The sequence below is a fragment of the Nostoc sp. genome (genome assembly GCF_036917435.1).
In the GTDB taxonomy this organism is placed as follows: domain Bacteria; phylum Cyanobacteriota; class Cyanobacteriia; order Cyanobacteriales; family Nostocaceae; genus Nostoc.
Map to the genome: position 1 here is coordinate 57,672 of NZ_JBALDM010000002.1, position 57,671 is coordinate 115,342.

The 57,671-nt window shown below is 40.3% G+C and carries 51 protein-coding genes, 2 pseudogenes and 2 riboswitches (2 of these 55 cut by a window edge); of the genes and pseudogenes, 26 read left to right on the top strand and 27 right to left on the bottom strand.

The window, feature by feature from the left end; all coding sequences use genetic code 11:
- The 3 genes from V7K98_RS01590 to V7K98_RS01600 all read right to left on the bottom strand — a co-directional run.
- Nucleotides 1–480: the 5' portion of a peptidylprolyl isomerase gene (locus V7K98_RS01590; protein WP_335018944.1), read on the bottom strand. 309 nt of this gene lie to the left of the window's left edge; 480 of the gene's 789 nt are visible here — the first part of the coding sequence; it begins with the start codon at nucleotides 478–480; the stop codon falls past the left edge of the window.
- A gap of 44 nt (nucleotides 481–524) precedes the next feature.
- The gene (locus tag V7K98_RS01595; protein ID WP_335018946.1) at nucleotides 525–2,048 is read right to left on the bottom strand and encodes an HlyD family efflux transporter periplasmic adaptor subunit; all 1,524 of its coding nucleotides are present in this window, start codon (nucleotides 2,046–2,048) and stop codon (nucleotides 525–527) included.
- A gap of 65 nt (nucleotides 2,049–2,113) precedes the next feature.
- Nucleotides 2,114–5,185 (bottom strand): peptidase domain-containing ABC transporter, encoded by a 3,072-nt coding sequence (locus V7K98_RS01600; RefSeq protein WP_335018948.1) that lies wholly within the window; start codon nucleotides 5,183–5,185, stop codon nucleotides 2,114–2,116.
- A gap of 1,585 nt (nucleotides 5,186–6,770) precedes the next feature.
- Between V7K98_RS01600 and V7K98_RS01605 the strand changes: the two genes are divergently transcribed.
- From V7K98_RS01605 to V7K98_RS01620, 4 genes are all read left to right on the top strand, one after another.
- Entirely contained in the window at nucleotides 6,771–7,580 is an 810-nt protein-coding gene (locus tag V7K98_RS01605) for a hypothetical protein (protein WP_335018950.1), read from the top strand.
- Nucleotides 7,581–8,516: 936 nt separating this feature from the next.
- Nucleotides 8,517–8,654 (top strand): hypothetical protein, encoded by a 138-nt coding sequence (locus tag V7K98_RS01610; RefSeq protein ID WP_335018952.1) that lies wholly within the window; start codon nucleotides 8,517–8,519, stop codon nucleotides 8,652–8,654.
- A gap of 215 nt (nucleotides 8,655–8,869) precedes the next feature.
- A complete protein-coding gene (locus V7K98_RS01615) occupies nucleotides 8,870–9,115 on the top strand; it encodes a hypothetical protein (RefSeq protein ID WP_335018954.1) in 246 nt (81 codons plus the stop codon).
- Complete coding sequence (locus tag V7K98_RS01620; RefSeq protein WP_335018956.1) at nucleotides 9,096–9,377, top strand: hypothetical protein; 282 nt, start codon at nucleotides 9,096–9,098, stop codon at nucleotides 9,375–9,377. The genes V7K98_RS01615 and V7K98_RS01620 overlap by 20 nt, the downstream gene beginning before the upstream one ends.
- A gap of 241 nt (nucleotides 9,378–9,618) precedes the next feature.
- On the opposite strand, the gene V7K98_RS01625 is transcribed toward V7K98_RS01620, so the two are convergent.
- Nucleotides 9,619–10,836: a glycosyltransferase family 4 protein gene (locus V7K98_RS01625; RefSeq protein ID WP_335018957.1), complete on the bottom strand. Its 1,218-nt coding sequence runs from the start codon at nucleotides 10,834–10,836 to the stop codon at nucleotides 9,619–9,621.
- Between the two features lie 314 nt (nucleotides 10,837–11,150).
- On the opposite strand from V7K98_RS01625, the pseudogene V7K98_RS01630 reads away from it, so the two are divergent.
- Both V7K98_RS01630 and V7K98_RS01635 read left to right on the top strand, forming a co-directional pair.
- Nucleotides 11,151–11,288: pseudogene (locus tag V7K98_RS01630) on the top strand (uroporphyrinogen-III synthase); the annotation flags it as partial.
- Between the two features lie 103 nt (nucleotides 11,289–11,391).
- Nucleotides 11,392–11,691 carry a 2Fe-2S iron-sulfur cluster-binding protein gene (locus tag V7K98_RS01635; RefSeq protein WP_334861900.1) on the top strand — a complete coding sequence of 100 codons (300 nt, stop codon included), beginning with the start codon at nucleotides 11,392–11,394 and terminating at the stop codon, nucleotides 11,689–11,691.
- 223 nt (nucleotides 11,692–11,914) lie between these two features.
- On the opposite strand, the pseudogene V7K98_RS01640 reads toward V7K98_RS01635, so the two are convergent.
- Nucleotides 11,915–12,004: pseudogene (locus V7K98_RS01640) on the bottom strand (Hsp20/alpha crystallin family protein); the annotation flags it as partial.
- 390 nt (nucleotides 12,005–12,394) lie between these two features.
- Between V7K98_RS01640 and V7K98_RS01645 the strand changes: the two are divergent.
- Nucleotides 12,395–12,715 (top strand): DMT family transporter, encoded by a 321-nt coding sequence (locus tag V7K98_RS01645; RefSeq protein ID WP_335018960.1) that lies wholly within the window; start codon nucleotides 12,395–12,397, stop codon nucleotides 12,713–12,715.
- A gap of 409 nt (nucleotides 12,716–13,124) precedes the next feature.
- Here the strand turns inward: V7K98_RS01645 and V7K98_RS01650 are convergent, their stop codons facing one another.
- Complete coding sequence (locus V7K98_RS01650) at nucleotides 13,125–14,162, bottom strand: FecCD family ABC transporter permease (RefSeq protein WP_335018961.1); 1,038 nt, start codon at nucleotides 14,160–14,162, stop codon at nucleotides 13,125–13,127.
- A 245-nt stretch (nucleotides 14,163–14,407) separates the two neighbouring features.
- Here V7K98_RS01650 and V7K98_RS01655 point away from each other — a divergent pair, with 245 nt between their 5' ends.
- Nucleotides 14,408–14,671, top strand: a complete 264-nt coding sequence (locus tag V7K98_RS01655) for a hypothetical protein (protein WP_335018963.1) — start codon at nucleotides 14,408–14,410, stop codon at nucleotides 14,669–14,671.
- 39 nt (nucleotides 14,672–14,710) lie between these two features.
- Here the strand turns inward: V7K98_RS01655 and V7K98_RS01660 are convergent, their stop codons facing one another.
- Nucleotides 14,711–15,334, bottom strand: a complete 624-nt coding sequence (locus V7K98_RS01660) for a 4Fe-4S single cluster domain-containing protein (protein ID WP_335018965.1) — start codon at nucleotides 15,332–15,334, stop codon at nucleotides 14,711–14,713.
- A 193-nt stretch (nucleotides 15,335–15,527) separates the two neighbouring features.
- On the opposite strand from V7K98_RS01660, the gene V7K98_RS01665 reads away from it, so the two are divergent.
- Together V7K98_RS01665 and V7K98_RS01670 are read left to right on the top strand one after the other, a co-directional pair.
- Nucleotides 15,528–16,721, top strand: a complete 1,194-nt coding sequence (locus V7K98_RS01665; protein WP_335018967.1) for an NAD(P)/FAD-dependent oxidoreductase — start codon at nucleotides 15,528–15,530, stop codon at nucleotides 16,719–16,721.
- 197 nt (nucleotides 16,722–16,918) lie between these two features.
- The gene (locus tag V7K98_RS01670; RefSeq protein ID WP_335018969.1) at nucleotides 16,919–17,566 is read left to right on the top strand and encodes an HAD-IA family hydrolase; all 648 of its coding nucleotides are present in this window, start codon (nucleotides 16,919–16,921) and stop codon (nucleotides 17,564–17,566) included.
- Between the two features lie 577 nt (nucleotides 17,567–18,143).
- Here V7K98_RS01670 and V7K98_RS01675 read toward each other — a convergent pair.
- Together V7K98_RS01675 and V7K98_RS01680 are read right to left on the bottom strand one after the other, a co-directional pair.
- Nucleotides 18,144–18,485, bottom strand: coding sequence for an SH3 domain-containing protein (locus V7K98_RS01675; protein WP_335018971.1), 342 nt, complete (start codon nucleotides 18,483–18,485; stop codon nucleotides 18,144–18,146).
- A gap of 57 nt (nucleotides 18,486–18,542) precedes the next feature.
- Nucleotides 18,543–19,301 (bottom strand): L,D-transpeptidase, encoded by a 759-nt coding sequence (locus V7K98_RS01680; protein WP_335018973.1) that lies wholly within the window; start codon nucleotides 19,299–19,301, stop codon nucleotides 18,543–18,545.
- A 930-nt stretch (nucleotides 19,302–20,231) separates the two neighbouring features.
- Between V7K98_RS01680 and V7K98_RS01685 the strand changes: the two genes are divergently transcribed.
- Nucleotides 20,232–21,092, top strand: coding sequence for a Tab2/Atab2 family RNA-binding protein (locus V7K98_RS01685; RefSeq protein WP_335018975.1), 861 nt, complete (start codon nucleotides 20,232–20,234; stop codon nucleotides 21,090–21,092).
- Here V7K98_RS01685 and V7K98_RS01690 read toward each other — a convergent pair.
- Nucleotides 21,082–21,213, bottom strand: coding sequence for a hypothetical protein (locus V7K98_RS01690; protein WP_335018977.1), 132 nt, complete (start codon nucleotides 21,211–21,213; stop codon nucleotides 21,082–21,084). The genes V7K98_RS01685 and V7K98_RS01690 overlap by 11 nt on opposite strands.
- A gap of 31 nt (nucleotides 21,214–21,244) precedes the next feature.
- Entirely contained in the window at nucleotides 21,245–21,412 is a 168-nt protein-coding gene (locus V7K98_RS01695; RefSeq protein WP_335018979.1) for a hypothetical protein, read from the bottom strand.
- Here V7K98_RS01695 and V7K98_RS01700 point away from each other — a divergent pair.
- Both V7K98_RS01700 and V7K98_RS01705 read left to right on the top strand, forming a co-directional pair.
- The gene (locus V7K98_RS01700; protein ID WP_335018981.1) at nucleotides 21,411–22,724 is read left to right on the top strand and encodes a TldD/PmbA family protein; all 1,314 of its coding nucleotides are present in this window, start codon (nucleotides 21,411–21,413) and stop codon (nucleotides 22,722–22,724) included. The genes V7K98_RS01695 and V7K98_RS01700 overlap by 2 nt on opposite strands.
- Nucleotides 22,725–22,837: 113 nt before the next feature.
- Nucleotides 22,838–25,495: a chloride channel protein gene (locus V7K98_RS01705; RefSeq protein WP_335018983.1), complete on the top strand. Its 2,658-nt coding sequence runs from the start codon at nucleotides 22,838–22,840 to the stop codon at nucleotides 25,493–25,495.
- 64 nt (nucleotides 25,496–25,559) lie between these two features.
- Here the strand turns inward: V7K98_RS01705 and V7K98_RS01710 are convergent, their stop codons facing one another.
- From V7K98_RS01710 to V7K98_RS01720, 3 genes are all read right to left on the bottom strand, one after another.
- Complete coding sequence (locus V7K98_RS01710) at nucleotides 25,560–26,720, bottom strand: glycosyltransferase family 4 protein (RefSeq protein ID WP_335018985.1); 1,161 nt, start codon at nucleotides 26,718–26,720, stop codon at nucleotides 25,560–25,562.
- Nucleotides 26,704–27,981, bottom strand: a complete 1,278-nt coding sequence (locus V7K98_RS01715) for an O-antigen ligase family protein (protein WP_335018987.1) — start codon at nucleotides 27,979–27,981, stop codon at nucleotides 26,704–26,706. Before V7K98_RS01715 ends, V7K98_RS01710 begins: the two co-directional genes overlap by 17 nt.
- Before the next feature lie 372 nt (nucleotides 27,982–28,353).
- Nucleotides 28,354–30,426 carry a serine/threonine-protein kinase gene (locus tag V7K98_RS01720; RefSeq protein ID WP_335019055.1) on the bottom strand — a complete coding sequence of 691 codons (2,073 nt, stop codon included), beginning with the start codon at nucleotides 30,424–30,426 and terminating at the stop codon, nucleotides 28,354–28,356.
- 1,079 nt (nucleotides 30,427–31,505) lie between these two features.
- Between V7K98_RS01720 and V7K98_RS01725 the strand changes: the two genes are divergently transcribed.
- Nucleotides 31,506–32,687, top strand: a complete 1,182-nt coding sequence (locus tag V7K98_RS01725) for a peptidase (protein ID WP_335018989.1) — start codon at nucleotides 31,506–31,508, stop codon at nucleotides 32,685–32,687.
- Nucleotides 32,688–32,975: 288 nt separating this feature from the next.
- Here V7K98_RS01725 and V7K98_RS01730 read toward each other — a convergent pair whose 3' ends face one another.
- The 4 genes from V7K98_RS01730 to ntrB all read right to left on the bottom strand — a co-directional run bounded on the left by V7K98_RS01730 (nucleotide 32,976) and on the right by ntrB (nucleotide 37,274).
- Nucleotides 32,976–33,593 (bottom strand): universal stress protein, encoded by a 618-nt coding sequence (locus V7K98_RS01730; RefSeq protein WP_335019057.1) that lies wholly within the window; start codon nucleotides 33,591–33,593, stop codon nucleotides 32,976–32,978.
- A gap of 176 nt (nucleotides 33,594–33,769) precedes the next feature.
- A riboswitch (cyclic di-AMP (ydaO/yuaA leader) is annotated at nucleotides 33,770–33,905 on the bottom strand.
- A gap of 20 nt (nucleotides 33,906–33,925) precedes the next feature.
- Complete coding sequence (locus V7K98_RS01735; protein ID WP_335018991.1) at nucleotides 33,926–34,759, bottom strand: ABC transporter ATP-binding protein; 834 nt, start codon at nucleotides 34,757–34,759, stop codon at nucleotides 33,926–33,928.
- An 85-nt stretch (nucleotides 34,760–34,844) separates the two neighbouring features.
- Nucleotides 34,845–36,287 (bottom strand): ABC transporter substrate-binding protein, encoded by a 1,443-nt coding sequence (locus V7K98_RS01740; RefSeq protein WP_335018993.1) that lies wholly within the window; start codon nucleotides 36,285–36,287, stop codon nucleotides 34,845–34,847.
- A 135-nt stretch (nucleotides 36,288–36,422) separates the two neighbouring features.
- Complete coding sequence (gene ntrB, locus V7K98_RS01745; RefSeq protein WP_335018995.1) at nucleotides 36,423–37,274, bottom strand: nitrate ABC transporter permease; 852 nt, start codon at nucleotides 37,272–37,274, stop codon at nucleotides 36,423–36,425.
- A 96-nt stretch (nucleotides 37,275–37,370) separates the two neighbouring features.
- Nucleotides 37,371–37,607, bottom strand: a riboswitch (cyclic di-AMP (ydaO/yuaA leader).
- Between the two features lie 412 nt (nucleotides 37,608–38,019).
- On the opposite strand from ntrB, the gene V7K98_RS01750 reads away from it, so the two are divergent.
- The gene (locus tag V7K98_RS01750) at nucleotides 38,020–39,210 is read left to right on the top strand and encodes a sensor histidine kinase (protein ID WP_335018997.1); all 1,191 of its coding nucleotides are present in this window, start codon (nucleotides 38,020–38,022) and stop codon (nucleotides 39,208–39,210) included.
- A 103-nt stretch (nucleotides 39,211–39,313) separates the two neighbouring features.
- Here the strand turns inward: V7K98_RS01750 and rnc are convergent, their stop codons facing one another.
- The 3 genes from rnc to V7K98_RS01765 form a co-directional block, all read right to left on the bottom strand.
- On the bottom strand, nucleotides 39,314–40,003 hold the full coding sequence (gene rnc, locus V7K98_RS01755; RefSeq protein ID WP_335018999.1) for a ribonuclease III: 690 nt from the start codon (nucleotides 40,001–40,003) through the stop codon (nucleotides 39,314–39,316).
- Between the two features lie 167 nt (nucleotides 40,004–40,170).
- Entirely contained in the window at nucleotides 40,171–40,779 is a 609-nt protein-coding gene (locus V7K98_RS01760; RefSeq protein ID WP_335019001.1) for a hypothetical protein, read from the bottom strand.
- Between the two features lie 96 nt (nucleotides 40,780–40,875).
- The gene (locus tag V7K98_RS01765; RefSeq protein WP_335019003.1) at nucleotides 40,876–41,463 is read right to left on the bottom strand and encodes a Uma2 family endonuclease; all 588 of its coding nucleotides are present in this window, start codon (nucleotides 41,461–41,463) and stop codon (nucleotides 40,876–40,878) included.
- A 91-nt stretch (nucleotides 41,464–41,554) separates the two neighbouring features.
- Between V7K98_RS01765 and bchD the strand changes: the two genes are divergently transcribed.
- Nucleotides 41,555–43,591: a magnesium chelatase ATPase subunit D gene (bchD, locus tag V7K98_RS01770; RefSeq protein WP_335019005.1), complete on the top strand. Its 2,037-nt coding sequence runs from the start codon at nucleotides 41,555–41,557 to the stop codon at nucleotides 43,589–43,591.
- Between the two features lie 47 nt (nucleotides 43,592–43,638).
- Here the strand turns inward: bchD and V7K98_RS01775 are convergent, their stop codons facing one another.
- Nucleotides 43,639–44,424: an RNA polymerase sigma factor SigF gene (locus V7K98_RS01775; protein ID WP_335019007.1), complete on the bottom strand. Its 786-nt coding sequence runs from the start codon at nucleotides 44,422–44,424 to the stop codon at nucleotides 43,639–43,641.
- 721 nt (nucleotides 44,425–45,145) lie between these two features.
- On the opposite strand from V7K98_RS01775, the gene V7K98_RS01780 reads away from it, so the two are divergent.
- The 9 genes from V7K98_RS01780 (at nucleotide 45,146) to V7K98_RS01820 (ending at nucleotide 52,071) form a co-directional block, all read left to right on the top strand.
- On the top strand, nucleotides 45,146–45,874 hold the full coding sequence (locus V7K98_RS01780; RefSeq protein WP_335019009.1) for a Bax inhibitor-1/YccA family protein: 729 nt from the start codon (nucleotides 45,146–45,148) through the stop codon (nucleotides 45,872–45,874).
- A gap of 142 nt (nucleotides 45,875–46,016) precedes the next feature.
- Nucleotides 46,017–47,169 (top strand): PCRF domain-containing protein gene (locus V7K98_RS01785; RefSeq protein ID WP_335019059.1). Its coding sequence is split into 2 segments (ribosomal slippage): nucleotides 46,017–46,088 and nucleotides 46,090–47,169, totalling 1,152 coding nucleotides; the frame shifts between segments, so codons are not numbered across the junction.
- Between the two features lie 126 nt (nucleotides 47,170–47,295).
- A protein-coding gene (prfB, locus tag V7K98_RS01790; RefSeq protein ID WP_335019011.1) for a peptide chain release factor 2 occupies nucleotides 47,296–48,418 on the top strand; the annotation gives its coding sequence in 2 pieces (ribosomal slippage) (nucleotides 47,296–47,367 and nucleotides 47,369–48,418; 1,122 coding nt in all).
- A gap of 232 nt (nucleotides 48,419–48,650) precedes the next feature.
- Complete coding sequence (locus tag V7K98_RS01795) at nucleotides 48,651–48,806, top strand: DUF3285 domain-containing protein (RefSeq protein ID WP_265272478.1); 156 nt, start codon at nucleotides 48,651–48,653, stop codon at nucleotides 48,804–48,806.
- Nucleotides 48,807–48,842: 36 nt separating this feature from the next.
- Complete coding sequence (gene ybeY, locus V7K98_RS01800; protein ID WP_335019014.1) at nucleotides 48,843–49,376, top strand: rRNA maturation RNase YbeY; 534 nt, start codon at nucleotides 48,843–48,845, stop codon at nucleotides 49,374–49,376.
- Between the two features lie 152 nt (nucleotides 49,377–49,528).
- Entirely contained in the window at nucleotides 49,529–49,984 is a 456-nt protein-coding gene (locus V7K98_RS01805; RefSeq protein ID WP_335019016.1) for a diacylglycerol kinase family protein, read from the top strand.
- A 524-nt stretch (nucleotides 49,985–50,508) separates the two neighbouring features.
- Nucleotides 50,509–51,108 (top strand): anthranilate synthase component II, encoded by a 600-nt coding sequence (locus V7K98_RS01810; RefSeq protein WP_335019018.1) that lies wholly within the window; start codon nucleotides 50,509–50,511, stop codon nucleotides 51,106–51,108.
- A gap of 3 nt (nucleotides 51,109–51,111) precedes the next feature.
- Nucleotides 51,112–51,879, top strand: a complete 768-nt coding sequence (locus tag V7K98_RS01815; RefSeq protein ID WP_335019020.1) for an MBL fold metallo-hydrolase — start codon at nucleotides 51,112–51,114, stop codon at nucleotides 51,877–51,879.
- A 42-nt stretch (nucleotides 51,880–51,921) separates the two neighbouring features.
- On the top strand, nucleotides 51,922–52,071 hold the full coding sequence (locus V7K98_RS01820) for a hypothetical protein (protein WP_335019022.1): 150 nt from the start codon (nucleotides 51,922–51,924) through the stop codon (nucleotides 52,069–52,071).
- 326 nt (nucleotides 52,072–52,397) lie between these two features.
- Here V7K98_RS01820 and V7K98_RS01825 read toward each other — a convergent pair whose 3' ends face one another.
- Nucleotides 52,398–53,639: an FG-GAP repeat domain-containing protein gene (locus tag V7K98_RS01825; RefSeq protein ID WP_335019024.1), complete on the bottom strand. Its 1,242-nt coding sequence runs from the start codon at nucleotides 53,637–53,639 to the stop codon at nucleotides 52,398–52,400.
- A 572-nt stretch (nucleotides 53,640–54,211) separates the two neighbouring features.
- Between V7K98_RS01825 and V7K98_RS01830 the strand changes: the two genes are divergently transcribed.
- Nucleotides 54,212–55,522: an aminopeptidase P N-terminal domain-containing protein gene (locus V7K98_RS01830; protein ID WP_335019026.1), complete on the top strand. Its 1,311-nt coding sequence runs from the start codon at nucleotides 54,212–54,214 to the stop codon at nucleotides 55,520–55,522.
- A gap of 151 nt (nucleotides 55,523–55,673) precedes the next feature.
- Here V7K98_RS01830 and V7K98_RS01835 read toward each other — a convergent pair whose 3' ends face one another.
- The 4 genes from V7K98_RS01835 to V7K98_RS01850 all read right to left on the bottom strand — a co-directional run.
- Complete coding sequence (locus V7K98_RS01835; RefSeq protein WP_335019061.1) at nucleotides 55,674–56,285, bottom strand: hypothetical protein; 612 nt, start codon at nucleotides 56,283–56,285, stop codon at nucleotides 55,674–55,676.
- A gap of 128 nt (nucleotides 56,286–56,413) precedes the next feature.
- Nucleotides 56,414–56,959, bottom strand: a complete 546-nt coding sequence (locus V7K98_RS01840) for a hypothetical protein (RefSeq protein ID WP_335019029.1) — start codon at nucleotides 56,957–56,959, stop codon at nucleotides 56,414–56,416.
- A gap of 64 nt (nucleotides 56,960–57,023) precedes the next feature.
- The gene (locus tag V7K98_RS01845; protein WP_335019031.1) at nucleotides 57,024–57,338 is read right to left on the bottom strand and encodes a hypothetical protein; all 315 of its coding nucleotides are present in this window, start codon (nucleotides 57,336–57,338) and stop codon (nucleotides 57,024–57,026) included.
- A protein-coding gene (locus tag V7K98_RS01850; protein ID WP_335019033.1) for an ADP-ribosylglycohydrolase family protein crosses the window boundary here: on the bottom strand, nucleotides 57,331–57,671 show its 3' portion. Its footprint extends 37 nt past the window's final position; only the last 341 of its 378 coding nucleotides appear in the window; its start codon lies beyond the right edge, outside the window — the gene reads right to left on this strand; the stop codon is at nucleotides 57,331–57,333. Before V7K98_RS01850 ends, V7K98_RS01845 begins: the two co-directional genes overlap by 8 nt.

The following is a 57,671-nucleotide window of genomic DNA, read 5'->3' on the forward strand; positions in this document are numbered from 1 at the left end:
CAATTCGGGATTAAGGATATATTGACGAGCAATTTCAGGAAAGGTGATTTCTCCTTGTTGAATGGCGTAAAACAGTTCTAAAGCTAAGTCGCTATCTTCAAAAATTACCTCATAGGTGACTGCGGCAATATAATCGAGTTGGTTTTGATAAAAAATAGCCTCTACTTGATGGCTAAAAAGATGTTCTGCTAACTTACGAGAAAGGATAGTAGTAGTAATTAAATCTTCAAATTCATTGAGAGATAGATGATGTTTTGTCAGGCAGTCCCAAGTATCTTGGGCACGGACTAGTTTTTTGGCAAAGCGTAGTCTGTCTCCCTCTTGTTGTATTTCTTGTTCGCTGACTGTGATACCTGCTTGATTGGCAGTGTCTGCAATAATTTTTTGAGTGGCGATCGCTTCTAGCACACCAGGGATTTGCCAAGAAGATTTGATGTACTGAATGATATCGTTCGTAGTAATACTTAAAGTTTGCGACATAAATTCTCCATATTTATAAGTCAGGCTATGGGTTATTGAGATAACTAAGGCTCTAAACTATCTTTTTGTAGTTTTTTGAAAGGATCTAAAATCAAATCAATTACGCGTCGTTGACGGAGAATTACTTCGGCGTTAGCTGTTTGACCAGGACGTAGGGCTATTCGCTTGTCACCATTTTGGATGTAGGGTTTAGGTATAGTGATGTCGAGTTGGTAGGTATCAACGTTGGCTTGATCTGTTTGCCGCACTTTGGAGTCTGGGGAAATCCAACTAACTGTACCTGCGACTATGCCGTATTGTTGAAAGGGATAGGCATCAAATTTGATTTTGACTGGCATACCCACTTGTAAGAAGCCACTATATTGACCAGGTATTTGTGCTTTCAAGACAAATGGAGCGTTTTTAGGGCCGATTTCAGCAACCATTTGGCCAAGTTGCAATACAGATCCCGACTTGGTAACGCTTAGTTGGTATATAGTTCCATCAATGGGCGATCGCACTATTCTCTGCTGTATTTGAATTTTGATAGATGTTATTTGGCTTACAGTTTGAGCAATTTCCGATTGAAGTGTAGCAATTTGTGTTTGCAGGTCTTTGAGTTGTTCCTGACTTTTCATCACCGCCAGTTTCCCTGCTTGCACCACGCTTTGATGGCTGCTTTGAGCTTCTTGCAGTCGGAGTTTTGCTTGTTTAATATCAGCCTCTAACTGATTAATGGTTGTCTGATAACGATTTTGCTCTTCAGTTAAGCCGAATTTTGCTTGTTTGAGGTCAGATTGGGCTTTTTTGTAAAGTCGTTGGCTTTCTTGTTCTTCTTTTTGGAGTTGATCTACTTGGGTTTGAGAGGCTATACCATCGCTGACGAGTTTGCTATACCGTTTGACTTGTCTAGCATCTATATTCAAACGACCTTGAGCGGACTGCCGATCGTTCTCAACGTTGGTAATTTGTTGTTGCGCCTGATTAACTAAGGCTTGTTTTTCTAGCTTCTGTAGGTTATAAGTACTCTCTTTGGCATCAATATTTTGCTGTACTTGATTAAGTTGAGCAACTTTTTCTAATTCTTGAGATCGATTTTGTTGCTCTTGCACACCTATTGACAGCATCAATTGGTTTTTGAGTAGATATAGTTGCGATCGCCGATTTTGTAGCCCTTCTAATTTTGTCTGTGCTTGTTGTAAGTCTGTTCGTAAGAGATCAGAATCAAGTTCGAGCAAAATCTGTCCAGCTTTGACTAGCTCCCCTTCCTTAACCTTCACGGCTTTGACACTACCGCCAGATTGAGAGTCTAATCTTTGAGTTGCTCCTTGAGGTTCAATCCTACCTCTAGCAGTTCCTGTTTCATCCATGCGACTAATTATTGCCCAAGGGATGATGACGGCGGCAAATCCAATGAGTAAGTAGAGTAATGAACGCGTCCATACACGGGGTAAAGCATCGAGTAATTCTTCTGTAGCAGAATGTATGTCTGAAGATTCTTCTACTTTTTTTGTTTCTAGAGGAGCATATTTTTTATCCTCATCGATTTCTTTTTGAGTATCTAATGGATTGGAAGATGGTGAACGCATAATTAATTCAAAATTCAAAATTCAAATAATTTAAAGCCGAGCGATCGCGTCGGGAAGCCGAGGCTTTAACCAGTTTGTCTGAATTGTTGTTGATTGAGATAATAATAATGCCCTTTTTTGGCGATTAATTCTTCATGATTACCAGACTCTAGCAATACTCCACGATCCAAAACGAGGATGAGGTCTGCATTCCGAATTGTTGAAAGACGGTGAGCAATGATAATGCTAGTTCTTCCTTGGAGAATGGTTTTGAAATTGTTTTGAATTATTCTTTCTGATTCCGAATCCAGATGACTGGTTGCTTCATCTAATAAAATTAAGCGCGGATTTCCTATTAATGCCCTAGCGATGGCAATTCTTTGGCGTTGTCCCCCTGAAAGTAGTCCACCGCCTTCTCCTATTTGAGTTTCATAACCCATTGGTAGTTTTTGAATAAATTCGTCTGCTCCGGCTAATTTCCCTGCCTGGATGATTTGTTGTTCAGTGGCTTCAGGATGCGCCATAGTCAGATTTTCCTTGATAGTACCACCAAACAAGAAAGTATCTTGGTCAACTACACCAACTTGCGATCGCAAACTTTTCAAAGCAATTGTTGTTATATCCTGACCATCAATTAATATTTGGCCATCACTTGGTGGATACAAGCCTAAAATCAGTTTAGCGAGGGTAGTTTTCCCAGAACCACTACGCCCAACAATTGCTACAGTTTCTTCTGGTTTAATTTCCAGATTAATATTTTCTAAAATATTACTATCACTTTCTGGATGATAGCGGAAAGTAACATTCTCAAAGCGAATATGACCACGTAAATACTTAAGACTTTGGCGTTCTTGAGTTTGTAAATCTTCTTCAGGTTCTGCTCCTAAAACATCATTAATGCGTTCTACGGAAATCATAATTTCCTGTAATTGATTCCAGACAACTGCCAAGCGTTGGAATGGACTAATAACATTACCCAACAACATATTGAAGGCAATTAACTGCCCAATAGTGAGTTCATGATTAATTACCTGCCATGCACCAAACCAGAGTAAACCTGTACTTGTGAATAAATTAATGGCACCACTGACGATTTGTAGGCGATTATTGATGATTTGAGCTCTAAAACTTTTTTTGACTACTTTATTTAAGAGTTCTTCCCAACGCCAACGCACTGATTGTTCGATGGCCATAGAACGCACAGAACGAATCCCTGTCAATGCTTGAATGAGGTAGCTATTCTCTTGAGCGCTAGCAGTAAAAATTTCCCTCGACATCCGACGCAAGATATTTGTGCTAGCCAATACCAGAATAACAAATGGTGGTAGGGTAACGAGCGCCATTAATGCCATGCGCCAACTGTACCAAAACATCACTACCAGATAAACACAAACTGTCATTAAATCCAGCAGGATTGATAGAGACTCTCCTGTGAGGAAACTTTGAATCTTATGGTTTTCTTGGATACGGGAAACTATATCCCCTACATAACGGGATTCAAAGTACGATAGGGGCAAACGAAAGGTATGTTTGATAAATCCAACCAGCATAGCGACGGAGATCCGGTTGGCTGTGTGAGCTAGTAAGTATTGCCGTATCCCGTTAATGAAAAGACTAAATAAACCAAAAATTAGCATCCCGCCGATGACAGCATTGAGGGTGACAATACTGCCTTGGACAAGCACCCGGTCTAGTAGAATTTGGGTAAATATGGGTGATACTAATCCAAAGATTTGCAGCACCACCGAAGCTATAAATACCTCTAACAATACTTTCCAGTGGGGTTTCACCAACTCAAAAAACTGCCAGGGAGTATTGTTAGCTTCTTGTGCGTTTTTGAGGTCTACGGTAGGTTGCAATAATAAGGTATAACCAGTCCAGCCAGCTAGGAATTGGGTGTGACTGAGAGTGCGTTGACCGATGGCAGGATCGCAAATAGTTACTGTTTTAGGACTAATTTCATAAACAACGATAAAATGCTTGCCTTCCCAATGAGCGATCGCTGGTAAAGATTGTTCTGCAAATTTGTCTAGACTGGCTTTTACCGGTCGAGAAGTAAAACCGAGGGTTTCGGCTACCGTTCCTAGTTCACGCAAAGACGCACCATCACGGTTAACGTTAACTTGTTCCCGCAACTTCGAGAGACTAAAATTCTTCCCCCAATAGCGACCAATCATCACTAGACAAGCTGCACCACAATCAGAGGCGCTTTGTTGAGCATAAAAAGGATATTGCTTAGTTAAATGTCCCCACCAATGTCTAGCTTTTACTTTGGGACTAGGAAAGAAATGGCGTTGTTTTTTTGGCTGAGGTTTTTGTTTTTCTCCTGACTGTGTGCGAAAGGGAACAACTTTGTGTTCCCGACTAACTGGTGCTGCAAGCAAGGGTTTGGGCTGGATTTTTTGAGCAGTCGTGACGGGAATTACCTGTGAGTTGGTGAATACTGCCAAGTCTGGCCAATGTTGCAGTGCTGAAGAATAATCGGCCTTTTTCAGGAGGTATACAACTGAGGGTTGTGTAACTTGCCAGCCTTCTTGTTTTGGTACGTGTATTTGTGTAGCCGTCAGCTTACGTCCATCAAAATTTGCCAGTTCTCCTCGATATAGAATTCCCAACTGGCTATCTTCGTAAAATTCTGGTGGCAAGGAACCAATTTCTAGATCGTGCCGTTCAAATAGAGATAACGCTTGCAATATCGCCGGCAAAGTAGCTGGATGCTGTGGTGTAGTGGCACAATATCTCAGCAATAAATCCCAAAGTTCAGCCCGAACAAGTAGGCGATCGCCAATAGTAGGATACTTGTATATCAAAGCTTGCAGCATTTCTCCTTGAACATAGCAAAGCTTTAATCCATGAGAAGCCCTAGCTGCATAAACTTGCCAATCTTCTTTGGTAAACAATGTCCCCTCACCAAAAGTTGTCCCTATGGTCAGGGTAGTAATTAAATTATCAGTACTATCTAATAACCTAACTTTACCTTCCAGAACAATATAAACTCCTGGACTCGCATTTTGTAATTGCCAAAATTGCTTTGCTAAATATGGTTCGACTATTTCTAACGTTGCCAAGCAGTTTTTTAGGTCTGCTTCTGCTATTTCTTCACCCAAAAAAGAGGTAATTTCTTTACCAAAATCTTGCCCATAAAATATAGAAAGCACTTATTCACCTCTAGAAATATGCTATTGGATTGAAATAAATCTTTTTTTGAGGCAATAATACAGAATTTAATTTAAGGCATGATAAGCATACAGCCAACCAGAAACAACAAGCCTTTTTTACCATCAAGCAAAAAGCTGCATACTATGTATCATGGGACTTACCCACTTTACAAAACAATCATGTTGTGAATCAACGTAAATACGCCATTTCAGATTTTTATTAATCATTCATTGATGGTAAATAGATCCGCGTCATAGGGGAAATTGATGAATTGCCTCTACGACTGATCTGGTCTTTCCAATCATCTATACTTGGTCTTTTCTGTGAATGCGTAAGTCCTATATTATTATTTTGGTTTGTCAGTAATTTCCATAACGCGAATAAATATACTGGCAAATTAACTAGAAGTGTTCAATGTCGATACAAAAGTTTACATGCTTAGTTAAAGCAGTTCTAAAAAGCCTAAATTGTAGTCAAGATAACATCATCTTCTCAGTCCAATAAGCATAACTGATTTTTTGACGCATACTTGTAAATAATAGATTTTATCTAATAGTGTGCGTCCTGAACTTATAACCAGAATCAAATTAACATATTTTTATTCTTCGCACAACAGTATCATATTTCGTGCTATTTTTATTAACCATTTGTTAACATTCAACATTTTTGCAAATTAACCTACACACATTAATTCATTTAAGGATAAATATTGAATTATTGGATAAATATAGCAATCCTAAATGAGTTGTGAAAAATATATATATGTAAAGGAACCGCCATCGCGGAATATCTCGTTAGAGAAGAACGCCAAGAAAAGAAAGAAAAAAGAGATATGTCATTTTTACGAATGATTTAGGACTCTTATATACTTACTTCTTTCATAAAAAATAAAAGTATTTTTATTTTTTATGTTTTTTTATATATATGCTTTCCTATCCATACTTAAAGATTACTTAAAGTTACAGTAAAAAGGCTACAGGCATAACCCAGACTGTACTATATTGGATTTGTCGTCAATAGTCGGAAATATAGCCTTATAAGCTAAGTAACAATGTAACCAAAGTCAGTAAGAATCATTAGATAAAGCTATTATGAATACTTTATCTATTTGCAACAAAACTCTAACACATGGGATAGACAATAAAAATGCTGATTATTCTTATAAACAGATTCACTTTGTGCTGTTTTAGCTTAAGAATTTGAGTTTAAAGACAATCTAAATTCAATGATAGGTCAAGCATCTACTGATATAGATTGGTTTGCAATTAAACGTTTTTATGATAATTGCAAGGCAAAAAAACGGCTCTATATGTACCTTGATTTAGTCTAACAGGTACAACTTTTTTATAGCCTACATTCCTTATCTAGACTGATTTATAAGCTTTTAGTAGCTCTATACAAAAACCTGATTTTAATGCTTTGGTATCAATGTAGGGGTAGAACCAATGATTTCCTACATACATAGCAAAAGCATCAGGAAAATTTCTCGTGCTTAATTATGTTGCTTGTCAGTATTTGCTACTAAGAGAATTCAATAAGACTTTCAACCAAACTACTGTAATAAAATCACAAATAAGGAACTAAATGAAGCAATATATAGGAGTGGTAAAGCACTTTTTGCTGCTGGTTACTTCAGCGATCGCAAGTTCTGTATTAGTAACGCTACCCAGCCAGGCTGCTACTTTTGGTTTGGCTCAAGCAGAAGTAGCATTTACAAACTTAAATCAAAATCCTTTGCAGACTACAACTAACGTTGATACCACCGCTATAGTCACTGCCAAAAATGGTATTTTACAAGCTATAGCTAACGGAGAAGGGTTGTTTATAGTTGATCCACCGATGGCATTCAGTTCATCTTTAAGCGAAGCCTTCGGTGAAGGTAGTGATTACTTAGGGCTAGCAAAAAGTGATGGTCAAGTTATTGGTACCTTTGTTGTCAATGCAGGTACATCTTTTAATTTTGATTTCACAGCTAGTCTGAACCTGCTAACAGCAATAGATAACTATCCAGCAGAAAGTGCAAAAGCAACTGGAGCTATATCTTTTGCATTAATCGACACCGCTAGTCAGAGTATTTTAGACATATTTAGTCTGATAGGAAATTTAAGTACCCCAGGTAATGACGATTTTATTGCAATTCAATACGGAGGAAATTTTACTTTCAGTAATCCAGTTACCAATTATAATTTTGGAGGACAGCAAGAATATGCTAAAGCTTCTATTCAAGGTTCTCTGCAACGTTCTTTTGCTAACACAACAATTGTCAGTTTGGTAGAACTTACAAGTACAAGAGTTACAGTGGCAGTACCTGAACCTTCGACTAATGTAGGTTTACTTTTATGTTGTGGTGTAATTGTCTTTATATCCAGGGGGAGAGCATCTAAATTATCTTGACGATCAAAATTTTAGACCATTAATCGTGAGAGGATCAGGACTTACGCAAAAGGCAATGGAAGCCTTGATTTACCGTAGGGGCAATTCATGAATTGCCCCTACGTCTCGTACTTGATACGTAAGTTCTAAGGATGTTTGAAAAGTATTGACTAAACTACGAACATTGAAGGCAGGATGGTTTAGGCTACCTATGGTTAGGAGTACCAACAATAATGGACATATTTTATAACCTTTACATTTTTGCATATCAAAATTTATGCGATCTATGTAATATTCGCATCTTGCAATGATTCAAATGATAAACTTATGATGAAGCATCATAAAGTTCAACGATCGAAACGATAAATTTTTGATGAAATATATATAAAGATAATTAATGCTAGTGCCGTTTTATATATCTGTAACACTTACCCAGTCTACAAATTAACCATAATATTTATTAGGCAAAATAAATGTTTCAAGTGCTAAACATAATCCTTATTTTGGTCGCCTCCCCAAGGGTTAACTTTGGGTATGCCCTACCCTAGTTGCATTGCTGCAAGTTCTGTTTAACATAAAATATGTTTTGAAGATGCACTTAATTATTAAACGAACCGCCAACTATAGCGTTTCTCGACTTAGTAAGGTACACCCGCAGGGGCACAGCATTACTGTGCCCTTATACCAAGCGATATTATTTTGTACCGCATCTGAATGAGAACCGCTATATGCTAAGGAATAAGAATTAAATAACATACAGTTTATGTTTCTGGCTTACCTCACCCTCAATCCCTCTCCTTATAAAAGAGAGGGAAGCTAGAGACAGGATAAAGTACATTTTATTTAATCCACGTTCCTAATGTCTTTTGGTGCGATCGCTAGGCGTAGCTTGGTTCACCGTCCGAGGAGCATCCTGTAGGGAAGGGGTACGACGCGATCCATTGGTGTCAACTTAGCATGAAAACCTTGTCTCGTTCCCAGTCTTCCCAGTCAGTCTCCGGCTGGGAATGCCGTTTTAGAGGCTCCGCCTCCCTTGCTGGCGGTAGAGCCGCAATTGATCTGCATTTCCAGGAAGAGGCTGGAAACGAGATTTGAAAAGACTTTTAGCTTAAGTTGACACCAATAGACGCGATCGCACCCAGCCCGAAATTGCTAACTTTTCAGCCTTCTCTTCTTTACATAATTTCGGAATACTACCGCAAATGCGCTGATACTTTATTTTCCCGTCTTCATAAATTCAGCAAAAACACCGTTACGCTATTTGTACTTGTGATCAAAACTTAGAGCATCCAGTTTATTAGGGCGTGTTTATGACCAACCCTGTAACGACGTTTATCCAAGTCAATCTGGAGATGGCTCTAGAGGTAGCTCAAGAATTGGAGCAATCTCCATACACTCAACTCAGTGCTTATTGTTTGGAGATTTTACGGGAAATAGGATGTTCTGGTACTGAACTCCCAGTTAACTTACAAACTCGCGATCAGCAACTAAACTTTATCACAGGCTTTGCATCTTATGCATTTGGGGAGGTACAAAGTGTACAGAGCATTAATTGAAGATATCTTTTCTGATCCAGAAGAGACTGAAGAAACCACTTTTCCCGCGACAGATAAAGATTTGTTGATTTTAACAGAAAAATTTTTAGGGTTTGAAATTCCTTCAAAGGTTTTCTTACAAGCTATAGCTATTGCAGATTACGACGGTGCAGCCGCTTTTCGCTACGTTGAGAATTATTTGACTACTCTCAAAAATAAGAATAAACGTAAGCATAAGAAATTACTTGTGTTAGGTGCTTCGACTAGGTTTGATCATAATTGATGTGTTTCTTTACAAGCTAATTAACAACCAATCTGATTTAGATAAGATAATTTGCACTACTAATGTAGAGAGGTTGCAATGCAACCTCTCTACATACATTTGTCCCACATCGACAAAAAATAACATTAATTAACTAATTGGCAAAATGAATTAAGGGACATAATTGAGAGATGGATAGACAATAAACTTGAGCTTGATGATCAAGATTGAGGAATTTTAGCTAAGAATTCAGTGATTTAATTTATCTCTGTGCGAGACAAACTTGTTCATAGCTTTTACCAGCCATATCCCAAGTAAATTGTGTTTCTACTAGTTGCCTGCCGTTGTGAGACAATTGTGAACGCAGATGTGGATGATCAAATAATTGACTAATAGCGGTGATGTACTCTGCCGGTTTATTCGCTCTTAATGCTCGTAATGGATGACTAGCAACATCTACAGCTAATCCTTCTAAGCCGCGATCGCTAGCCACTATCGGTACACCCGCGGCCATTGCTTCTAAAGTTTTATTTTTAATACCAAAGCCAGTCCGCATGGAGACAACGCAGATGGTAGATTTATGTAAATATTCAACCATCGAAGGCACACGCCCAATTACATTAACTCCTGGTTTGCGATCAAGTGCTAAAACTTCTTGTACCGGATGAGAACCAACAATATCGAAAGTTGTATCAGGATAAAGTTTTTGGATTTCTGGCAAAACTTCGTTGCTGAAAAAGCAGACAGCATCAATGTTTGCTAAATTATCCATTGCACCGATAAAAATTAACCGATGTCCATTGGGATCGGTGGTACGGTTGGGGAAAGAAACTAAATCTACGCCATTGGGAATAACAGTAATTTCACTATTGGGATTAAACTCTTGTAGTTGAATTTTATCTTCTTCTGTTGTTGCTACAATTGCCGAAAATTTAGCACAGTAGTTTTGCTCATAACGACGCAAAAGAGGCAGATTAATTTTGTCTCTGAGGGAATTTTCTGAAATGCCTGTTGTTAATTGGTTCCGACAGGTAGCGTAAACAGAACTGTGAACATTGACTATAGTTTTTAGCTGTTTCTGAAAATGCGATTGTATATAAATTTCATTGACACTATGTTCGGAGGTGATTACATCGCATTTCCCTGCTTCCACCCAGTTATCAATCCATGTTTGCATCTCAACTGAATAGCGATTAAGTACGCTGGGCGGTGTCCCCTGTTGCAAAAATCTACCAAATCGCTGTACTTTCTGCAATATTCCGGTGTTTCCCGAATCTGGCGGGCGTTCAAAAATAGCTAGATGATCTACACAATCGCGTAATCCTGCTACTTCTGCATCTATCACATCGCCCTCGCGTTGAGTTACGAGGGTAATACTATGGCGTTGACTCAGATATTTAAGTAAATTAAATGTCCTAACTTGGGTTCCCCCGCGTGTTGGTGGGTAAGGAAAGGTGGAAGAGAGCATTAAAATGTTCATATAGCAGCTACCTTTGTTAATTCAGCAGTGATGTTAATATTGTGTTTGCCATGTTATACAATTTTTCCGCATGTCAAAGTAAAATCAGTTGGCTGACAATATAGCGGTTCTCGGTTGAGTGAGGTACACCAGTAGGGGCACGGCAGTGCCGTGCCCTTCGCAATTAATGTTGTACTGCATCTGAATGAGAACCGCTATAGTTTTTAGCCAGATTGGGATAATTGAGAATGCTGCAAAATATCAGTCAACCCAACTTTGGAAAGCAAATTCTGACAGTTCCGAGTTCTGAAGCTCAAATGAATAAAAATTTAGATTGTTTTGGCCCTTATACAACTGCCAATGCGCGGAAGTTGGGTATGAATGTCTGCATCGTGTCCAGGGATTATAGTTCATTTGGGGGATTTGCTGAAGCGATCGCAGAATTTTTTACTCTCACTTCCAATTCCCACTAAGCGCTTCAGGATGTAGAGCAATCAACCACATTTAACTCTAGACTCGCAGCACATAAACCCGTAGGATCAACAATGTAGTTCACATTTAACTAGGGATTGTTACATGGCAACTTATAAAGTCACACTAAAGACTCCAGATGAAGAAAAAACAATTGAAGTTTCTGATGATGATTACATTCTAGAGATTGCTAACGAAGATAATGAGATGGACTTGCCTTACTCCTGTAATGCTGGTTCTTGCTCAACCTGCGCTGGTAAGCTGATTTCAGGTACAGTTGACCAATCAGATCAAAACTTCTTAGACGACGATCAAATAGATGCGGGATGGGTTCTTACCTGCGTTGCCAAGCCCACTTCTGACTGTGTAATCCAAACTCATCAAGAAGATGAGCTTAACGGTTAACTAAGAAAAGAGCAAGTTTTTTAGGGTGCATTAGAACATTCGTTCTAGCGCACCTAAAATCTGGGATTATGTCATACTTTCGGCAATAACACACTCTAGAAGATTTAAAACTTTGCACTTTCCTAAGAAAGCTGTATGAGCTAAGTAATTTATACTAAAAAGCGCTCTCCAAAAAGGAGCGCTTTTTATTTCGTTTAATAAATAGCTAGCAGATATGAGGAAATTAGCCAGATGATGCTAGATTAACTTTGACGACTTTGTTCTTTTTTTCTTCAGCTTTGGGTAGCGTCAGATTCAAGATGCCATCTTTATAAAAGGTTCGGTAAATTCGAGAAAAAAGACTTGTAATCTATAAAGATATTATTATATACAAACAAGAATTATAAGTTATGAAACTAATATAGGAATCATATTTGATTATTGAAAAAATATAAGTATCTGTAGGGTGTGTTAGACGGAACGTCGTAACGCACCATCCCAAGCTTATGGTGCGTTACGCTACGCTAACGCACCCTACGAGGATTTCAAAAATCAAATACTAGTCCTATATTAATTAGAACGAATTAGATTTATCAATGAACTCAGGGAGATTAATTATGTTATTTAGAGTATTCTTTTAATCAATCATATTAAGCAACCCAGTTGTATTTTATTACTTTCATAGAGATAATAAAAGACGACTAACAAAAACCTCAGAAAAGATATGCCAATCAGTTGGATTTACCTCATAGCCGCAATCCTTTTTGAGGTTTCAGGCACAACTTGTATGAAGCTATCACAAGGATTTACTAAATTAGTGCCTTCAGTTTTAATATTTGTTTTCTATGGACTTTGTTTTAGTTGTTTGACCCTTGCTCTCAAGAGAATCGAAGTAAGTGTGGCGTATTCCGTCTGGGCTGGATTAGGAACTGTCCTAATTGCGCTCATTGGTATTATTTGGTTTCGTGAGTCTGCCACAATTATCAAGCTTTTGTCAATTGCCTTAATAGTTGCAGGGGTAATTGGCATAAATGCAAGTGAATGAAAAGTTAGATCCCCGACTTCTTAAAGAAGTCGGGGATCTGGACACGGTGAATTTTCGTTATATAATCTCCGGTTATTGAACCTCGCGTGACTTTTAGTCATGCGATTCCTGCTTCAACGATCTCCACCTGGATTGCTCCAGGACTTACAAGTTCTCCACGGGCATTTTTAAAGTCTCCCTAGCACCGACGGCGACTCTTAAACAAGTACTAGAAAGTATGTTTAACCTCAGTACCTTAAAGATTTTACCTACCAGAGGAGCGATACAAAAGTATCTATTTCTCAGTAGAACCCCATATCTTTAGTTGTCGTGGTTCAGATAAAGCTTGGTTTTCGCTATGCATATATTTTACCAGAACATGGAGCGCTTAACTCGTGACTTCAAGTCATGAGTGTGCGGCTTGCAAAAATCAAAATTTATTAAACCCAGTAGAGCGACGATAAAGTAACCAGATAAATAGCGGTGAACCCAGCAACGCGGTGACAGAACCTACAGGTAATTCTACTGCTCCTAATCTAGAGAGTAAATCTGCAAAAGTCAGTAACCATGCACCTGCAAGGGCGGAAAGTGGCAAAACAAAGCGATGATCTGTACCAACAATGAGGCGGACACCGTGAGGGACAACAAGACCAACAAATCCAATCAAGCCACTAATGCTGACTGCACCTGCGGCTAAGAGAGTGGCGACACCACCAATTAACAAGCGCGATCGCGTCAACGAAACCCCTAAACCCACAGCCAAATCATCACCCAAAGCCAGCACATTTACCGATCGCGCCAGTAAGCATCCCCCGATTAATGCAACGATGATATACGGGCCAGCCGTCGAAATTTCTTGCCAACCCCGTCCATTCAGGCTACCAACCAGCCAACTAAGCGCAATTTGAATTTGGCCGTCTTCAGCTAAAAGCAGCAATGTACTTTGTACAGCACCAAATAAAGAACTCACCGCCACCCCGCCTAAAATCAACCGTTCAACCGAAATTCCTGACCCCGCGCGACCGAGTAAAATAACGATCGCAGAAGTCAAAATTGCTCCCATCCACGCAGCTAGAGGAATTGCGATCGGGAATATTTGCCACACAATCATCACAATCACAATTAATCCAGCACCCGCAGAAATGCCCAAGATAAATGGATCGGCAAGACTATTGCGTAACATCCCTTGCAGTAATGCTCCCGACATTCCCAAAGCCGCGCCAACAATCAGAGCAGCCGTAATGCGCGGGAGACGTAAATCCCAGAGAATTGTCTGTTTAACCGGATCGCCTTTGTGGAGTATGGCTTGCCAAAATTCCGACATACTTAAGGGTACTGCTCCTTGAGAAAGCGATAGCACTAGCGTTACAAACAGTGCTGCACTAAGGAGTAAAACAGCCCAAATTACGCGGTGTTCAGTAAAAATTGTCTTAAATGGTTTAGCCAAATTCCGGTCTGGTATTTTCATTAACTGTAATCTGTCCCAAACAAAGCTGTATTTACATATATAGCGATATAGCGGTTCTCAATTGCATTGAATATAGACCTAACCCCCAGCCCCTTCCCTGCTAGCGTTGGGGAGTGAGATTCAAAGCCTCTCCCCTTGTAGGGGAGAGGTTTGGAGAGAGATCAAAATATATTGCATTCAAAAGAGAAGCGCTATAGTTTCTCTTCGATAATGAAGCCAGAAAGCAAAAATTTGAGCCTCAGAAGGTGAACGTTGAACTTCAAAAGGTGAACATTGAGCTTCAGAAGGTGGAAGTTGAGCCTCAAAAGGTGAACATTGAGCTTCAGAAGGTGAATGTTGAGCTTCAGAAAGTGAACGTTGAGCCTCAAAAGGTGAAAGTTGAGCTTCAAAAGATGAACGTTGAGCCTCAGAAGGTGAACGTTGAGCTTCAAAAGATGAACGTTGAGCCTCAGAAGGTGAATGTTGAACCTCAGAAGGTCAACCTCCACCTTCTGAGGCTGAATCTTTAAGTTTTAACTTTTTATGCCCAATGCCCAATGCCCAATTCCCTAAGTTAGTTCCAACCCCCCTTGATAACCAGTAACGATACGTCCACCATCTTTAAGGATGTGAACTTCTATCTGATCGCTAGCCCAAGTAATCTGGTCTTGAAAAGCCGGATTTAACACCCGAACCCGTTGATTACTAGAAGAAACTGGAGAGTTAGGAGAATTAATTGCCAGAGATTCTACAAAAGGCCCGTCAATCAGAATATCAAGTTGTTCTAACAATTCTTGGGAACCTGGTGGCGCAGATTGAGACTGTAGTTGCTTGAGAGTGAATCCAGAAAAAGACATTACATTTAACCCAGCAGCTTTTACTTTACGCGCTAAAAAAGCCAATGCAGTTGCTTGCAAAAAAGGTTCTCCACCAGAGAATGTTACACCAGTGTTGTGGGGATTGCTGAGAATATTTTCGGCAAGAGTATCAACAGCAATCAATTGGTTAGCCTCAAATGACCAGGAGTTAGTATTAAAGCAGCCGGGACACTCACGGAGACAACCTTGTACCCAGACAACTGCACGACAACCAGGGCCATTAACTTCTGATCGATCGACGTAACCCATAATGTTGAGATAGCCAGAGGGAATATCCATGAGTGCTAGCGATGGGTCAGTTGGCTTAATTTCCATCTCTTTAACTCCTTTTAGCCATTGCCTGTTAACCGTTAACTATAGCGAATCGACCGTTAGATAACTGTGACAAATGACAAAAGACTAATGATTAATCTCTGAAAAACTTGATGGGATTTTGAAAAGTCCGCTTTAACTGACTAGACTAAAGTTAGTTGCCTAGCTAGTATTGATCCTCCTATAGATAAAATCGATGACTCAACAAACTTCTAGAATTTGTATCCTTGGCGGAGGCTTTGGTGGTCTTTATACAGCCTTGCGCTTAAGCCAGTTACCTTGGGAATCTACGCAAAAACCCGAAATTGTTTTAGTAGATCAAAGCGATCGCTTCCTATTCTCCCCTTTACTTTACGAATTACTCACTGGCGAACTGCAAACCTGGGAAATTGCCCCACCCTTTGAAGAACTTTTACAAGGCACTGGGGTACGTTTTTATCAAGGTGTCGTCTCTGGAATTGACATCGACCAGCAACGGGTAAATATACAAGAAGGGCCACAAATCCCTTACGATCGCTTAGTGCTAGCACTAGGAGGTGAGACACCACTAGATTTAGTCCCTGGTGCGACAGCCTACGGCTACACATTCCGCACCATCTCTGATGCCTATCGTTTAGAAGAACGCCTGCGATTTTTAGAAGAATCCGATGCTGAGAAAATTCGGATAGCAATTATTGGGGCTGGCTACAGTGGTGTCGAGTTAGCCTGTAAGTTAGCCGACAGACTCGGTGAAAGAGGACGCTTTCGGATCGTTGAAATCGCCGATCAAATTCTGCGAACTTCCCCAGAATTTAATCGGGAAGCAGCAAAAAAAGCAATAGAAGCCCGTGGCGTATTTGTCGATTTAGAAACCAAAGTCCAATTAATAGAGCAAAATAGCATCTCTCTAGAGTACAAAAACCAGTTAGACAAGATTCCCGTAGATTTGGTAATTTGGACTGTGGGAAATAGGGTTGCGCCCGTAGTGAAATCTCTTCCCCTCAAGCAAAATCAGCGTGGTCAAATCATCACTACATCCAATCTGCAAGTTATCGATCATCCAGAAATCTTTGCTTTAGGAGATTTAGCAGACTGTCATGATATTGAAGGGCAGCAAGTCCCCGCCACAGCACAAGCCGCTTTTCAACAAGCTGATTATACTGCTTGGAATATCTGGGCAAATATCACTAATCGTCCCCTCCTTCCCTTCCACTACCAACAGTTAGGAGAAATGATGGCATTGGGTAAAGACAACGCCACCCTTACTGGTTTGGGAATTAAACTAGATGGGCCATTGGCATCCGTTGCCCGTCGGATGGCTTATTTATATAGATTGCCAACTTTAGACCATCAACTCAAAGTTGGTTTTAATTGGTTAGTGCGTCCCATCATAGAAACACTTTCTCGGTAACTTAATTAAAATTGGGCATTGGTCATGGGGCATGGGGCATAGGGCATAGGGCATAGGGCATAGGGCATAGGACATGGGGAAAGGGGAGATGAGGGAGACATAACCAATGACAAATGACAAATGACCAATGACAAATGACCAATGACCAATGACAAATGACAAATGACAAATGACAAATTCAAAATCTTCAAACTTTAATGGAACAACCGAAAGTTATTTTTTTAGATGCTGTGGGCACACTCTTCGGTGTTAAAGACAGCGTGGGTAAAGTTTATAGTCAGATAGCTGAGGAATTTGGTGTTACGGTTCCAGCCGAAACATTGAATACAGCCTTCATTCAAAGCTTTAAAGCAGCACCGCCGCCGATATTTCCAGATGCAGAACTGCAAGATATTCCCCAGCGCGAGTTTGATTGGTGGCGGATAATTGCGCTGAACACTTTTGAAAGTGCAGGTGTTCTCAAGGAATTTTCTGACTTTTCGGCTTTTTTTAGCGAACTTTATATCCACTTTGGCACTGGCGAACCGTGGTTTGTCTATCCTGATGTCTTACCAGCTTTAATTAACTGGCGGCGGTTGGGAGTTACTTTAGGTGTGCTGTCCAATTTTGATTCGCGGATTTATTCTGTATTGCAAAGTTTGGGATTAAGAGAGTTTTTTACCTCCGTCACCATTTCTACCCAGGTACGTGCAGCTAAACCCGATCCTCAAATTTTTGCCATTGCTTTAGATAAACATAAATGTTCCCCAGAGGCAGCATGGCATATTGGCGATAGCATTGTAGAAGATTACCACGCAGCCAAAGCAGCCGGACTCAGAGGCGTTTGGATCAATCGGGGGAATTAAAGGCTTTTCTAAATTGTCAAAATATTAACTGGATCGCAACTGAAAAAATCTTTCGATTATATGGCGGTTCCCATTCAAATGCGGTATAGAATTATATCGCTTGGTGTAAGGGCACAGCAATGCTGTGCCCCTACCGGTGTACCTCACGCTTGTCGAGAAACGCTATAAGCAATCCAGCATTTTTCTACTTACTGCCAACTTGCCAAGCGTGTAGAACCATCTTCTTGGATCTATCACAACTTGGTAAGTAAGTGGGTCAAATTAAATATAAAACCTCACCCTGCCTCCGGCTTCCCTCTCCGATACTTTGGAGAGGGATTGAGGGTGAGGTTTGATCTTATATTTAATTACGCTTACCTACTTATTACTTGTGATAAAACTCCATCTCACAACATAATTAGAAGAAGCTTTGCTCATTCTAATTGCAGAGAAATAAAACCTCCAAAAAATTATGTCCCAGGTAGTACCTGAGACATGATTTTTGCAGTATTAAAGATGGCGATTATAAAGATTTAATTGTCTAGTAAAGTTATGGCGACTTTAGAGACTATATAACACCTCGTTACTAACAAAAGAATTAGTCTCTAAATGCTAAACTGCCATCACAGATATAATCAGCACGAGCCCAGCCAGTTATTTCACCTCTTCTGACTCTAAACCAAGTGAAACCATCTCGACCATTTTGACGATCTAGCACGCTAATATTCGTCTTGTTGGAAAGTTCTAAAATCTTGCTATTACCCTTTCCAGGCCCTGAACGTACTGAGACACTACCATCGGAGTCATTCGTACAAACATGAGCATTATAACCTTCATTAGATACGTAATTTCTACCACCAAAACCGGGCCCAACTTCTTCTGCTGCTGCTGGTAATATCGCAGTGAGAATTAATCCACCTACAAGGAAAGCCTTAAACATGATTGATACTCCTTTTATAAAAAACGAATTTTGAAATTGAATCAAAAAAATAGAAAATTAGCGAATGGCAACATCAAGAAATTGAGGTCTGTAAATATGTACGTAGTCCAATACCTGACTCAAATCCTCACGGTTTGTTAATGCCACACATCCTGATGTCCCATCTTCACCATTGTTTTGGTTAAATGACGGATCGTAATGAATACCCAAAGAAGAACGCCCAGTACCAAATAAGGGCTGTATAGGAAGAAAGCGATCGCCTGCTTCAGGAATTGAGCCGCGAGAAGTTGCTGTAGCAACTTTGTATCTTCCGTCAGGTAACGGTGCTTCTGTTCCAGAACGGTTACGATCTCTGTCCTGGGTATACGCTCTACCAGATACGCTTATGTATCTACCAACTAACTGGCCATTTGCGAACAAGCTCAATTCATAAAGAGGATTTCCTAGTGAATTTACCTGTCTTGTTGGCGTTAGAGTCATGTAGTTACTATTCCTCTGATACCCCAGTTCGGTTGATACTCTTTGTGACTTTTTGTTATCCTTATTTAACTCCTGAATAGTTGTGATTTGTGACATATCAGACATAGAGATTTCGCGGAACGCAGAATTATTTGTTTCGCCAGTTACAAGGGATTCTATAGTATTAGAACTATTGATTTTCTCTCCAGTAACCGATGCTAATTTATCTGCCCGATTTTTGAGATTCTCAGATGATTCTAAAGAATTGATATTTGTTGGTACTTTAACTTCTGTATTGGCATTACTACTTGCAATAGCTAGACAGGTTAAAGACATCAGGATGGATCGAAACAACATTAATGCTCTTTATTTTTTTGCTTTCTACGACTATAAACTGCCTTTTTATACTAGAACATGAGGAATAACTCTGATTTTTATTGGATGGTAGTTTATCCAAAATATAGACATTTTAAATCATTTTTTAGTATTTTATAGCTAGTAACACGTAAACAAGATTCAACTTAGATACAACAGAAATAAGTATGTTAATCATTCTTAGTTAAAGAAATATTTTGTCTGGCAAGGATTAGAAAAGTATGATGTGTAAACAAATCAAGACTATTTTGTTTTTTACTGGTAGAATTTTTGATAAATTTTAGTTGTGAATATTCATATTTAATACTTATGTAATTGAACTTGCTAGGCATATTTTTTTGTATATTCACCTACTTAGGTATTGATGATTTCTGGAGAAAAAATTACTATTGGGCTACTATTTGATTTTTGAAATAGACCGGCGTTTTGTTAGTGGAGCGTTACAGCACTTACGGCAGCTATGAGGTACATCCTCAAAGCTGAAAGCTATGATAGGAGAGGGGCAAGAGGAAAACTGTATTGCATAATAGCCGCAAGCGCTGTATAGCGGTTCCTATTCAGATGCAGTACCAACATTAATAGCGAAGTGTAAGGGCACAGCACTGCTGTGCCCCTACGGGTGTATCTCACTCAACCGACGCTATATGCACCTTAAAGATAGCGATTTGTTTTAAAAATCAAACCGGATTACTATATCGTTTGGGTAATTCCTGTATATTATGGAGATAAAAAACTACTCTCAGAGCGATCGCCTAATGAAAAACAAGAGAGATAGTGAAGAGGTAAAATTTAAAACATCCACCTCAGATACTCGTTAATCCCAATTCCCAATTCCCAATGCCCAATGCTGCCCCAACACCCGTATGATCTACATATCAGGAAAACATAACAGCCAGATTTTTATAGCAAAACATGGGCAGTATTTGGGAAATCGATTTTTACTCACGTCCGATTTTAGATGATAATCAGAAAAAAATTTGGGAAGTCTTAGTCTGCGAAAGCCCCTTAGATATCAGCACCAAACCAGATTCTTTGTTTCGCTATGCTCAATATTGTCCCAGTAACCAGGTAAATTCGGGCTGGTTGCGGACAGCATTGCAAGAGGCTATTAACCAAGCTGGAAAAGCACCAATTAAAATCCGCTTTTTCCGCCGCCAAATGAACAACATGATTACTAAAGCCTGCCAAGATATAGGCATTCCCGCCCAGCCTAGCCGCCGCACTTTGGTTCTTAATCAATGGTTAGAACAGCGCATGGAAGAAGTGTATCCTCAAGAACCAGGGTATCAAGGGGGAACTAATCCCTCAGTCCGCTTGGAGAAACCTTTGCCGCAACGTTTACCAGATGCTTTGGAAGGGCAACAGTGGGTATTTGTGACTTTAGATGCTGCGGATTTTGCTGATATGCCAGAGTGGGAAATTGGTTTTAGTGAAGCTTTTCCTTTAGAGTTGGCGAAAGTTTCACCCGAAGCCCGGATTCCTGGTATTTTGATTTTCTCACCGAGAGCGTTACCCTTGGCTGGCTGGATGTCTGGTTTGGAGTTGGCTTTTTTGAGATTTGACACCAGCGAAGAGGCAAGATTGCTTTTAGAAACTGGTGTAAATGAAAGCTGGATTGTGGCAAATCTCAAAAAACCTCAACTCTTAACAGAGGCTAAAGGTTTTGAGGAAGCCAAGCAAAAAGCTAACGGAGTGCATTTTATTGGTGTCCAGTCCGATCCCAAAGCACAATCTTTTGCTGGTTTTTGGCTGTTACAAGAGGTTAATCTTTGAAATTGGGCATGGGGAATTGGGAATTGGGCATGGGGCATGGGGCATGGGGCATCGGCCATTGGGAATGACAAATGACAAATGACAAATGACCAATGACAAATGACGAGATCCGTTGAGACATGACAATGATTTGGGATAATTAACTGCGTCCATCAATGTTGATTTGCGGTTTCAAATGGTAACTGTAAGGAAATGCTGATGATTTTTGGATAGTTGTCTGCGTCCATTAGCAGAAAGCCCGATCGCAGGCTTTTAGCGATCGCACTTTCTCCAATGTGCGCTGATATACGATTCAAAATCCACCATTCACTAAGGGTCATGGGTTCTGAAATTTTGTCACAAGATACACTAGCCGAACAGTTGCTGGAACTAGCTATAAAATCTGGAGCAGAAGCTGCTGAGGTGTATCAGTCGCGATCGCTTTCTCGTCCAGTGTTTTTTGAGGCAAACCGACTCAAACAGCTAGAAACCAACCAGTCTGAAGGTACAGCACTCAGGCTTTGGCGAAACGGTTGTCCGGGACTGACGGTAGCTTACGGTTCTGTCTTAGCCGAAGTCATGGTGGAAAAAGCTCTGGCATTAAGTCAACTGAATGAACCGGAAACTGTAGAATTAGGCTCTAACTTTCAGCCCTCTTACCCAGATTTAGGGGAAAGTGTACCGATAGAGATTTTGGTAGACTGGGGCAAAGAAGCGATCGCACTCATTCGTGATGTCTATCCCGATGTTGTGTGTAATGGTGACTGGGAATGTGATATTGAAACTACCAGAATAGTCAATACTAAAGGTTTAGATTGTCACTATACTGATACTACTCTCAACTGCTATGTATCAGCAGAATGGGTACGTGGCGATGACTTCTTAAGTGTTGCTGATGGTCAAACCAAGCGGGGGGAACTCCACCCTGAGAGATTAGCTAACCAAATTTTACAACGGTTAATTTGGGCTAGAGAAAATGTCTCACCCCCTACCGGTCGTGTCCCGATTTTGTTTACTTCTAAAGCCGCCGATATGCTTTGGGGTACTGTGCAAGCCGCTTTGAATGGCAAGCGAGTCTTAGAAGTAGCTTCACCTTGGACAGAACGTTTAGGTAAAGCAGTAGTTGCACCCAGTCTCACCCTCTACCAAGATCCAGAAGCTGGCCCTTACAGTTGCCCTTTTGATGATGAAGGGACTCCGACTCAATCTTTAGTATTTATCCAAAACGGGACTTTACAGCATTTTTATGGCGATCGCACCACCGGTCGTCAACTCGGTACTGACACTACTGGAAATGGTTTTCGCCCTGGTTTGGGTAGCTATCCTACTCCTGGCTTATTTAATTTTCTGATCCAGCCAGGTTCGACATCCCTACCAGATTTAATTCAACAACTTGATGATGGCTTGATTGTCGATCAAATGCTGGGTGATGGCAGCAGTATTTCTGGAGATTTTTCAATCAACGTTGATTTAGGCTACCGCGTCCAAAATGGTCATGTAATTGGGCGCGTTAAGGATACTATGGTTGCAGGTAATGTTTACACAGCCCTTAAGCAATTGGTTACACTGGGCAACGATGGTGATTGGAATGGTTCTTGTTATACTCCATCTCTAATAGTAGAAGGGCTATCCACCACAGGGAGAAGCAATTAAAGAAGGCACGGAGCAGGTACTACATCCTACACAAAGTTTCAACAAGTAATCTTGGTGCTTAAGTCCTAACCATACCCAATAATATAATTCAATAACACAATATCTTGGATATTATGTGGCATCTATCCATCCTCCAACACTTTCGACAACTGCTGCGGCCACAACGTCGTTTAGCCATCTTTGAAGCTTGTCTAATTGGCTTAGTTTCGGCTCTTGGAGCAGTCTTACTGAAATCGGGCGTAGGCTGGCTAGGTGCATGGCGAGTGCAGACATCATTACTACTACCAGCTTGGTTTGTGCTACCTGGTATCGGCCTCACCTGTGGATTACTCGCCGGATGGTTGGTGGAACGTGTAGCACCAGAAACTTCTGGAAGCGGTATTCCTCAAGTCAAGGCAGTGCTGGCCAATGTACCAATTGCTCTAGATTTACGGGTTGCTTTGGTTAAGCTAGTAGGCGGGATTCTGGCATTGGGTTCTGGGCTAGCTTTAGGGCGAGAAGGGCCAACAGTTCAGTTGAGTGCAGCCCTAGCATCTCAACTCAGTCGGTGGTTTCCGACTTCGCCAGATCACCGCCGCCAGTTGATTGCTGCCGGCGCAGGAGCCGGATTAGCGGCTGCTTTCAATACGCCGATCGCAGGTGTACTATTTGTGGTAGAAGAACTTCTACAGGATTTCTCTGGCTTTACCCTTGGTACTGCAATTCTGGCCTCCTTTATTGGTGCAGTCGTCTCGCGTGTATTAGGTGGCCGCAGTCTGGATCTCAATCTGGCATTAACTGCTTCCAAGACCAACTTTTTTGTTCAAGATATTCCTTTCTATTTGGTGTTGGGGATTTTGGCTGGGTTGCTGGGAGCGCTATTTAATCGAGGCATTATCGGTAGCTTAACTGTTTACCGCCGCTCTCTCCGTTTTGGATTACCTGCTCGTGTGGGACTCGCTGGGCTAGTATCTGGGATGATTGTGGCGATGTTACCGCTAGCATTTCGAGATAACACGGGATTGCGGGAAATCTTAATTACGGGTGAGGCTAGCTGGTCAATAGCTGCGATCGCCTTTATCTCCCAGTTTATCCTAACCTTGGTAGCTTATGGCTCTGGTGTACCAGGAGGATTATTCGCTCCCGCTTTAACTCTGGGGGCTGCCCTTGGCTACTTGGTCGGTATCGGAGAACACAGCCTGCTGCTTCCTCTGGGGATACAGAGTGGATTGCCAATTACCTTTGCTTTGGCAGGAATGGGCGCATTTTTTACGGCAGTCGCCAGAGTCCCAATTACGGGGATCATAATTGTGTTTGAAATGACTACAGATTTCAACCTGGTGTTGCCCTTAATGATTGGCTCTGTAACATCCTATCTAGTTGCCGAAAAGCTAGTGCCAGGATCGCTATACGATAAACTTTTGGAGTGGAATGGCATCACGCTCCAAAAAGAATCTCCTACAGAGGGGATAATCACAAAGTTAACAGCCAAAGATGTGATGCAACAACAGGTAGAAACTCTGGATGCAGAGATGCCTTTGGATGAAGCAATGCAAGCTTTTGCCCGTTCCCATCATCGCGGCTTCCCCGTGGTAGAAGATAGCAAGCTGGTGGGGATTGTCACGCAATCAGATTTGTTGAAAATTCGCGATCGCAATTTAGCCAATGATATTTGTTTAAAAGAAATAATGACACCTGTCCCGATGACAGTGACACCAATCCACACTCTGGGCAATGTGCTGTATTTACTAGATCGCTATCAAATCAGTCGCTTACCAGTGGTAGATGGACGGAAACTGATCGGAATTATTACCCGTGGAGATATTATTCGCGCCGAAGCAGATCATCTTAATGGTAACAATGGCACTCCTGGAGTGCGGCCACAACCTTCTTATGTAGTTTACCAAACGCGATCGCCTAGCACTGGTAGCGGTAGATTATTAGTCCCAGTAGCTAATCCCGAAACCGCAGGTATTTTATTACTTATGGCAGCAGCTATTGCCCGCGATCGCCATTATGAAATAGATTGCGTGCAAGTGATGCTCATACCCCGCCACAGTTCCCCGTCGGAAACAGAGGTAAGAACCGCAAAAAGTCGCCGCTTGCTACGACAGGCGGAAGTTTTAGCAAAAAAGTGGAAAATTCCTTTACACACGCAGATTCGAGTTACTCACGATGTCGCCCAGGCAATTTTGGAGACAATCAAGGAACAACATATCGATCTAATCTTAATGGGATGGAAAGGTAACACATCTACCCCTGGTCGGATTTTTGGCAGCGTTGTAGACACCGTAATTCGCCAAGCTACCTGCGAAGTTGTATTAGTAAAATTAGGCAAACCCCCCCAATCCCCAGTCCCCACTCCCCAATCCCCAATCCCTACTCCCCAGTTCAATCGCTGGCTAGTTCCAATGGCTGGTGGCCCCAATTCCCCGTTAGCGATTAAGTTGTTACCTGCTTTAATTACATTGGGAAACAATCCGCAAATTCGTTTAACACAGGTGTTTAATCCGTCTGAACTCAAGCCGGATATGTCAATTTCAGAACAAGCTATTCGCCACTTGATGCGGCGGCGAAAAATATCCAGTACTGTAGTTGCTCTCCCAGTGCAAGCTGATTCAGTCGCTGAAGGTGTGATTAACCTAGTGAAAACCGAAGGTTACGATGTTGTAGTTTTAGGAGCTTCCCGCGAAGGATTATTGCAGCAGGCGATTCAAGGTAATATTCCAGAAGCGATCGCATCTGGTGTAGAAAGTACAGTAATTTTAGTTAGGGGTGCAATTAACAAATAAATATTGAATCTTCCCTTTTTTGAAAACTAACTAAATGTATACAAAAAATGTTTTTTAATTGTAATTAATGTCCACTAATTAACTTTGCCAAAGTTGCATTAAAATGACTAAAATCAAAAGCTTCAATAGTTCTTTTTTGCAAGTATTCTGCTTGGTAAACTACTGGGTTAGAACAATTACCTTGTAGAATTTGAATTAGATTATCAGCAATTTCCTCTACATTATCAGGGTGAACTAAACATCCTAACTCGCCCTCAGCTAACGGATCTATAGAACCATCTCCATTACCCGCTAACACAGGTTTACCACAAGCTAAAGCTTCTAGATAAACAATACCAAAGCCTTCTCCTTTACTAGGCAAAGCAAAAACATCACAGAGATTGTAATAAGCACACAATTCTTCATCTGGTATAAACCCTGCAATAGTTACACAATCTTGTAAATTTAAGCTGGAAACTAAAGCATTAATTCGAGGTAAATCATCCCCTTTACCTGCAAGAATAAAGCGAACATTAGGGATATGCAAGCGGACTTTAATTAATGCCTGAAGAATTTGGTCATAACCTTTGTATTTTGCCATGCGTCCCATGCGTGTTACTGTTAGAATTACAGGCTGTTCACTTGTTAAGTTATATCGTTCCAGTAAGTAGGGAGGTTTCGGATTTATTTTAAATTTATTTGCATCAAACGTATTAGGCAAAATTACTATTTTATCTGAATCAATACTTATGTCTTCAAGCAAACGATGACGAGTGTAATTACTAACACTAACTATTTTATCTGCTTTTTTTAATGCTAATTTTGTAACATTATTTTGAATATCCCAAACTTCTAAGCCATGAGCAACTACCCAGTAAGGAGTTCCAGTCAGGAGTTTTAGAACATAACAAGCAATGGCATAGTTAACATGAGTTGAGATTACTACAGTCGGACGTATAAAAATAGCCGAAAGAATTATTTTGGTGGCAAATAAAATGGGTTGCAGTAATCTTGGCAAATCTCCAAAATAATGAAATATTGTTGAAGTTAAAAACTGCAAGTTTTGTGGCCGTCTTAAATTGTGCTTATCATACTTGAGAAACACATTATACTCACCTTCAGGATATAGATTTTGTAAAGCCTTCAGCAGAAATATTGAGTAAACTTGAATACCTCCTTTAAAATCAAATATATTCGGAAATATTAAGTAAAAATGATGTTTATCAATCTTAGGCTTCTTGAACATCGTAAATAATTTCAGGGTTTGATTGCATGACTAAATTATTTCGAGAATTTATAGCTGCTGCTATAAAATAAAACTCAATCGTTGTAAAAGTATAGTCTTCAGTAAAAACATCTGGGATTTGAGATACTAAAAACATAATCAGTGGCACAGTAATTAGAGGATTAGCATACTTGATTTGAAGTGCTATCTTTGTTAAAAAATTAGTAAATAACAATAATCCAGGAACTCCTTGTTCTACTAACACATTTAAAAATATATTATGTGCGTGATAACCTTTATGTCCCCAAACTTTTATTCCTATCGTTTCTGGAAAAACTCCTATGCCAATACCAGTAAGTGGCCTTTTAATAGTTTCGTTAATAGCTGCCTGCCACATTGCAAATCTTGAAAATCCTGTTCCTACAATATTAGGAGGCATTTTTACACTTGGATTTACTAAATTTGAATTTTTTAAATGTGGATTTTCTAAAAATATATTAATTAGTGGAAATATTTTACTATCTGTCAAACCAATTCTCTCTGTAGAAATTGGTATGGTTAAAATGCATAAAAATAACAAACTAATTATATAAATCATTTTTCTAATACTAATAATTCTATATGCAAATAAAAGAAATATACTTAGTATTAAAATTACCCAACCATTTCCACTAGCAGATAAAGCTAGAGAAATTATAAAAATTAATTCACTTACATGTAATTCAATTTTAGAAATCTTATTCTGTTTTTCTAAAATCAAGCTTAAACATAAACCAATAGCGACTATTACCCCAAACTGATTGGGGTTTTGCATAATTGAACCAATCTCGGGATAAAAACTAGGGAATTTTAATAACTTAAAAATCCAGCACTTTGGAAATAAAGCTTCTATAAAACCCAAAACTGCAATTATTTGTAATAAGTACAATATCCAACGATAGTAGAACGTTAAAAATGGTGTTTTTATATTTCTAAAAGTTAACACCAAAAAAGCGAAAAACAATATAAAGTAAGTTGAGTATTTTATACTACAAGCAATAGCAATAGTTGGGAATTGGCTGATTAATGACGATAACCACATCCATAAATACATCAGGCTTATAGATATCAAAATATTTTTATGCTTCTTAACAACTTCTGGTATAGATTTTAAAGATAAAATAATTATTCCAAAGCTAAATACAGGAAGTAATAAATAATGAATACCAATATTTATTCCCGGAAATTTAACCCGCCCTAGAAGGGAAGAAAATAGTATGAGGAGGAAAAATATATTAATCATAACTTTAGAGTTGGGGTATAGTTGCTTTACAACGAAAAACCTAGATTCAACCCTAAATTTGAGAGTTACTCATAGATTTTGATATTTTTCCAGCTAAAATTATGAGTATGTAAAAAATACTATCATGTTATGGCCTCTGGTAAATAAAAACACAAATAAAGCCTGCAAATATAAATCTGCTTAAAGTTGTATTTACGATCGCGTCAATAAGTATTTTGGTATAAATTGGTATAAATTATAATAATGTGCATGGCAACTTATGACACACTAAAGTTAGCGATCGCATTAAAAAAGATCGATTCGAGAAGCTCTATTGATAATTAACATTTTTACGAAAACTTGTCTGTGTTATCTAAGTAATTGCTACACTTCTCATTGAATCGTCTGCCAAATTTTGAGAATGTTCTCACCACTTCCACCGCCAGCAATAGTTTTTCCATCAGGACTGATGGCGATCGCATAAATATATCCAGAACCCGTCTCTAAAGTGCTAATTTCCTTTCCTGTTGACGGATTCCACAGTTTAATTGTCTTGTCACTACTACCACTGACAAGAGTCAGATTATTTTGACTTCCAGCGTGCAAAAAGGCAACAGAATTAACCTTATCATTATGTCCCTTTAAGGTGCGGATTTCCTTTCCTGTTTTGAGATTCCACAATTTAATTGTTTTGTCTTTACTGCCACTGGCAAGGGTAACACCATCAGGAGCAAAAGCAACTGAAAGAATCGAATCTGGATTTCCCTGTAAAGTGCGGATTTCCTTTCCTGTTTCTAGATTCCACAATTTAATTGTCTTATCCCAGCTACCACTAGCCAGGGTTTTGCCATCAGGACTAAAAGCTACAGATGGAATACCACTAGTATGTCCCTGTAAAGTACGAATTTCCTTTCCTGTCTCTAGATTCCACAGTTTGATTTTCATATCCTTACTAGCAGTACCACTGGCAAGAGTTTTGCCATCAGGACTGAAAGCTACAGAAGTAACTCCGTCAGTATTTCCCTCTAAGGTGCGGATTACCTTTCCTGTCTCCAGATTCCACAATTTGATTGTCTTATCTGCACTACCACTGGCAAGCATCTTGCTATCAGGACTAAAAGCAATAGTCCAAATCCAATTGGAATGTCCTTCTAAAGTGTGGATTTCTTCTCCACTGGCTAGATTCCATAGCTTGATTGTCTTATCATCACTGGCACTACCAAGAGTTTTGCCATCAGGACTGAAAGCTACGGAATTCACATCGCTGGAATGCCCTTTAAGGGGTTTGGGAAAATAATTTTCTAAGGCGTTTTTTGGCTGAGGAATCGGCTGAGAGATTGGCTTAGAGATTGGCTGAGAAATTGGCTGAGAAGATTCCTTCCTTGGAGTCTGGAAATACCAAACTCCCCCCAATCCCAACGCCAAAATGCTAGAAATTAACAGCAGTTGACTTTTTAACGTATTATTTAGTTTTCGTGGAACTGGCCCTTTGTTTGCTGGGGAAGCTGCAAATGTTGACGTAAGTACAGTTACTGGCAGTGATGACAATGGTGGTAGCCCTGGTGTCAAGTCAGCGATGACTTCATCAGGCGATTGGTAACGCTTTTCAATATCTAGTTGCAACAGCTTATCTAAAACTTCACCCAACTCTATAGACACATAAATCTCATTCCTACCTGGACTGATTAAATATTGTCGCCAAGATGCAACCCAACTATAGCCTTGCTGTATCCACAGCTGAGATGGGCGAACTCCAGTCAAAAGATGAAAACAAGTCGCCCCCAAACTGAATAAATCACTGCTTGGGTAAGCTTTGCCATCCTGCATCTGTTCCAATGCGGTGTAACCATGCGAACCAATAACAGTGCCCATTTTAGTCTGCACTGTTACCGTCAGCTGCTTGGAAGCTCCAAAATCAATTAGCACTAATCGCCCGTCATTTTGACGACGAATAATATTTTGTGGTTTGATATCCCGATGAATCACTCCCCGGACATGGATAAACTTCAGTACCGGCAGTAAATCTAGCAAAAGTTCCCGAATCTCTGTTTCGTTATAGTTTCCCCGTGTCTCCCATTCCTTAAGCAAGTTTTTTCCATTGATAAATTGCTGTACCAAAAACAGATAGCCATTTTGCTCAAAATAAGCCAATAAGGTTGGAATTTGCTGATGTTCAGCGAGTTCTTGCAGGCGACTCGCTTCTTGTTTAAATAGTTCAGTGGCCTTTGTTAGTGGCCCAGTTCCTTGAAGTTTTGGTGCAAATTGCTTTACAACACAGCATTCATTCAGCTTATGTACATCTTCTGCTAAATAGGTTCTACCAAATCCGCCCTCATCTGACAACACTTGACTGGGACGATAGCGACCTCCTAGCAGAGGTATTAGTTCTGCTTTACAACTGTGGCAATAGTTGTTTTTATCGGGATTTAGGGGTTTTTGGCAATCGGGATTCACACAACAGAGCATACTGGGAATCCATTTCAAGGAGTACATATTCATCTTAAGTCATGCAGTTTGACACTCTCCGGGCTAAAACCACGGAGATTCTTGGTTCAACGAGTCCACTTAGATGAAACCCCTTGCGGTATCTCACCCAGAGGTGCTTCTCTCCTCAAGCGTTAACTTTCGGTATGCCCTACCGTAGTTGGATGACTCCAAAATTTGTTTGTGTGTAAATACTGGTCGTCTAGTCCCCATGAAAATTTTACCTATTCCTGGACAGGAGCTAGAACTATGGAATAGAACCCTATATTTTCAATTGTCAAGGTGCAGCGTAGAGCCGTTAGGCAACATCGGGTTTTTATACAGGTTGATTACCCTTCCTGTTAAAATCAGTGTAACATCAAAGCACCCGTGCATAGTGCATCTAGCTTTCATCGTCTGCCGAAAGTACGAAAAACGCAACGATGTTGCTGTTTCTCAGGTGTTTTTAGCGTCTTTCTTATAATCTCTGTTGTTCGTTAATATCACTGAGATAGTATATAAATCCCCAGTTTCCTTACCTCATCAGGTATTGAACAATTTAAATAATTGGAAAAAAGTTATGCTTGAGCAATGCCTTTTGAATAATTGATTGGTTTCAGCAGGTAGGAGGCAGGAAAAAACCACGCTTAATTTTTTTTAATTCCGGCAACAAGACTTTATATGTTGTAACACTTTCTCCTGGATATAATTCCTCATTTTAAACTGGGCAATGACCCAGAACGAAAGTTTTGATTAATACTTTTTCCTCTAGCAATCCTCTCGATTTAGTAGTCTGGCAGCATTTAGCTCAGTTTGGCAAAAATATATTGGTAAAAATCCGAAAAGCAATAATTTCAGCTTGTAGCTAGGTATATACTTACAAAATTGATATTCACTCTGGTACAGCTAGGCAAAAATCCAGCTAAAATCTCAAACAAGACTCTGGGCAAAGTCCTCTTGTTGAAATTATGTATATTTTCGCTCCAGTGTATTAGTAATTTGAATTAAACTATCAATTTATTGAATCAAATTTTGTCTATCTATATAAATACCAAATCATTAGCGAAATCAGGAGCAGAATTATGCTGTTAGAAACCAAAAACTATCGTCGCAAATTAAGTCATATTCTAATTTGTTCTTTGAGTAGTACTTTGTTAATTACAAGTAATCTGCTACCCATAAGTGCCTTGGGAAAACCTCAAAACTTTCAAGGCTTCATAATTGCTAAATCACCAGATGAGAGACAACCAGAAGCTGTAAAAAAAGCAATTGAGCAAATGCCTGCTGCTACTCAAACCTCAATAGCTCCAAGACGCAAGACATCTATTGAGTCACCAATACAGAATCGTCGTATCTCTTCTAATACAGGAACTTCGCAGCAAACCTCTAGCGCTTCAGATGATGACTCTACTTCTAGACCATCTAGACGTAGAGCTTCAACTTCTAATTCAAATACAAATCGCTCTAATGGTGGCTCCAGCAGAGTTCGCAAGCCAAGTTCTAATGTAGCTAGAAGTGGAAACAGAAATATCGCCCATGCAGCAGTTTCTTCACCTGCGACACCAACTTATAAAAATATTAACTTTGTCGATGTCGAATTGGGTATTTTAAGTAAGAATGACTTTCAATCTCAAGGTAGATATTTTCATTTCTATGAGTTTGAAGGTAGACAAAATCAACTAGTTCAAATTAGGCTGATTGGCAGTAAGGATACACGCAGATCAAATAACTTGAGTTTAAATCCTTTGTTGTTTCTGCACGATCCCAATAATAATATCATAGTCAAAAAAGGTGCTTTGGATAAGAGCAGTGGTGGCGATGATGCCTTCATTTTTGCGCGGCTACCTATGAACGGTACTTACAAAATTGCAGTTACTAGCCGCGATTCTGGAGAGATCGGTCGCTATAGTTTGGCTCTGAGGAATGATAGAGCTAGCTATACTTTAGATGAAGCAGGCCAACTAAGTGCCAATAGTTCAACCTTGAAACAAAATGGAGGCGCTTACAATGTTTCTAATTTCCAAGGAAGAAAAAATCAGCTGATAAGTATTCGTGTAGATAGTGTTGATGAAGAATTTTCTCCTTACGTAGCTTTGCTAAATTCTCAAGGAAAGACGATCGCCATCGATAGAGACAAAAATAAGGATGGTGTGTACAGCGCTTTAATTGATCGAGCTAGGTTGCCTGAAGATGATACTTACTATATAGTTGTTACTTCCAAGAATCCACAAGAACGCGGTAAATACAGATTGACTATTTTCTAATAATTTAGTTTGCCTAAAAAACCTGTCCCTCTCCGAGTCGGCTACGGTGTACACACAAGTCTTGGTGAGGCAGGCTATTTGCGGTTAAGTCTGATAGCTTCTAAGAAACTGATCTACAGCCAGTTGTGGTGTATAAATATTTTGGTATGTGCATCCGGGAAATCTTTTGAAAGTTTGCACTCTTTGCGGTTTTGATTGTTTTCACATTTACATAAAAAAGCCACCTAATTGTAGGTGACTTATCTATGATTACAATTGGATAAAAATTACTGAAATTTTAAACAGGGATTATTGATCAATACAACTGGGAATACCTAAAACGGCGCAGGGAAAATTATAACCTAATGCCTCAATCATCGGATGATTAACAGAGTTGCAACCGAGAAATAGAATATCGGCAGCTTCAGATTCAACAACTTTGTGAAGTTCCGTGGAAATGCAGCCAAACCGCAAATGAGATTTGAAAGAACCCTGCCATTCTTCAGCCAGACTTCGGGCTTGCCAGAGAATTATATCTGCTTGTTGTAGTGGAGTTATCACTGTCTGCAATTTGGGTTGAGTTAATACCTGGGTGACAGACTTTGATACTTCACTAATTTGACATTCTAATGAAGGCTGTTGTGGAAAGCTTAAGATATTTCGATATTGATTGCTTTGATTGTCTTCTAACACATAAACGGCTTGAACTGTAACTTGTGCATTAGTAGCTAACCGGGTTTGATGGGCAATCCAGAAGGCAATATCTAGTGCCGTATGACTGTTGGGAGATGCGTCATAAGCAACAATTAAGTTAACTGCTTTTGATTCTTGAGGTTTTTGAGAAAAAGGTTTTTTTGGTTCTGGCAGCAGTACCATTTGTTCAATTAAGTCATCTCGACCTGTGGCACTTTGCAGACGTGCTAACATTGGTTTGATTTGCACAGCTTTACTTCTCCCAATGAAATGAATTAGTAATGAGAAGCACGGGGACAAATTTTAGATTTTTAGATTTTGGATTTTAGATTGAGTGACGATAACCAAAATTGCAAATCTTAAATCAGTCAAGGAAACCCCAATAATAACTGTATCACAGCCAAAATCTTGGGGGTTCCTTCCATTGCCTACGGAGTTAGCTGACGGGCTAAGACTGGAAGGTGTCTCTCGTAAGATTAGCCCCAAACATTGGTTCCTCCGTTCCAAATCCAGCTTTCATGAATTTGAATTAGGCTACCCACTAAAAAAAATGATAATCTAATTTACTAGTCTTGGGCAAAATAGCGATCGAGGAAATTCAGGGCGTGGTTGCGGAGTTCAAAATATTCTTTTGAGTTTCGCATGGCGGCGCGATCGCGGGGATGCTCAAAAGGAACTTCTAAAATCTCTCCTATAGTAGCAGATGGGCCATTGGTCATCAAGACGATGCGATCGGACATATAAATTGCTTCGTCTACATCATGGGTAATCATCATCACTGCTTGACGATTATTTTCCCAAATATCCAATACCTGCCGTTGCAATTTACCACGAGTTAGCGCATCTAATGCCCCAAAAGGTTCATCCATCAGCAACATTTTGGGACGAATTGCTAAGGCTCTGGCAATACCTACTCGTTGTTTCATTCCTCCAGAGATTTCATCAGGATATTTGTCAGCTGCCGCCGTCAAGTTTACCATTGCCAAGTGTTCATTTACAATGCTAATTTTTTCAGCCCGATTAGCATTTTTTAGCACTTCATCCACAGCTAAACGGATATTCTCTCGTACTGTTAACCAAGGTAACAGCGAATAGTTCTGAAATACCATCATCCTTTCGGCTCCTGGCTGACGAATTTCTTTTCCATTGAGCCTGACTGAGCCGGATGTAGCTTTTTCTAAACCAGCTACTATCTTTAATAGGGTTGATTTTCCACAACCTGAGTGACCAATTACAGAAATATATTCATCTTCATCAATCGTTAGATTAACCCCATCTAAAACGACAAAGTTATCTTTATCAGGTGTCGGATAAGACTTAACTAAATTTTCAATTTCTAAAAATCCAGTGCGGGGAAGAACTCCAGTCTGGGTATTAATAGGTAATGAGGTATATTCCATTATCAAAGGCTCCCGAAATAATTTAGTCAATCAATTTTGGATTAATTGCGACTTGTAACGAAAATCTAAAATCTAAAATTGCCATTTAAGACATAAAAAAGCGAGTAGGAGCATTAGCCCTGATAGCAAAACTATTCAGATAGCCCACAGGATCGCTGGGGTCGAAGCCTTTCTTATCTATAAATACTTCTGGTGGTTCGACCTTGTAATCATCCTTTGGACATTTGATGCCCATTTCAGATGCTATCTCACGATATAAATCTGTTCTCCAGCCCTGTTCGGCTAGTTTCTCAGCATTTTTAGGGAATTCCTTAATTTGTCCCCATCGCGCTGCTTGTGTCATCAACCAGAGACTTCTCGATCTCCATAAGAATGTTGAGTGTTCTCCTGGCTGTTTGGGAAGGTTGTCAGGAATATCGAAGAAAATCGTGGTGTCAGCAGCTTTGATGGTGCGGTCTTTACCATCAAAGCCGCCATAGTTGTAGTTTCCGAGAATTCCCGGACTGGTGAATTTCGCAATTGGGGCATCTTTCTTTTTGGGTCTAGCACCTGTAAAGGAACGTTCTGTAAGCAGTTCAGCCACTTCTTGGCGATTTTCTACTTTGCTGCAATATTGGCAAGCTTCAATCATCGCCTTGACTAGAGAACGATAGGTTTTGGGATATTTATCGATGAAAGATTCCATCACCCCCAAAAGTCTATCTGGGTGTCCTAACCAGATTTCTTTGCCTTGTGCAAAGGTAAAACCGATGTTTTCATTGCCGGTTATTGCTCTTGTATTCCAGGGTTCTGCAACCATGTAAGCTTGCATTGCACCAATCCGCACGTTTGTCACCATTTGCGGTGGTGGAACGATGATGACGCGAAACTCTTTTAAAGGATCAACTCCGGCGGCGGCGGATAGGTAGCGGACAAAGTATTCGTAAATGGCGGAACTTAATACTACCGCCCAGACTCTGTTTTCTGGCGGTTGCTGATCAAAGTAGCCTCGAAAATCCCTCCCAAAGGCTTCTAAAGCACCATCGCCATATTTTTCTTGATATTCGTACCACGGACGCAGCCCAAAATCCCACATGGCTTTGTTCATTGTCATGGCGTTACCGTGGCGGTGGATGGTCATGGCTGCACACAAGGGGGCGTGACGTGCGCCTTCTGCACCAATTCTGGCGTTGGTGACAGCACCAGATACGACGGGTGAGGCATCTAGGCGACCAAAAATTAAACCGTCGCGGGAGGTAGCCCAGCTAGCCTCGCGGTTAAGTGTGACGTTCAAACCATATTTGCGGAAGAATCCTTTTTTCCAGGCGATCGCAAATGGCGCACAATCATTAACGGGAACGTAACCAATGGTAAGATCGGATTTTTCTAGGTCTTGCGATCTAATTACTGGTTGTACAGCTAAGGCTTCTTCTGTTAGCCCTTTGGCGGATCTATCTCCTGAAATTGCACAGGAGGATAGGGTTATTCCGGTTGTGGTGGCTCCTATTCCCTTAATAAAATCTCGTCTAGTCCAGTTTATATCACCCATTTTTGTAGCTCCATTGGTGATTAGTTACTCACGCTTCACGTGCAGAGTCTGTAAAAAATAGCCGAAACCCTTATTTCCAGGTAGGGGTAATTCATGAATTGCCCCTACCATCTGTAGGTTTCTGTAAGTCTTATGTTAGTTGGAAGTTTTTGGACGATGGGTTACTAATTCTTCGATTTTACCCACGGCGTAATCCAAAATTAACCCAGTTAAGCCAATTATGAACACAGCTAAAAAGACTGAACTTAGGTTTAAACGACTCCATTCATCCCAGACAAAAAAGCCGATACCAATACCGCCTGTAAGCATTTCTACGGCGACGATTACTAACCAAGCTATGCCTAAACTAATTCGCAAACCTGTAAAAATATACGGTAAACTTGCAGGCCAAATAATTTTGGTAATCCGCCTCCACCGAGGCATTTCTAGCACTTGTGCCACATCTAAATAATCTTTGGGAACGCTAGAAACTCCTAGAGCGGTATTAATAATTGTCGGCCATAAGGAGGTGATAAAAATTACAAAAATGGCGGAAGGCTCTGCTAAATTGAAAATTGCTAAGGCGATGGGCAGCCAAGCTAAGGGCGATACGGGCTTAAAAATTTGAATGATGGGATTGAAGGCTAGCATTGCCGATCTAGACATGCCAATTAAAAACCCCAGAGGAATCGCTACTACTGCACCTAACAGAAAACCCAGTAATACCCGGCGTAGACTTGCTAACAACAACCAACCAATTCCCAAGTTGCCAGGGCCTCTTTGGTAGAAGGGATTTAAGATGTAGTCTAGATTAGCGATTAGCGCTTCTGGTGGAGTGGGCATTAATTCATGGTTGGCAAGTGCAATAATCCACCACAGCACAATTATTCCCAAGAAGCCCAATACTGGTAAAATGAATACATCTCTAAGGATGACAGGTTTTGTCTTTTTCCACGCGGCTTGTGTTGCGATCGCAGCGATCGCAGCCAAATTTAGTTGAAATATCATTTACAACCTCAACAGATTTAAGTGCAGGTACAAAAATCCGAGCAGTACCAGCCTTGGACACCGATGAGATCGGAACATTATAAAAATGCCGTCTCTTCAGTCTCCTCCCAATGCCTACGAAGTTAGCTGACGGGCTAGGGCTGAGAGATGCCCTTCTTTTTAAAGTGCTGAGTAGCGAGTGCTGTTAGCGGTAGCGGGGCGTTTAGCCCGTGCTGAGTTAACTCTTCACTTGTCACTCTAAACTCCTCACTTTCTATAAGATACGCCCCACAATTTGGTTCCTCCGCTCCAGCGTTATGCACTGTGACACGCTGAATTAGGCTGACTTACTCAAATAGATACTAAATTATGGACAATATAACATTGATGCTCAGTAAAAGCCATTGCTCTGAGGATAAATATTGTTTATTTTAATACCGTAATTAAGCTTCTCTCGTTGATTTTTGGGAATAAAGAAAATTTATATTTTTAGTTGTGTTGTAAGTGAACTCCTTACACAGAAGGCTAAACAATATAATCGAGTCAAGCATCAATATTGTTATATACTTCCTTAACTTTTCTTAATAGAACATAGATTATACTGAAGAAGTTTTAGATACGGATAGTTAATCAGTAAAAAAAATATGTAGAATCTATTTCTTTTGGTACTTGAATTTAATCTCTAAGCTTGGTAAAAATCCACTCAATCGCTAAACTAATTGGATATGGAAGTTTACTCGTATATCTCCTAGCTGAATTTAACATAATGGATTTTAGTCAATTGCTGGCTGAAAAAACTGATATCATCCTAGATAACTGGGTGATAGCTGTTCGCAAAGATAAGCTGATTGAAAGTGCTGACGATCTATCCTACACAGCAATAAAAAATCATATTCCAAATGTTTTGAAAGCTATGGTAACGGTGCTTTCAAAATCTAAGGATAATGATATTCAGTCGATAGTTACTGCCAGTTTTGAACATGGCACTATTCGAGCAGAACAAGGTTACGATCCGGCAGAAATAGCTAGGGAATATCATTTGCTGCGAACAGTAATATTTGATGCTCTACAAGCAGATTTAATAGAGGGAACGCCTGTAGAAATAATTCGTTCTATGCGTTTGATTGATGCTATTATAGACGAAGCGATCGCTCGATGTTTCAAGAGTTATGTTGAGGAACGCTTGCGAGAATTACAGCAGTTACAGTTATCACTAACCCTCCATAATGATGAACTCACACGCTTAATTAGCGCCAATCAAGAATATCTTTCGCAACTAGCCCACGAGTTGAAACATCCTCTAACTTCCATTATTGGTTACTCGGATCTATTTTTACGTCAACAACGACGCAAGACTGAAATTAAAGACAACTATACCAATTTAGAACATATTGAGCGGGTACTACGCAATGGTAGACAATTACTCCACCTGATTAACGATGTACTAGAACTTTCGCGGTATGACGCAGGACAGATAAAACTCCAACTAACATCCACCGATGTAAGTGAATTAATCAATAATGTGTGTGAAATGTTGGAACCTTTAGCTGCCGGGAAAAATTTAAAAATTGTAGTGGATTGCGATCGCGCTCCCAAAGAATTAATCACAGATGCTTTTCAATGCCAACAGATTGTTACAAATCTTATTAGTAATGCGATTCGCTATACAGATTCGGGGACTATTATTATAATGTGCCAGGTGTTGGAGAATCAGAGATGTGCGATCGCAGTTTGTGATACTGGAATTGGCATTGCACCAGAAAATCAAGAGCAAATATTTGAACCCTACTTTCGCGTCAGTTTTAGCGATCGTCCTTATCTACCCGATAGTACAGGATTGGGGTTAGCGATCGTTTCGCGCTTAGTAAAACTACTCCAAGGTACAATTAACTTAGTTTCTGAGGTGGGAGTTGGTTCTACTTTCACCGTGATTTTGCCTTTAGAAGTAAAGATGTGAGAAAGTTTAAAGTATGTTTTGAGACTTATAAAATAGCATATCCCGTGTGTTCCCTGACATTCTGATTTGGTTTCTGTGGCAAAGTGTAAGATAAAAATCATCTCTATAACAACAAACCTTGTTTTTTCAACTTAGCTAATCCGTCTTCAGCAGCCTCTTTTTCTGCATCTTTTTTATTACGTCCTGTACCCGTTCCAAATGCTTCTTTGTGTCCATCCACAAATACCTCAGATTTGAACTCTGGTGTATGAGATTCACCACCTATTTGTCTTGTATTATATATCGGGGGAGTAGTGATACCCCTGCTTTGCACCCATTCCTGAAAGCGGTTTTTTGAGTCTACATTAGAGCGAGATACAACAATATTTTCAGGTACAGAATCAAAGAACTGTTTTACAAAATGACGAACTGGTTTAATATCGAGTTTTTGATCTTCATAATAAGCACCAATGATTGCTTCAAAAGTACTGCTAAGTAAATTAGGATTTTCACGGCCTCGATCTCGAATAGCACCATTCCCTAATAGCATCTTGGAATTTAAGTCTAAATTCTCAGCAAACATTGCCAATTGCTTCTCATCTACCAGTGCAGAACGACGACGAGTTAACTCATCTTCTCCCTTTTCTTGGTATTTATTATAGAGGTATTCGCCACTTAAAAAATTAAGTAAAGCATCACCGAGAAATTCTAGGCGTTCATTATCCTTGCTTGTGGGATGTTCATTGACATAAGAGCGGTGAGTAAGCGCTTGATCTAAAAGTGTTGAATTATCGAATTTTGGAAGTTTGTACATTTTTTTGTTTGCAATTCCTAGAGGAGTTAATTACCCTAAGTTTACGTAGAATTTGATTACTGTCTCAACCGTAGGTTTACGTAAAATTTGATTATTGTCTCGACCGTCTGCTCAGGTCTATGGTAAAGTTATCAATAGTTTAAATCATCTTCTAACTTTTTAAAAAGTTATACCTTATTGTGCGCGATCGCACTATATAAAATACCTAAAATTTTCTTAATATCCTTAATATAATATTCACTCAAATCAATCGAAACTATATTACCTTCAAGCTTGAGAAATTGCCAGAGTGTACCTATAGTAACAGCACCATATACAGCTTTAATCTGATTTCCACCTCTCTCGTTAAACAACTGAGCAGCTACCATTTCAGCAATACATTGTGCCAAGCCAGACCTTAAATTCTCATTTTTACTTTCTACTAAGACAACTACCGGACTACGTACAAGCAACTGCTCTGAAGAAAGACTTAAAATAAAATCACAAAACCCATTTAGCCCTCGTTGACTATCAACAGTAAAATCAAGTCCAGAAAACAAACTTATTTCATAATTAAATTTACGTCTAATCTCTAACAAAATTGGACTAATTATCATTTCACTTCGAGCTTTTTCTGTACTGATAGCTATAGCTAAATCTACATTCTCTTTCAGAATGGTAGATAATAAATCACTACATTCTTGATCCTCCACAGTTGCAAATAGTCCAGATGACTCGTGGATAACTAAACCAAAAGAATCAATAATTTCAATAAGTTTGAAATCACTATAAGCCATAAAAATTACTCCTTATAAGGCTCAGATCCCCGACTTCTCGAAGAAGTCAGGGATCTCGTTGTTCACGAATAATTCAGGATTGCTATATAACAAAGTTTAAAAATTCAGCTTTGGCGGAAACACTTTACTTAAATCAAGAGATAAATCAGGAAAACAGGGAAAATTTATCAACTGATTTGACAAGAAAATTCGCTTATTTGAATAGCCATACTTACCTTGATTATCCTGATATGGTTCACTATAACATTCCAAATAATTATCGAATAAATTGAATATCCAATAATCAGAAATACCTGCTTTAGCATAGAGAGGGATTTTAATATCTTGGTCATAAGCTAAAGAAGAATCGGAAACTTCCATCACCAATAACACATCAGCCGGTTTAGGATGAGATGATAGATAATCATCAGCACGGTTTTGAACAATCGCAAAATCAGGTTCAGGTTCACTATTAGGTGGCAAAGCAATCGGCGCTTGAGATTGCAAAGTAGCCTTGTCTCCCAGTATTTTGGGGAGTTCCTTCAACAGTTTTCTTAAACAAGTTTCATGAGCTTTACCTTTGGATGCCATTTCAATAATTTCCCCGTTGATTAATTCAATGTGGTCATCTTCATGGAAAAAGCCCAATTCTCCAAGTCTGTGGTATTCATCTAGCGTGAAGCGTTTAGCTTGAGCAATACTCATAACCTTACCTTTCTCTCATTGCCATAATACTTATTCTAAATGTGCCAGAAATTGGTATGCTAAAGGCCGAGACTCGCTATGAAAGCAAACAATGCCTGCGCCTACTATCAATCCCACGATCACTGCTTTTCCCTTGACAGCCGTAATCGGTCAAGAAGCAATTAAATTAGCCTTGCTGTTAGCAGCCGTTGATCCTGGTTTGGGAGGAGTAGCGATCGCAGGTCGTCGCGGTACGGCAAAATCTGTAATGGCTCGTGCTATCCATGCTCTACTACCACCCATTGAAGTCGTCAAAGGTTCAATCAGCAATTGTGACCCCAATCACCCAGAGGAATGGGACGATGAACTTTTGGCGGAGTACGCAGACAAAGATATTCAAGATGTTCCCGTCGAAATCATCCCCGCGCCTTTTTTACAAATTCCTCTAGGTATCACAGAAGACCGACTATTAGGTTCCGTAGATGTTGAAAAGTCGGTAAAACAAGGTGATACCATTTTTCAGCCCGGTTTACTCGCTACAGCAAACCGTGGTGTACTGTACGTAGATGAAATTAATTTATTAGACGATCAAATATCAAATCAGCTTTTAACAGTATTATCTGACGGACGTAACCAGATTGAACGGGAAGGGATTAGTTTTCAGCATCAGTGTAAATCCTTATTCATTGCCACCTACAATCCAGAAGAAGGCGGATTGCGGGAACATTTGTTAGATAGAATTGCGATCGCACTTTCTGCTGACGGTGTACTCGGTTTAGATCAAAGAGTAGCAGCAGTTGAAGTTGCGATCGCTTATTCTAAATCTCCCCAAGATTTCCTCAAGCAGTACAACGAAGATTTAGATTCCCTCAAAACCCAAATCATCTTGGCGCGGGAATGGTTGAAAGAAGTCATTATCACCCACGAACAAATTGCCTACTTAGTGGATGAGGCTATTCGCGGAGGAGTTCAGGGACATCGCGCCGAGTTATTCGCCACGCGGGTTGCTAAAGCCGCCGCAGCTTTGGAGGGACGAACAACAGTCAACGCCGAAGATTTACGCCGGGCTGTGGAATTGGTGATTGTACCACGCGCCACAGTTGTGCAGACACCGCCACCCGAACAAGCGCCGCCACCACCTCCACCGCCGCCACAACAGAATCAAGAAGAATCCCAAGATGAATCTGAAGAGGAAGAACAAGAGGAACAGGAAGAAAAAGAAGAAAATCAAGAGCAAGAACCCCCCAGCATCCCAGAAGAGTTTATCTTTGATCCAGAAGGGGTAATTCTTGATGATAACGTGCTTTACTTTACTCAAATGGCGAAGCGGCAAGGTAAATCTGGTAGTCGCAGCGTCATATTTTCCGATGACAGGGGACGCTACATTAAGCCAATGTTGCCCAAAGGTAAAGCGCGACGCATTGCTGTAGATGCTACCCTGAGAGCAGCTGCACCTTATCAAAAAGCACGCAGAGAAAAACACCCAGATAGAAAAGTTATTGTCGAACAGCCTGATATTCGCTCGAAACGCCTAGTACGCAAAGCCGGGGCGTTGGTAGTATTTGTGGTAGATGCTTCTGGCTCAATGGCCTTGAATCGAATGCAATCGGCTAAAGGTGCGGTGATGCAACTGTTAACAGAAGCTTATCAAAACCGCGATCAAATAGCATTAATTCCCTTCCGGGGAGAACAGGCAGAGGTATTATTGCCTCCCACACGTTCTATTGCCTTAGCGCGGAACCGTTTGGAAAGGTTGCCTTGTGGTGGGGGTTCGCCCTTAGCGCATGGTTTAACTCAAGCTGTGCGTGTTGGCTTAAATGCCCAGATGAGTGGAGATATTGGGCAAGTTGTCCTTGTAGCAATCACGGATGGACGGGGTAATATTCCCTTAGCGCGTTCTTTGGGTGAACAGCTAGAACCAGGAGAAAAGCCAGATATTAAAGGAGAATTATTAGAAATTGCTGCCAGAATTCGGGCTTTGGGGATGCAACTATTAGTAATTGATACGGAAAGTAAATTTGTATCTACTGGCTTTGCTAAAGAATTATCGCAAACAGCAGGTGGTAAATATTATCATTTGCCAAAAGCGACAGATCAAGCTATTGCTGCTATGACCAAAGGTGCGATCGCTGATTTAAAATCTAGATAATTAGTCAAAAATCTTTCTTTGAACTCTTAACTCAGCACTCAGCACTCTCAAGAACCAGTAGGCATTACCTGTGGTTGCAAATAGCAAATCAAATCTTGGATTCCCTTTTGCAGATAGCGCGTTACCGTCATTGGGCTAGTGCCAATATTTTTAGCAGCATCTTTGCGAGAAAGTTCTTTCAAAAACACCATTTCAACTGCCATGCGGGGCTTTTCTTCCAACATGTTGATTGCACCTTGCAGTTGTTGGCGTTCTTCTTCTTGTTGTAAGAGGACATGAGAACGAGGACAAGGAAGTGCTTCACCCAAGGTTATTTGGCAATCAACATAGTTAACTGCCGTTGCATCTAAACTCAAAGGCATCCGATTTTGAGCAGCTAACTTGGTTTCTTGCCATTCTTGCACAGATACCCGGAGTTCGCTGGCAATTTCAGCATCCTTGGGCTGACGACCTAAAGACATTACCAAATCCTTGCGAATCTTTTGCCCTTCATTGTATAACTCTTGCCAACGACGGGGGATTTTTAATAGAGTACTGCGATCGCGCAAAAAGTGCAGCATCTCACCACGAATGTATGGCACTGCAAAGGAACTAAAAGCATATCCTTGGCTAGGGTCGAAACGCTCAATAGCCCTAATTAAACCAAAATAACCGATTTGTTCTAAATCTTCATAAGGTTCATTACATTGATGGCTGAATTTATGAGCCATCTTCCGTACTAAGCCAGTATGTAACTGTACAAGTTTATTACGAAGTTTAATAGAAGGATTCTGGTGGTACAAGTGTAATAATTCTATACCATCAGTTCGTAAAGAGGACTCACTTGTTGCCATATACATTTCCTTGTTTTAACTCCCATTCCTCAGAAAATGGAGTTGCGTATATTTTCTTCTAAGCTGTTATTATTTTGCTTAGTCAGGGAAGAATAAGCTATCGTCGTTTCACTGAACTTATGAGGGGTCTAACTCCACAATTCAGTATTTGTACGCATGATTTTTCTAACCTCTATGTTGCAGCTTATTTTTATTTTTTACATAACTCTTGAATCGCAGATAATCTTTATCTTTTGCAACAAAAACTAGCTATTTACGCTGAACAATGCATAAGTGACCTAATAGCTATCTGTCATACTGAGCGCAACCTAGTTAGATACTGAATTAATCGCAAAAGAGACTGGGCAATTTTATCTCTTAGTATGCCCTGTCAATTAATAAAGGTCGGGAATCCAAATTAGAAGTTGGGTTGATGAATCAAACCTAAGCTATAAAAACAGAATTCCGACTCACTTTTGTGGGAATTTGTACTTAGGAACGTGGATTAAATAAAATGCAAAACTTTATCCTGTCTCTAGCTTCCCTCTCCTTTATAAGGAGAGGGATTGAGGGTGAGGTAAGCGAGGGACATAAACCTAAACCTGTGTGTTATTTAATTCTTATTCCTTAGTTGGGTATTAAGGGACGTTTCCATTCAATATCGAATCCTTGGCTGTTAACCGCAAAGATTGGTAAGAATAGGAATAGGCAGAACGTTTTCTCTAAAAAATAGTTTTTCAATATGAGCAATACCAGTAATTTTCGTGAAGCTATCCGTGAGGCTAAATCTCACGCCCTTGTTGGCCCAAACGTGATAGCCAATGCCCTCCCCTACGTCGGTGGTGGATTAGTGCTAACGGCATTAGGAACCTACGGCGGTTTGGGAGTTATCCGCACTAACCCCGGAATATTCTTTCCCACCTTCATAGGTGCGGTGATTTTGGAGTTAATTTTGTTCTTTGTTGCCCAAAATGTTGCCCAAAAAGGTAACAAGGGTCTTGCCCTACCTCTGTTGGCAACCTACAGCCTCTTATCTGGATATACTCTCAGTGGCTTGGTATTTGTCGCTTTGAGATCCCAAGGTGTTGGCATTCAAGGCATTGGTTTAGCTGCCCTTGGTTGTGGTGTTACTTTTATTTTCGCCCGTCAAATTGGTTCAAATCTCTCTGAACAAGATGGGATGGCTTTGACGAAAACCATCAATCTTGGCGTTATCGCCTTGGTGGTTGTGTGCCTTGCCCAATTTGGGTTTGCCATGTTTGGTATTTATACCCCAAATTGGTTAGAAATTGCCATCTCCGGTTTAGGGGTATTTCTGTTTGTTGGGGTTTCTGTTGTCGATTTTTATATCTTGCCCCGCACTTACAGCGATGACCAATATTTACCTGCTGCTTTATCGATGTACTTAACCTATATCAACTTGTTTGTCTTTATCTTACGGTTGCTAATTGCCATAAATGGCCGCGATTAAGCTCTCGCAAGTATAAAAACTTAACAAATTATCAACCGTGGTCAAGCATTAGCAGCCACGGTTTTTTGTGGGATGAAAAACTAGAGCAATTTGTAGTAATATACTATCTAGTAAGTTATCAACCCCAGAGAGTAAAACCATGCTGGAACTCTTGAACATCAAACGCGAAGTAGAAAGGTTATCTAATATCTTGGCTAAGGCTGAAGGCTGTCTTTGACGTTCGAGAACTGAGTGCAAGAATTGATGACTTGAATCAATTAATTTCTCAATCTACTTTCAGCGATAATTATGTCACTTTCTATCAGACACTTCAAGAAATTGATTCACTCAACGCTAAAAAGAAACAATATCAGCGATCGCACTTTATTCTAGAAGAGATCAAGGCTGCACTAGAACTACTAGAATTATCTGCTGATGAAGAATTGCTGCAAGAGGTGCAAACCAACCTTAGCCAACTCCAGCAGGAACTCCAAATAGTAGAAATACAACTATTACTGTCCGACCCCTGCGACCAAAAAGGTGCATTTGTCACTATTACTGCTGGGGTTGGTGGCGTAGATGCTGAAGATTGGTCATCTATGTTATTGCATCTGTATTACCGTTGGGCAGTAAATCATAATCATAAAGTACATCTAGTGGAAGAGTCACGGGGTTATTTAGCTGGGGTCAAATCTGCCACCCTAGAAATTACAGGGCGTTATGCTTATGGCTGGCTAAAATCGGAACAAGGAACTCATGCAAGAATAGAGCGAATTTCTCTTGTTCATGGCAATGGCAAACGGCATACTTGCCTAGCCAGCGTAGAAGTCAACCCGATTCTAGATGAGTCTATTGATTTTGAGATTCCAGAGAAGGATTTGGAAATTACTTTTTGTCGCTATCGGGGGAATGTCAACCGCACAGAAACATGGGTAAAGATGGTTCATATTCCTACTGGGATTAGTGTATCTTGTAACCAAGAGCGTAGCCAGATGCAAAACAAAGAGAAAGCCTTAGCTATTCTCAAGAGTAAACTGTTTGCGATGCCTACGGCTGGCTACGCCTACGCACTAGCCCAAAATGTCCAGCAAGTTGATGAAATTCAACTTCGGCTAATAAAATCTCTATCCAGCAAGCTCATCCGTGAATATATCTTACATCCTTACACCAACGTGAAAGATTTACGCACCAATGTAGAAACACCTGCTGCAACAGAAGTCTTAGACGGCGGGATTGATATGTTCATCAAAGCCTATCTGCAACAACTAAATCACACTACTTCAGTGGACAAAGAAACACTTGATAATTTCAAGTAATTTTTGTAACTTAATATAAGTGGTGCAGAGAGAAATTGCCCAACTACAGCTAGAATTAATAAACGTAAGTAGAATAAAGAGCAATTTCCTAATCCAAAGCGCTCTATCTATCATTCAGCAAGCATTATGGATGTCCTAGAACTCAAACGCGAAATCGAAACGTTGTCTAGCCGCCTGGGTAAAACCCAGGACTATCTTTGACGTACCTGCACTGACAGCCAAAATTCAAGACCTCGAAAAAATATCTGCACAGCCAGAATTCTGGAATGACCAAACCCAAGCCCAAGAAACATCAAAAGAACTCAACGACCTGAAAGCCCACCTCCAGCAATACGATCGCTGGCACGCTAATCTAGAAGATACTAGGGCAGTTGTTGAGTTATTGGAGTTAGAAACCGATGAGGCACTACTCCAAGAAGCCGAATCTACTATCACTAAGTTGAATCGTGATCTTGACCAGTGGGAATTACAACAGTTACTTTCTGGCCCTTATGATGCTGAAGGTGCTGTACTGACGATTAGTGCTGGCGCTGGTGGCACAGATGCTCAAGATTGGGCATTTATGCTCATGCGGATGTACACCCGTTGGGCTGAAGATCACGGCTATAAGGTAACTTTAGCTGAAGAGTCGGAAGGTGATGAAGCCGGAATTAAATCGGCAACCCTAGAAATTACTGGTCGCTATGCCTATGGTTACTTGCGTTCAGAAATGGGTACACATCGCTTAGTGCGGATTTCCCCTTTTAATGCCAACGGCAAGCGACAAACCAGTTTTGCAGGGGTGGAAGTGATGCCGCAGATTGATAACTCTGTGCAATTGGATATTCCAGATAAGGATTTGGATATCACCACAACTAGGTCTGGTGGTAAAGGTGGGCAAAATGTCAACAAAGTAGAAACTGCGGTGCGAATTGTTCACCTTCCTACGGGTTTGGCTGTACGCTGTACAGAAGAGCGATCGCAGCTGCAAAATAAAGAGAAAGCCCTAAATCGTCTCAAAGCAAAGCTTTTGGTCATAGCCAAAGAACAACGCGCCCAAGAAATTGCCGAAATTCGTGGCGATATGGTGGAGGCTTCCTGGGGAAACCAAATCCGTAACTATGTATTTCATCCTTACCAAATGGTGAAGGATTTACGTACAAGTACAGAGACAACGGGGATTGGCGATGTGATGAATGGTGAACTTGATACATTTATTCAAGCTTATCTCCGTCAAGAAAATAAATTAGTAGAAAACAGCCCATCATAATTTGGGATTATTTACGAGTGCTAAGTAATGATTTTTAACATTACTTAGCACTTGTTATTTATGTTTTGAGAATTTCAGATTGGTGCTTAGGTGTAGCCTGTCGTAGACATCGCATAGGATTTCGTCTTATTGGGGCGTTTTTCGAGAAATTTCTGAGCAATATAGATGCGATCGCAATCCCATAGCAAGCCCAACTGTTACAGTTATAAAAGAGTCCGCGATCGAACTAACTATGAGCAACTCACCTTCAACAGAACCTCAACCTAGCTACGTAAAACTCGCTATGCGAAACATGGTGCGGAAGGGTGCAACTTCCCTAAAGCATTTTGGGTTGACTGCCATAGGGCTTTTAGCTCTCCTTGTTGGTCTTGCTTACCTAACTCACTAACCCCAAACCATAAAGAGTTTTGAGTAAGGAGACTATGTGCCCCTAAGCGTTGAACTATATGTAGATGATTCTTTTTACGATTTGTCCCCGACAACATCTGTAAAAATTGCAGACACCGATCCCCGAATTCCTCCTGAAACTTGGGAAAATTGGTTTAATCACTGGTTGGAAATACTTAACCCTCAAATTCCGCCAGCGCCAAGTTATGAAATCGGGCTGCGTTTAACAGATGACTTGCAAATTCAAGAAATGAATGCTCAGTATCGTGAACAAAATAAACCCACAGACGTTTTAGCTTTTGCTGCCTTAGAAGTGGATTTTCCGCAAAGCAAAGAAATGCTTGCTTCTGTACCATTATACTTAGGTGATATTATTGTTTCTGTAGATACAGCACATCGTCAAGCTCAACAGCAGGAACATAGCTTACAAACAGAGCTAGCCTGGTTAGCTAGTCATGGTTTGTTACACCTCTTGGGCTGGGATCATCCTGATGAGGAAAGTTTGGGGCGAATGTTAAAACAGCAAGTAATATTGCTGAACGTCATAGGTATTGCTATTGACATGGAATAGCAGTAGTTATGTGTGCTTAGTGTTAATTTTGGGTAATACTTTTATAATACTTCTGTGGAAAATTGCTTAAAGATTGCCTCAAAGTTAATTCTGCCATTAAGATCGGCGAATATTCCCACTGTAGCAACTCTATCTTTTGTATTTTTAAGTCTATGTCCCCAAAAATTTCTCCATCACCAACGCCTACCTCGTTACAAACACTGGTGTCTAACGAACGGGAATTTTCCTGGAAAGTAGCCTCTAATCTATTTGTTAGTTTTAAATATGCCTGGGCTGGAATCAGCTATAGTTTTCAAACTCAACGGAATTTTCGCATCCATGTAAGTGTTTGTGCAATGGCGATCGCTTTAAGCGTTTTTTTGCATCTGCAAGCCGTAGAAATCGCAGTAATTTGTATAACTAGTGGTTTAGTTTTGGCATTAGAATTACTAAATACAGCGATCGAGTCTCTTGTGGACTTAACCGTTAAGCAGACATACCATGAACTGGCAAAAATTGCTAAAGATTGTGCGGCTGGTGCAGTCCTTGTCTCTGCCTTGGTAGCGGTGCTGGTAGCGGGGACACTATTGCTCCCTCCTTTGGTAAAGTTAATTATATCGGCGTTGTAAATATGATTTGCAACGCCGAGTATCCCAACCCAGGCATCAGTCAAGTGACTTGGTAAGAGGATCGCAATCTATCCGATCCACTTTGGAGAAAATATTATAAGTAATTCAAAATTTAAGAAGTGGTTTGTTGTACAGTAGCCACTTTATATTTATACGTCTACATCAGCGTTATTTTTATATCTATAGGACTTACATAAAAAATAGCCCAAACCTTGATTTTCCGGTAGGGGCAATTCATGAATTGCCCCTACCGCGTGTGGTTTTGCGTAAGTCCTAAATTTAGCGAAAAAATAGTATGAGTAAATTAACGCTCTTTTATTACTTTGAAAAAATAAAATATTTGTAGGTTGGGTTTCACGTTGTTCAACCCAACAAAAGCAGGGATTATTGGCGTTGGGTTTCGTTCCTCAACCCAACCTACTTATAGATTTATATAAACTAGTGACAACAAAGGTTTCTGATTTTTATCTCGTGAGAGTCATAGAAGAGCGTTAATGAGTGCTAAGAACCAGGAGTGATGAGCTTTGATTATAGTTATCGACAATTACGACAGCTTTACATATAACTTAGTACAATATCTGGGAGAATTGGCAGCAGAATTCCCAGTAGCAAATGATATTAAAGTTTTTCGTAACGACAAAATATCCATAGATGAAATTCGGGCATTAAAGCCGGAAGCCGTGGTTATTTCTCCTGGGCCAGGTCGCCCGGAAGATGCTGGTATTTCCCTAGAATTGATTAAACAGCTAGGCCAAGAATTGCCAATTTTGGGTGTCTGTTTGGGACATCAAAGTATTGGTCAAGTATTCGGTGGTAAAATAATTTCTGCTCCAGAGTTGATGCATGGCAAAACCTCTCAGGTGTCTCATACTGGAGTGGGGGTTTTCCGAGGATTAGAAAATCCTTTAATTGCCACCAGGTATCATAGTTTGGTCATCGAACGTGAGACTTGCCCAGATGTGTTAGAAATCACCGCTTGGGTTGATGATAACACCATCATGGGAGTGCGACACCGGAACTATCCTCACATTCAGGGAGTCCAATTTCACCCAGAGAGTGTCCTGACATCTTCAGGAAAACAGTTATTGCGAAATTTTCTGGAACAGTTACAGTCGAGAACATAATTAATGAAACGACGACAGTTGATGGGCTATGCTGGGGCGGGTGTGGTAACAGCTTTGCTTACTACCTTGAGTTCTGAATCTCAAGCTGACGCACAATCTAGCGGTTTATCAGTTCAGTGGCTAGGTCATACTTGCTTTCTTTTTACTGGTGGCGGTGCGAAAATTCTCGTCAATCCATTTCGGTCAGTCGGCTGTACTGCTAAGTATCGTCCACCAAAAGTTGCAGCAGATTTGGTACTCATTAGCAGTCAATTGCTGGATGAAGGTGCTGTGGATGTACTACCGGGAAATGCAAAACTCATCTATGAACCAGGTGTTTATGAGTTTAAAGGTATTAAGTTCCAAGGAATTGCCATAGACCACGATCGCAAAGCTGGTAAGCAGTTTGGTTCAAATACCGCTTGGAAGTGGAAGCAAAGTGGAATTGATATCCTCCACTTAGGGGGATCTGCTGCACCCATTTCTATTGAGCAAAAAATTCTGATGGGACGACCTGATGTACTATTTATTCCAGTAGGAGGCAGTGCAAAAGCCTACAATGCTCAGGAAGCAAAGCAGGCTATTCAAGTATTAAATCCCAAACTGGTGATTCCAACCCATTATCGGACACAGGCGGCTGATACTGCCAAGTGCGATATTTCACCACTTGATGATTTTTTGACTTTAATGCAAGGTATGAAAGTACGGCGTAGCAACGGAGATAGTATTTCCATCAGCCCTAAAGATTTGCCAGCAAATGGGGAAATTCAGATTTTGACTTACAAATTTTGAGAAACAGGAGATGAGGCAATACGCTTCGGTTAAGGTTATTTGATGAAAAATATAGATCCCCAAGAGGCGATAAATCGCAGTCTCTACGAAGCACTGATTATTGTAAAGACGGCGATTTATCGCGTCTCTTGCCTTAACCGAATAGCATTGGGAGATAAAGCAGTTCAGCAAACCCTAACTAACCCTAACTAATAGACCTCTTGCAGAAGTCCCTAACACCTCACCCCCAAACCCTCCCCGCTTGCGGGGAGGGGAGCGTTTGTGTGAGCAAATGCGGGGTGGGGTTCTTAATTTTTGATTTATGCAAGAGGTCTAAGGGACTTCCAACAAATAAATTACCCAATCTTGTGGGGTGGGCAACATGAGCGCCCGTAGTTAAAGGCGGGCAAGATGCCCACCCCACAATAAGTAGTTGAGTATTTTTTATTTGGAAGTCCCTAATGACTCGTGATTCTGCCAATTTTAGATTTTTCCTTCAATCCAAAATCTAAAATTAAATCGACCCCTATTTCTAACTTTTAGAACGTATACCAGCCTGCACCAAGCTTATCTGCATCGCTGATTGGATTCTCAACGGCTGTTGTCCCATCTATAGTCCAAATGTTATCTGAACCTGCTGTCTGGTCGCGCCAGTAGATATCGGTCTTACCGTCGCCGTTGAAGTCGCCAAGGGATGGTGTCAATGCCGCGTTATTAGTTGGTAAGAAAGCTTCGGTAGCAACTGTTGTACCATCCATCAACCAAGCGGTGTTCGCACCTGTGGTTCCATTGTGCCAGAAGATATCAGTCTTGCCATCGCCGTTGAAATCACCAATTTTGGAAGTCCAAGATGAGTCAAGTGTTCCCAAAGCCCCTTCTGTGACTAAGATACCATTCATTGTCCAAACCTTGTTCTCACCTGTTGTAGCATTTCTCCAGAGAATATCGGTCTTATAGTCGCCGTTGAAATCACCAAGGCTAGCAGTCCAGGCGGCATCTTGAGATTGCAGCGCAAACTCAGTCTTTTGCGTACCATCCATAAACCAAGCGCTGTTAGCGCCAGTTGTGGCATTGCGCCAGAAGATATCACTCTTACCATTACCGTCGAAATCAACAATGCTAGGGGTTAGTGCTGCGTCTGTTTTATCTAGAACAGTTGCACTCAGAACTGTGGTACCGTCCATCTCCCAAATAGCGTTCTCACCGGTTGTACTATTGTGCCAGAAGATATCGGTTTTGCGATCGCCATTAAAATCCCCGATTTGAGGACTCCAGGCTGAATCAACGCTAGTTAGAGAAGCTGTATTAGCAACTTTTGTGCCATCCATCAACACAATGCTATTCTCACCGGTTGTCTTATTCCGTAATAAGAAGTCGGTTTTGCCATCACCGTTAAAGTCAGCAATTTTGTAATCATAAGCAGATAGGTCAAATTTACCCAAAGAACCCTGTTCAAGAACTTTTGTACCATCCATCAACCGAATGATAATTTCACCGGTTGTAGAATCGACCCAAACTTTATCTGTTTTGCCATCACCGTTGAAATCAGGAGTAATCGCTGCACTAGTTAGGTAAGGATTAGGATTGGGATTTGATGACGTTTTGACAGGCTGGGTCGCTGGTTCACTTTGTATTGCTAGTGAGGAACTCTTATTCCCAAATCCCAAATTAAAATCTAAATTCTGAAGAGAAGATGTCAATATTTCTGATTTTTTGAAAGAGTCTGATGCCCATCCAGATGTATTTAAAGATAAGGGTGAGGAATTTGTATTTGCAGGCATGGTGTATTTTTATGATTGGTTGTTATATTCTTTTAACTTTTTTTGGAAATACTTTTCTGTAACCAAATAACATTTACTATGACTTCAATATTTCTTTATGAGTATTTTTTCTTTGTAAATGTTGCTATTTAAAGATAAATATCTACCTGTTGTAAAGCATTGTCATTATTTTTTCAAGCTCTATATAAGCAATTTAAAAATATTTTTTGTTCTTTCTGTATATGATGATTTGCAGATAAAATTTTATGGGTTTATCTATTTTTCTTGACATCTTAAATGTTGAATTACAACATATACATTTGGAGAATTGTTACTCCGTTACAGAATATATTTACACCAAGAAATTCTGATGTGATTAGATGATGGTTTATATAGCAAGATCCCCGACTGATTTCACAAGTCCGGGATCTGAGGTTTTTAAGTAATTGATTATTCACCAATGATTTATGACTTGAGTTGAAACAAATATTGGTTAGAATAACTTAGATTAGCAACTACCGAGAAGCATGAACTGTGCGATCGCTAGTTACAAAAGTGTAAAATAACACAATACTTTAATACATACATCAGCTATGCAAGCAGAATATCGGCAGCGTCGTGAGCAGTTAATGGCAAAAATTGGTGATGGTACAGCCATTTTTCGCAGTGCGCCTATGGCAGTGATGCACAACGATGTCGAGTTTGTTTATCGCCAAGACAGTGATTTTTTCTACCTGACTGGTTTTAACGAACCAGAGGCGGTAGCAGTGTTAGCACCACATCATTCAGAACATCGGTTTGTGTTATTTGTCCAACCAAAAGATCGCGAAAAAGAAGTATGGACTGGTTATCTTTCTGGAGTAGATGCAGCCAAGGAAATGTATGGTGCTGATGAAGCGTACCCCATTAACGAGTTAGATGAAAAGTTGCCCCAGTATTTGGAAAAAGCCAGCCGCCTTTATTATCACTTAGGACGCGATCGCACTTTCAACGACCAAATCCTTACACATTACCAAAGTTTACTGCGAACTTATCCTAAACGCGGTACTGGGCCGATCGCTATTGAAGATACTGGCACTGTCCTCAATGCCATGAGACTAATTAAAAGTGAAGCAGAATTGGGGTTAATGCGTCAAGCCGTGGCGATCGCAACTGAAGCACACAATTACGCCCAAGAAATCACCGCACCAGGACGTTATGAGTACGAAATTCAAGCAGAGATGGAACGCATCTTTAGAGTCCGGGGTGGAATGGGGCCAGCTTATCCTTCCATTGTGGCTTCTGGGGTGAATGCTTGCGTACTCCACTACATTGAAAATAATCGGCAAATGCAGGATGGAGAATTACTGCTAATTGATGCCGGTTGTGCCTACGGTTATTACAACTCCGATATTACCAGGACATTTCCTGTGGGGGGCAAATTTACGTCCGAACAAAAGACACTATATGAGATTGTACTAGAAGCGCAAAAACAAGCGATCGCTCAAATTAAACCAGGTAATCCCTTTAAATTAGTTCACGATACCGCAGTGCGTGTTATCACCGAAGGTTTAGTTGAACTTGGCATCCTCAAAGGTGAAATTGATAAGTTAATTGAAGAAGAGAAATATAAACCATATTATATGCACCGCACCAGTCATTGGTTAGGTTTGGATGTTCATGATGTGGGAGTTTACCAGCACGGTGAAGATAAACCGCAGATTTTACAACCAGGTCAAATTTTGACAGTAGAACCGGGATTATATATTGTGCCTGACACCAAACTAGCAGAAGACCAACCAGAGACCGATCCTCGATGGGTTGGTATTGGTATTCGGATTGAGGATGATGTGTTAGTTACATCTGATGGACATGAAGTGTTAACTGCGGGGGTTCCCAAAGCAATCGATGAATTGGAAAGATAAAAAAGGGGGATGGTGTGTACTAGTCTGTCAAGTTTCAATTGTTAGGTAATCAAGTTCGTAGTAAGGACTTCAGTCCTTATTTTCTAAGCACTAAAGTGCTTACTACAAACTTTTCATTACTAGCTTGGACATTATACTAACCATCTCCAAGCTAAAATTGTGGACAAACCATCAGAGTCGTTGTCAGAATTCCTAAGATTTTGTCTATTTCTTTAATAAAGTAATCGTTCTTATCGATAAAGATGGTATTTTCACAAAGTTTGAGAAATTTCCAATCTGTTCCTGTTGTAACTACACCATAAATTTCATTGATAATATTTCCTTGTTGCTGGTTAAATAATTGAGATGCAATCATTGTTGCAATACATTGTCCTAAACCAGATTTAATACTCTCATTTTTAGCTTCCACAATAGTCACGACAGGGCTAGTAATATCATATTGCTCTGGTGAACAACTGAGAATAAAATCACAACGTCCTTCTAAACCTTTAGAAGCATCTACATTAAACTCTGATCCAGAAAATAGACTAATTTGGTATTTAAAAAAGCGCTTAACTTCAATTAAGACAGGCATAATAATTAGTTCAGAACGAGCTTTTTCTGTATTTATTGCTGTAACCAAAGGTAGATGCTCAGAAAAAATCAAATTTAGATATTCACTAGGTGAAACTGTCTGCACATCTGTAAATAAATCTTGATTTTCAACAAAGATTAATTTAAAGTCTGTTTTTACTTTGCTAAGATTAAAGGCGCTGTACGGCACTGTATCACCCCTCAATCACGCTTAACTGCATAGTATCATCTTGGAAGTAAAGTCCAGCAATGCCGTTCGCAGAGCGTCTCGTAGAGAAGGCGGCAAGTTAAGAAAGTAAGTTTGATGATATCTTCAGATTAAGAACAGCCTTCAACAAATTCAACTTCCGGCAGCTTACCTGACCGAAACTGAGTGACACGCTTACCGTCAGTCTCGAATACTACACGATAGTTCTGGTTAGCACGGTCTTTCGGGATAAATGTTAAGTAGTGTCCACCTTCGACGTATTTATGAGGTGTGACTTTAATTTGTCCTGGATAAAGAGACTTGATTTGCGCTTCGGTGTCGCCAATTTTTGCACCTTTAAGGGTAGTAATCTCGGTATTCTGCCGCACATCTACTCTAGAAATGCGACCTTTTGTAACCATGAACGAAACATTTTTGGGTTCATTTTGTGGCTTAATGTAGTAGCAACTGTTGTTCGGTGAATCGCCCACTAACTTAGTACCAGCAGCCTTTGCCGCTTGAGAAACAGTCATCCCAACTCGTACTGTACCGATTCCATTGATAAACAGTTTTGCCTGATTTGTCAGTTTAGCTTTTGCTACAACTGTGCTGATAGTTAGAAAAGAAACTGCCAACGTTAAGGAAGCAAGAGTCAATAATTTAGTTTTACTATTCATAAATTGTCTAAATAAAAGTAGGTGGATTTTTCTATGGAGTAGCTGTGCTACCAGTTTCGGATTTTCAAGTTGGTGATTGGCGAAATTCTGATATTACTTCAATCAAACCAATGATATTACGGTTGAATTCAGGTAAATCTTCTGCGGGTATCCAATATTCTTGATGTATAGAACCGCCTACAGTTTTTACGGAGTAGCGGCTTAAAAACTCTGCACGCACCTGAAAACGTGTTACATAGCCGATGTATCCTGTGTCAGTACTTGCTGCATTCCAGTTACGGGCAATTTGTGCGGCGTATTCTTCATTAAGTACCGGGTAGAAAATAGGCTGTTCAGGTAGTCGAGGAGGAAATTCGCGATCGCCACTTTCCCTAATCAAAGCCAGTTCTTTTGACCCAGTGGGACAGACTACTCGCCACCTTCTGCCAAGGTTCGCCATCCCGTATCCGCATTACTAGCCCGTGCATTGCTGCACCATAACCCGGTTCACTGTCGTATTGTTTCGCAAAGCTTTCTGCCAGCCCGTCTTGGTTAATTTCCCCATATTCTTGAAGAATTGCCACAATCGAAAGCGCCATTTGGGTGTCGTCGGTATAGTACCAAGGTGATGCTGGGATGGCACGGGCGATAATCAGGCTTTCTGCCACATCTGGATGGAGAAAAAATCGCTCTCCAAAAGCATCACCCACCGATAGACCTTCAAGGGAGTTTT

What these genes read in the sequence shown, in the direction of transcription:
- V7K98_RS01595 (WP_335018946.1), bottom strand. Translation starts at nt 2,048, where the DNA reads ATGCGTTCACCATCTTCCAATCCATTAGATACTCAAAAAGAAATCGAT.
- V7K98_RS01605 (WP_335018950.1), top strand. Translation starts at nt 6,771, where the DNA reads ATGAAGCAATATATAGGAGTGGTAAAGCACTTTTTGCTGCTGGTTACT.
- V7K98_RS01610 (WP_335018952.1), top strand. Translation starts at nt 8,517, where the DNA reads ATGAAAACCTTGTCTCGTTCCCAGTCTTCCCAGTCAGTCTCCGGCTGG.
- V7K98_RS01615 (WP_335018954.1), top strand. Translation starts at nt 8,870, where the DNA reads ATGACCAACCCTGTAACGACGTTTATCCAAGTCAATCTGGAGATGGCT.
- V7K98_RS01625 (WP_335018957.1), bottom strand. Translation starts at nt 10,836, where the DNA reads ATGAACATTTTAATGCTCTCTTCCACCTTTCCTTACCCACCAACACGC.
- V7K98_RS01635 (WP_334861900.1), top strand. Translation starts at nt 11,392, where the DNA reads ATGGCAACTTATAAAGTCACACTAAAGACTCCAGATGAAGAAAAAACA.
- V7K98_RS01645 (WP_335018960.1), top strand. Translation starts at nt 12,395, where the DNA reads ATGCCAATCAGTTGGATTTACCTCATAGCCGCAATCCTTTTTGAGGTT.
- V7K98_RS01650 (WP_335018961.1), bottom strand. Translation starts at nt 14,162, where the DNA reads ATGAAAATACCAGACCGGAATTTGGCTAAACCATTTAAGACAATTTTT.
- V7K98_RS01660 (WP_335018965.1), bottom strand. Translation starts at nt 15,334, where the DNA reads ATGGAAATTAAGCCAACTGACCCATCGCTAGCACTCATGGATATTCCC.
- V7K98_RS01665 (WP_335018967.1), top strand. Translation starts at nt 15,528, where the DNA reads ATGACTCAACAAACTTCTAGAATTTGTATCCTTGGCGGAGGCTTTGGT.
- V7K98_RS01670 (WP_335018969.1), top strand. Translation starts at nt 16,919, where the DNA reads ATGGAACAACCGAAAGTTATTTTTTTAGATGCTGTGGGCACACTCTTC.
- V7K98_RS01675 (WP_335018971.1), bottom strand. Translation starts at nt 18,485, where the DNA reads ATGTTTAAGGCTTTCCTTGTAGGTGGATTAATTCTCACTGCGATATTA.
- V7K98_RS01680 (WP_335018973.1), bottom strand. Translation starts at nt 19,301, where the DNA reads ATGTTGTTTCGATCCATCCTGATGTCTTTAACCTGTCTAGCTATTGCA.
- V7K98_RS01685 (WP_335018975.1), top strand. Translation starts at nt 20,232, where the DNA reads ATGGGCAGTATTTGGGAAATCGATTTTTACTCACGTCCGATTTTAGAT.
- V7K98_RS01690 (WP_335018977.1), bottom strand. Translation starts at nt 21,213, where the DNA reads ATGTCTCAACGGATCTCGTCATTTGTCATTGGTCATTTGTCATTTGTC.
- V7K98_RS01700 (WP_335018981.1), top strand. Translation starts at nt 21,411, where the DNA reads ATGGGTTCTGAAATTTTGTCACAAGATACACTAGCCGAACAGTTGCTG.
- V7K98_RS01695 (WP_335018979.1), bottom strand. Translation starts at nt 21,412, where the DNA reads ATGACCCTTAGTGAATGGTGGATTTTGAATCGTATATCAGCGCACATT.
- V7K98_RS01705 (WP_335018983.1), top strand. Translation starts at nt 22,838, where the DNA reads ATGTGGCATCTATCCATCCTCCAACACTTTCGACAACTGCTGCGGCCA.
- V7K98_RS01710 (WP_335018985.1), bottom strand. Translation starts at nt 26,720, where the DNA reads ATGTTCAAGAAGCCTAAGATTGATAAACATCATTTTTACTTAATATTT.
- V7K98_RS01715 (WP_335018987.1), bottom strand. Translation starts at nt 27,981, where the DNA reads ATGATTAATATATTTTTCCTCCTCATACTATTTTCTTCCCTTCTAGGG.
- V7K98_RS01720 (WP_335019055.1), bottom strand. Translation starts at nt 30,426, where the DNA reads ATGCTCTGTTGTGTGAATCCCGATTGCCAAAAACCCCTAAATCCCGAT.
- V7K98_RS01725 (WP_335018989.1), top strand. Translation starts at nt 31,506, where the DNA reads ATGCTGTTAGAAACCAAAAACTATCGTCGCAAATTAAGTCATATTCTA.
- V7K98_RS01730 (WP_335019057.1), bottom strand. Translation starts at nt 33,593, where the DNA reads ATGTTAGCACGTCTGCAAAGTGCCACAGGTCGAGATGACTTAATTGAA.
- V7K98_RS01735 (WP_335018991.1), bottom strand. Translation starts at nt 34,759, where the DNA reads ATGGAATATACCTCATTACCTATTAATACCCAGACTGGAGTTCTTCCC.
- V7K98_RS01740 (WP_335018993.1), bottom strand. Translation starts at nt 36,287, where the DNA reads ATGGGTGATATAAACTGGACTAGACGAGATTTTATTAAGGGAATAGGA.
- ntrB (WP_335018995.1), bottom strand. Translation starts at nt 37,274, where the DNA reads ATGATATTTCAACTAAATTTGGCTGCGATCGCTGCGATCGCAACACAA.
- V7K98_RS01750 (WP_335018997.1), top strand. Translation starts at nt 38,020, where the DNA reads ATGGATTTTAGTCAATTGCTGGCTGAAAAAACTGATATCATCCTAGAT.
- rnc (WP_335018999.1), bottom strand. Translation starts at nt 40,003, where the DNA reads ATGTACAAACTTCCAAAATTCGATAATTCAACACTTTTAGATCAAGCG.
- V7K98_RS01760 (WP_335019001.1), bottom strand. Translation starts at nt 40,779, where the DNA reads ATGGCTTATAGTGATTTCAAACTTATTGAAATTATTGATTCTTTTGGT.
- V7K98_RS01765 (WP_335019003.1), bottom strand. Translation starts at nt 41,463, where the DNA reads ATGAGTATTGCTCAAGCTAAACGCTTCACGCTAGATGAATACCACAGA.
- bchD (WP_335019005.1), top strand. Translation starts at nt 41,555, where the DNA reads ATGCCTGCGCCTACTATCAATCCCACGATCACTGCTTTTCCCTTGACA.
- V7K98_RS01775 (WP_335019007.1), bottom strand. Translation starts at nt 44,424, where the DNA reads ATGGCAACAAGTGAGTCCTCTTTACGAACTGATGGTATAGAATTATTA.
- V7K98_RS01780 (WP_335019009.1), top strand. Translation starts at nt 45,146, where the DNA reads ATGAGCAATACCAGTAATTTTCGTGAAGCTATCCGTGAGGCTAAATCT.
- V7K98_RS01795 (WP_265272478.1), top strand. Translation starts at nt 48,651, where the DNA reads ATGAGCAACTCACCTTCAACAGAACCTCAACCTAGCTACGTAAAACTC.
- V7K98_RS01805 (WP_335019016.1), top strand. Translation starts at nt 49,529, where the DNA reads ATGTCCCCAAAAATTTCTCCATCACCAACGCCTACCTCGTTACAAACA.
- V7K98_RS01815 (WP_335019020.1), top strand. Translation starts at nt 51,112, where the DNA reads ATGAAACGACGACAGTTGATGGGCTATGCTGGGGCGGGTGTGGTAACA.
- V7K98_RS01820 (WP_335019022.1), top strand. Translation starts at nt 51,922, where the DNA reads ATGAAAAATATAGATCCCCAAGAGGCGATAAATCGCAGTCTCTACGAA.
- V7K98_RS01825 (WP_335019024.1), bottom strand. Translation starts at nt 53,639, where the DNA reads ATGCCTGCAAATACAAATTCCTCACCCTTATCTTTAAATACATCTGGA.
- V7K98_RS01830 (WP_335019026.1), top strand. Translation starts at nt 54,212, where the DNA reads ATGCAAGCAGAATATCGGCAGCGTCGTGAGCAGTTAATGGCAAAAATT.
- V7K98_RS01840 (WP_335019029.1), bottom strand. Translation starts at nt 56,959, where the DNA reads ATGAATAGTAAAACTAAATTATTGACTCTTGCTTCCTTAACGTTGGCA.